46 protein-coding genes and 2 tRNA genes (2 of these 48 only partly in view) are annotated in these 57671 nt (G+C 65.2%); 37 read left to right on the top strand and 11 right to left on the bottom strand.

The window, feature by feature from the left end; translation table 11 throughout:
* The 3 genes from AB5K84_RS24545 to AB5K84_RS24535 all read left to right on the top strand — a co-directional run.
* A protein-coding gene (locus AB5K84_RS24545; protein ID WP_038967150.1) for a tetratricopeptide repeat protein crosses the window boundary here: on the top strand, positions 1–48 show its 3' portion. It extends 2193 nt beyond the left edge of the window; the window shows 48 of its 2241 coding nt (coding positions 2194–2241); the start codon falls outside the window, past its left edge; the stop codon is at positions 46–48.
* A 203-nt stretch (positions 49–251) separates the two neighbouring features.
* Entirely contained in the window at positions 252–2522 is a 2271-nt protein-coding gene (locus AB5K84_RS24540) for an O-linked N-acetylglucosamine transferase, SPINDLY family protein (RefSeq protein WP_038967151.1), read from the top strand.
* A gap of 116 nt (positions 2523–2638) precedes the next feature.
* The gene (locus tag AB5K84_RS24535; RefSeq protein WP_038967152.1) at positions 2639–4876 is read left to right on the top strand and encodes an O-linked N-acetylglucosamine transferase, SPINDLY family protein; all 2238 of its coding nucleotides are present in this window, start codon (positions 2639–2641) and stop codon (positions 4874–4876) included.
* Positions 4877–4895: 19 nt separating this feature from the next.
* Here the strand turns inward: AB5K84_RS24535 and AB5K84_RS24530 are convergent, their stop codons facing one another.
* Positions 4896–5930 (bottom strand): cysteine synthase A, encoded by a 1035-nt coding sequence (locus AB5K84_RS24530; protein WP_011087225.1) that lies wholly within the window; start codon positions 5928–5930, stop codon positions 4896–4898.
* Positions 5931–6679: 749 nt separating this feature from the next.
* Here AB5K84_RS24530 and AB5K84_RS24525 point away from each other — a divergent pair.
* The 7 genes from AB5K84_RS24525 to AB5K84_RS24495 all read left to right on the top strand — a co-directional run bounded on the left by AB5K84_RS24525 (position 6680) and on the right by AB5K84_RS24495 (position 17151).
* Entirely contained in the window at positions 6680–8131 is a 1452-nt protein-coding gene (locus AB5K84_RS24525) for an efflux transporter outer membrane subunit (RefSeq protein ID WP_162494095.1), read from the top strand.
* A complete protein-coding gene (locus AB5K84_RS24520; RefSeq protein WP_011087228.1) occupies positions 8121–9506 on the top strand; it encodes an efflux RND transporter periplasmic adaptor subunit in 1386 nt (461 codons plus the stop codon). Before AB5K84_RS24525 ends, AB5K84_RS24520 begins: the two co-directional genes overlap by 11 nt.
* A 36-nt stretch (positions 9507–9542) precedes the next feature.
* Entirely contained in the window at positions 9543–12692 is a 3150-nt protein-coding gene (locus tag AB5K84_RS24515) for an efflux RND transporter permease subunit (protein ID WP_011087229.1), read from the top strand.
* Entirely contained in the window at positions 12692–15799 is a 3108-nt protein-coding gene (locus tag AB5K84_RS24510) for an efflux RND transporter permease subunit (RefSeq protein WP_011087230.1), read from the top strand. The genes AB5K84_RS24515 and AB5K84_RS24510 overlap by 1 nt, the downstream gene beginning before the upstream one ends.
* Before the next feature lie 37 nt (positions 15800–15836).
* On the top strand, positions 15837–16571 hold the full coding sequence (locus AB5K84_RS24505) for a tRNA-uridine aminocarboxypropyltransferase (RefSeq protein WP_011087231.1): 735 nt from the start codon (positions 15837–15839) through the stop codon (positions 16569–16571).
* 169 nt (positions 16572–16740) lie between these two features.
* Positions 16741–16814, top strand: a tRNA-Cys gene (locus AB5K84_RS24500).
* 190 nt (positions 16815–17004) lie between these two features.
* A complete protein-coding gene (locus AB5K84_RS24495; RefSeq protein WP_165448159.1) occupies positions 17005–17151 on the top strand; it encodes a hypothetical protein in 147 nt (48 codons plus the stop codon).
* Between the two features lie 81 nt (positions 17152–17232).
* On the opposite strand, the gene AB5K84_RS24490 is transcribed toward AB5K84_RS24495, so the two are convergent.
* On the bottom strand, positions 17233–17427 hold the full coding sequence (locus AB5K84_RS24490; RefSeq protein ID WP_028174084.1) for a hypothetical protein: 195 nt from the start codon (positions 17425–17427) through the stop codon (positions 17233–17235).
* A 258-nt stretch (positions 17428–17685) separates the two neighbouring features.
* Between AB5K84_RS24490 and AB5K84_RS24485 the strand changes: the two genes are divergently transcribed.
* The 17 genes from AB5K84_RS24485 to AB5K84_RS24405 all read left to right on the top strand — a co-directional run bounded on the left by AB5K84_RS24485 (position 17686) and on the right by AB5K84_RS24405 (position 38883).
* Entirely contained in the window at positions 17686–17949 is a 264-nt protein-coding gene (locus AB5K84_RS24485; protein ID WP_011087234.1) for a hypothetical protein, read from the top strand.
* Between the two features lie 405 nt (positions 17950–18354).
* On the top strand, positions 18355–19419 hold the full coding sequence (locus AB5K84_RS24480; protein ID WP_011084514.1) for an IS630-like element ISRj1 family transposase: 1065 nt from the start codon (positions 18355–18357) through the stop codon (positions 19417–19419).
* Positions 19420–19489: 70 nt separating this feature from the next.
* The gene (locus AB5K84_RS24475; protein ID WP_011087235.1) at positions 19490–20419 is read left to right on the top strand and encodes an ABC transporter substrate-binding protein; all 930 of its coding nucleotides are present in this window, start codon (positions 19490–19492) and stop codon (positions 20417–20419) included.
* On the top strand, positions 20419–22041 hold the full coding sequence (locus AB5K84_RS24470; RefSeq protein WP_011087236.1) for an amino acid ABC transporter permease/ATP-binding protein: 1623 nt from the start codon (positions 20419–20421) through the stop codon (positions 22039–22041). Before AB5K84_RS24475 ends, AB5K84_RS24470 begins: the two co-directional genes overlap by 1 nt.
* 43 nt (positions 22042–22084) lie before the next feature.
* Positions 22085–23326 (top strand): acetamidase/formamidase family protein, encoded by a 1242-nt coding sequence (locus AB5K84_RS24465; protein WP_011087237.1) that lies wholly within the window; start codon positions 22085–22087, stop codon positions 23324–23326.
* Between the two features lie 281 nt (positions 23327–23607).
* Positions 23608–25938 carry an acetamidase/formamidase family protein gene (locus tag AB5K84_RS24460; RefSeq protein ID WP_038967157.1) on the top strand — a complete coding sequence of 777 codons (2331 nt, stop codon included), beginning with the start codon at positions 23608–23610 and terminating at the stop codon, positions 25936–25938.
* Positions 25939–25955: 17 nt separating this feature from the next.
* Complete coding sequence (locus AB5K84_RS24455) at positions 25956–26339, top strand: RidA family protein (protein WP_011087239.1); 384 nt, start codon at positions 25956–25958, stop codon at positions 26337–26339.
* A 1299-nt stretch (positions 26340–27638) separates the two neighbouring features.
* Positions 27639–28802 (top strand): PspA/IM30 family protein, encoded by a 1164-nt coding sequence (locus AB5K84_RS24450; RefSeq protein ID WP_011087240.1) that lies wholly within the window; start codon positions 27639–27641, stop codon positions 28800–28802.
* A gap of 10 nt (positions 28803–28812) precedes the next feature.
* The gene (locus AB5K84_RS24445) at positions 28813–29472 is read left to right on the top strand and encodes an OB-fold-containig protein (RefSeq protein ID WP_011087241.1); all 660 of its coding nucleotides are present in this window, start codon (positions 28813–28815) and stop codon (positions 29470–29472) included.
* A 28-nt stretch (positions 29473–29500) separates the two neighbouring features.
* Complete coding sequence (locus AB5K84_RS24440) at positions 29501–31195, top strand: flotillin family protein (RefSeq protein WP_011087242.1); 1695 nt, start codon at positions 29501–29503, stop codon at positions 31193–31195.
* Between the two features lie 211 nt (positions 31196–31406).
* Positions 31407–31775 carry a hypothetical protein gene (locus tag AB5K84_RS24435; protein ID WP_038967577.1) on the top strand — a complete coding sequence of 123 codons (369 nt, stop codon included), beginning with the start codon at positions 31407–31409 and terminating at the stop codon, positions 31773–31775.
* A gap of 136 nt (positions 31776–31911) precedes the next feature.
* A tRNA-Asn gene (locus AB5K84_RS24430) sits at positions 31912–31986 on the top strand.
* 217 nt (positions 31987–32203) lie between these two features.
* The gene (locus tag AB5K84_RS24425; RefSeq protein WP_011087243.1) at positions 32204–32383 is read left to right on the top strand and encodes a hypothetical protein; all 180 of its coding nucleotides are present in this window, start codon (positions 32204–32206) and stop codon (positions 32381–32383) included.
* Between the two features lie 138 nt (positions 32384–32521).
* Entirely contained in the window at positions 32522–33184 is a 663-nt protein-coding gene (locus AB5K84_RS24420) for a protein-L-isoaspartate O-methyltransferase family protein (RefSeq protein ID WP_038967576.1), read from the top strand.
* Positions 33185–33390: 206 nt separating this feature from the next.
* Complete coding sequence (locus AB5K84_RS24415) at positions 33391–34782, top strand: TolC family outer membrane protein (RefSeq protein WP_011087245.1); 1392 nt, start codon at positions 33391–33393, stop codon at positions 34780–34782.
* 306 nt (positions 34783–35088) lie between these two features.
* Positions 35089–35865, top strand: coding sequence for a PopZ family protein (locus AB5K84_RS24410; protein WP_038967575.1), 777 nt, complete (start codon positions 35089–35091; stop codon positions 35863–35865).
* A 141-nt stretch (positions 35866–36006) separates the two neighbouring features.
* Positions 36007–38883: a valine--tRNA ligase gene (locus AB5K84_RS24405; protein ID WP_011087247.1), complete on the top strand. Its 2877-nt coding sequence runs from the start codon at positions 36007–36009 to the stop codon at positions 38881–38883.
* An 89-nt stretch (positions 38884–38972) separates the two neighbouring features.
* Here the strand turns inward: AB5K84_RS24405 and AB5K84_RS24400 are convergent, their stop codons facing one another.
* Positions 38973–39575 carry a DNA-3-methyladenine glycosylase gene (locus tag AB5K84_RS24400; protein ID WP_011087248.1) on the bottom strand — a complete coding sequence of 201 codons (603 nt, stop codon included), beginning with the start codon at positions 39573–39575 and terminating at the stop codon, positions 38973–38975.
* Positions 39576–39705: 130 nt separating this feature from the next.
* Between AB5K84_RS24400 and lipA the strand changes: the two genes are divergently transcribed.
* Positions 39706–40662: a lipoyl synthase gene (lipA, locus tag AB5K84_RS24395; protein WP_011087249.1), complete on the top strand. Its 957-nt coding sequence runs from the start codon at positions 39706–39708 to the stop codon at positions 40660–40662.
* Between the two features lie 6 nt (positions 40663–40668).
* Positions 40669–41139, top strand: coding sequence for a type II toxin-antitoxin system RatA family toxin (locus tag AB5K84_RS24390; protein ID WP_011087250.1), 471 nt, complete (start codon positions 40669–40671; stop codon positions 41137–41139).
* Between the two features lie 110 nt (positions 41140–41249).
* On the opposite strand, the gene AB5K84_RS24385 is transcribed toward AB5K84_RS24390, so the two are convergent.
* Genes AB5K84_RS24385 through AB5K84_RS24360 form a run of 6 tightly spaced genes read right to left on the bottom strand, consistent with a single transcriptional unit; the run spans position 41250 to position 46296 of the window.
* Positions 41250–42065, bottom strand: coding sequence for a c-type cytochrome (locus AB5K84_RS24385; protein WP_038967574.1), 816 nt, complete (start codon positions 42063–42065; stop codon positions 41250–41252).
* Entirely contained in the window at positions 42065–43687 is a 1623-nt protein-coding gene (locus AB5K84_RS24380; RefSeq protein WP_011087252.1) for a b(o/a)3-type cytochrome-c oxidase subunit 1, read from the bottom strand. Before AB5K84_RS24380 ends, AB5K84_RS24385 begins: the two co-directional genes overlap by 1 nt.
* A complete protein-coding gene (locus AB5K84_RS24375) occupies positions 43674–44237 on the bottom strand; it encodes a cytochrome c oxidase subunit II (RefSeq protein WP_011087253.1) in 564 nt (187 codons plus the stop codon). The genes AB5K84_RS24380 and AB5K84_RS24375 overlap by 14 nt, the downstream gene beginning before the upstream one ends.
* Positions 44234–44410: a hypothetical protein gene (locus AB5K84_RS24370; protein WP_028174068.1), complete on the bottom strand. Its 177-nt coding sequence runs from the start codon at positions 44408–44410 to the stop codon at positions 44234–44236. The genes AB5K84_RS24375 and AB5K84_RS24370 overlap by 4 nt, the downstream gene beginning before the upstream one ends.
* Before the next feature lie 18 nt (positions 44411–44428).
* On the bottom strand, positions 44429–45673 hold the full coding sequence (locus tag AB5K84_RS24365) for a cytochrome c (protein ID WP_162494096.1): 1245 nt from the start codon (positions 45671–45673) through the stop codon (positions 44429–44431).
* 11 nt (positions 45674–45684) lie between these two features.
* A complete protein-coding gene (locus tag AB5K84_RS24360) occupies positions 45685–46296 on the bottom strand; it encodes a c-type cytochrome (protein WP_231166733.1) in 612 nt (203 codons plus the stop codon).
* Between the two features lie 189 nt (positions 46297–46485).
* On the opposite strand from AB5K84_RS24360, the gene AB5K84_RS24355 reads away from it, so the two are divergent.
* A complete protein-coding gene (locus AB5K84_RS24355) occupies positions 46486–46686 on the top strand; it encodes a hypothetical protein (protein ID WP_129557617.1) in 201 nt (66 codons plus the stop codon).
* 134 nt (positions 46687–46820) lie between these two features.
* Here AB5K84_RS24355 and AB5K84_RS24350 read toward each other — a convergent pair whose 3' ends face one another.
* Together AB5K84_RS24350 and AB5K84_RS24345 are read right to left on the bottom strand one after the other, a co-directional pair.
* Positions 46821–47429 (bottom strand): CinA family protein, encoded by a 609-nt coding sequence (locus AB5K84_RS24350; RefSeq protein WP_011087256.1) that lies wholly within the window; start codon positions 47427–47429, stop codon positions 46821–46823.
* Between the two features lie 3 nt (positions 47430–47432).
* Positions 47433–48629 carry a bifunctional 2-C-methyl-D-erythritol 4-phosphate cytidylyltransferase/2-C-methyl-D-erythritol 2,4-cyclodiphosphate synthase gene (locus AB5K84_RS24345; RefSeq protein ID WP_011087257.1) on the bottom strand — a complete coding sequence of 399 codons (1197 nt, stop codon included), beginning with the start codon at positions 48627–48629 and terminating at the stop codon, positions 47433–47435.
* Positions 48630–48908: 279 nt separating this feature from the next.
* On the opposite strand from AB5K84_RS24345, the gene dusB reads away from it, so the two are divergent.
* The 7 genes from dusB to hflX form a co-directional block, all read left to right on the top strand.
* Positions 48909–49910, top strand: a complete 1002-nt coding sequence (dusB, locus tag AB5K84_RS24340; protein ID WP_161537076.1) for a tRNA dihydrouridine synthase DusB — start codon at positions 48909–48911, stop codon at positions 49908–49910.
* Positions 49907–51082 carry a two-component system sensor histidine kinase NtrB gene (locus AB5K84_RS24335; protein ID WP_011087259.1) on the top strand — a complete coding sequence of 392 codons (1176 nt, stop codon included), beginning with the start codon at positions 49907–49909 and terminating at the stop codon, positions 51080–51082. Before dusB ends, AB5K84_RS24335 begins: the two co-directional genes overlap by 4 nt.
* A gap of 9 nt (positions 51083–51091) precedes the next feature.
* A complete protein-coding gene (ntrC, locus tag AB5K84_RS24330; protein WP_011087260.1) occupies positions 51092–52534 on the top strand; it encodes a nitrogen regulation protein NR(I) in 1443 nt (480 codons plus the stop codon).
* A 492-nt stretch (positions 52535–53026) separates the two neighbouring features.
* Entirely contained in the window at positions 53027–55453 is a 2427-nt protein-coding gene (locus AB5K84_RS24325; protein WP_038967572.1) for a sensor histidine kinase NtrY-like, read from the top strand.
* Between the two features lie 17 nt (positions 55454–55470).
* The gene (gene ntrX / locus AB5K84_RS24320; protein ID WP_011087262.1) at positions 55471–56841 is read left to right on the top strand and encodes a nitrogen assimilation response regulator NtrX; all 1371 of its coding nucleotides are present in this window, start codon (positions 55471–55473) and stop codon (positions 56839–56841) included.
* A 289-nt stretch (positions 56842–57130) separates the two neighbouring features.
* A complete protein-coding gene (gene hfq / locus AB5K84_RS24315; protein ID WP_007591126.1) occupies positions 57131–57379 on the top strand; it encodes an RNA chaperone Hfq in 249 nt (82 codons plus the stop codon).
* An 11-nt stretch (positions 57380–57390) separates the two neighbouring features.
* On the top strand, positions 57391–57671 hold the beginning of the coding sequence (gene hflX / locus AB5K84_RS24310) for a GTPase HflX (RefSeq protein WP_038967571.1). The gene runs 1102 nt beyond the window's last position; 281 of the gene's 1383 nt are visible here — the first part of the coding sequence; it begins with the start codon at positions 57391–57393; its stop codon lies off the right edge, out of view.

Raw genomic sequence — 57671 nt, 5'->3', positions numbered from 1 at the left:
TGGCGCGACTATTGTGCCGAGGCCTCGGAAACATGCGACGTTGCGTAGGCACGTCCGCCGCGCCGGACCGCGACGTCCGAGGCCTGAGATGATCGACATCAGCTTTGGATGGTGCGTGCCCGAGGCTGGTCTCGAGCCAAATCCCGCGCGGGGCACCGGAAAATCCCGGGGTGTTGCCGGTCCAGCCGATCGGGCGGCCTCGGCCGCGAATCAGTTAGACTCTCGGTAAGGCCATCCTCCGGAGAGTAACCTTGCAGAACAGCGGCGGCGCGCGCGCATTCCAGAACGCGCGATTGCAGAAGAAGTTGATGAAGCAGGCGGATGCCATCATCTCAGCCGCGGCCGCCGCCTATGGCCAAAGCAAATTTGCCGAGACAGAGGCGCTATGCCGTGAGATCCTGAAAGCGCTTCCGGATCATGTCGACGCCTTGCACCTGCTCGGGATGTGTGCGCATGACGGCCGCCGCCTGGAGGAGGCCCGGGAGCTGCTCGAGCGCGTGATTGCGCTCGATCCGCGCCTGCATGACGCCCATAACAACCTGGCGACCGTGCACTTCGACCTCGGTAATTTCGAGGAGGCGCGGCGGTGTCAGGAGAGGGCCATCGCGCTGAAGCCGAATTTCGTGGTCGCGCTGACCAACCTCGGCAATACGCTGATGCATCTGGGGCAGTACGAACAGGCGCTCGAACTGCACGAGCGCGCAATCAAGATCAAGCCGGACTACGCCGATGCGTTCTGCAATCGCGGAATGGTCGAGATAGTGCTTGGACAGATCATGCGCGCCAAGGAAAGTTTCGATCGCGCCTTGCTGTTTCAGCCGCGTCACGCCGAGGCAATCGTCGGCAGCAGCATGGTCAGCATGGAGCTCCGGCACCACGAGGAGGCAGCAGCCAAGCTTGCCACGGCGCTCGCGATCAAGCCCGGCTCGCCGAGGATTCTGGCCCAGCGAGGGCGGCTCAGTTACGAGTTGCAGCGCCTGGAGCCGGCGCTTGCGGATTTCGAGGCCGCGCTTGCCATTTCGCCCAAGCTCGAACTGGCCCTCCGGGGCAAGGCACAGGCCTGCCTCGTGATGGGGAAGACCGCGCAGGCGATGGCGGCCGCAACGGCCTTGATCGAGCAAAATCCGCGCTCCGAGGTCGGCTTGGCGCTGATGGGATTCTCTCATTCAAATCAGGGAGAGATGGACGCCGCGATCGAATATCTCGATCGCGCGCTGGCGATCCGCCCGGACTATGGAGATGCGATCAGGGGCAAGATCTTCTTGCAGGACTACCGCGCCGAGGCCGATTTCGCGCTCCAGCAGGCGGTACGACGAGATTGGTGGGACTTGATCGGCTCCAAGCTGCCGCGGCGGACGCTGCCGAAGCGGCCGCTCGATCCGGACAAGCAGATTGTGGTCGGCTATGTCGCTGCCGAATTCCGGCAACACTCGGCGGGCCTCACCTTGCTACCGGTGCTGCGCCATCATGATCACGCCAACTTCAAAATCATCTGCTATTATTCCTGGCCGGGAGCGGACGAGTACACCGCCATGTTCAAGTCGCTGGCGGACGTCTGGGTCGACGCCTGGGACCTTTCGGACGACGAACTCGCCGATCGCATTCAGGCTGACAATGTCGACATCCTGATCGACGTTTCGGGCCATACGACCGGTAACAGGTTGCAGGTTTTCGCGCGAAAGCCTGCCCCGATCCAGGCCACTGGGTTCGGACACGCGACGGGCACGGGCATGCAGACCATGGACTATGTGCTCGCGGATCCCGTTTTCATTCCGCCGTCGGTCCGGCATCTGTTTCCCGAAAAGATCCACGATCTGCCGTGCCTGATCACGATGGAGCCCGTCTCGGATCTGCAGCCGTCCGAGTTGCCGATGCTCCGCAACGGCTACGTCACCTTCGGCGTGTTCAACCGCATCTACAAGATATCGGATGATGCGATCCGTGTGTGGTCGCGGATCATGCGCGAGGTTCCGGGATCCAAGATCGTCCTCAAGCACGGTCTGCTCGATGATCCCCTGCTGCGCGATAGCCTGATCGCGCGTTTCGTGGCGCAGGGCATTGCCGAGGAGAATATCACGTGCCTCGGCACCACCTCGCGCAACGACCACCTGATGGCCTTTGACAAGATCGATATTTCGCTCGACACGTTCCCACAGAATGGCGGCATCAGCACCTGGGAATCCCTCTACAAGGGCGTTCCCGTCGTCGCCAAGCTCGGCATTGGAGCCTCTTCGCGTGCCGGCGCCTCCATCGTGGCCGCCGTCGGTCTCGGCGACTGGGTCGCCGAGGATGACGATGGCTATGTCGAGATCGCCCGCAAGTTTGCATCGCAGCCCGATTATCTGGCGAAGTTGCGCGCGGGATTGCCGGCTCAGATCGCAGCCTCGCCCGCCGGCAATGTCGAGATCTACACGCGTGAGCTCGAAGCGGGTTACCGCCAGTTCTGGCGAGACTATTGTGCCGCCGCCTCGGAGAGCGGCGACGCTGCGGTAAGCGGGACAGACGCACCTAGCGGTTCCTGAGCCGGATCCCGCAGCGAGCCCCGGAATAGCCCGGAAGGATTTCCGGTCCCGCCGACCGGCCGGCCCGCCGCGCGAATCAGTTAGACTCGCCGCGGGCCATCTTCCGGAGAGACACCTTGCAGAGCAGCGCCGGCGCGCGCGCATTCCAGAATGCGCGATTGCAGAAGAAATTGAAGAAGCAGGCGGACGCCGTCATCTCTGCCGCGGCAAGCGCCTATGGCCAGGGCAGGTATGCGGAGACCGAGGCGCTCTGCCGCCAGACCGTGCAAGCCGTTCCGGATCATTTCGACGCCACGCACCTGCTCGGCCTGTCTGTGCAACAGGGCGGGCGCCTGGAAGAGGCGCAACAGCTGCTCGAGCGCGCGATCGCGATCGATCCGCGTTCGCACGAGGCCCACAACAATCTCGCGGCCGTGTACGTCGTTCTTCAGAAATTCGAGGCCGCTCGCGCCTGTCAGGAGAAGGCGATCGCGCTGAAGCCGAATTTCACGCCGGCCCTGACCGGCCTCGGCAATACCTTGCTCAACATGAACCTGCCCGAGCAGGCGATCGAGATGTACGATCGCGCGATCAGGCTAAAGCCTGACTATGCCGACGCGTTCTGCAACCGTGGCCTGGCCGAGCTTGCGCTGCGCCAGCTTGATCGCGCCAGGCAAAGTTTCGAGCGGGCGCTGCTGTTTCAGCCGCGAAACGTGGAGGCGCTCGTCGGCAAAGGTTTGGTCAATATCGAGCTCAAGAACTTCGACGAGGCAAAGGGCGCGCTCGAGGCGGCGCTCGCGATCAGGCCAGGTTCGGCGAAGATCCTGGCGAACCGCGGACGGCTCAATTTTGAGATGTCGAGGTTGGAACAGGCGGCTGCGGATTTTGACGCAGCCCTTGCGATTTCGCCCAAGCTCGAGGTGGCCTTGCAGGGGAAGGCGCAAGTCTCGCTCGCCGTGGGAAATACGGCGCAGGCGATCCTGGCCTGCACCACGTTGCTGGAGGAAAATCCGCGCTCCGCGAGCGCGATGGCGCTGATGAGTGCTTGTTTTGCAAACCAGGGAGAGATCGCACCGGCGATCGAATTGCTGGATGCCGCGCTGGCCATTGTGACGGATGCCAGCCTGATCGGGCGGAAGATCTTTTTCCTGGACTATCTCTCCGACGCCGATTTCGCTGTTCAGCAGGCCGCCCGAACGCAGTGGTGGGACGCAATCGGCGTCAAATTGGCGCAAAGGAAGCTCGCGCCCCGGCAGTTCGATCCCGACAGGAGGATCGTGATCGGCTATGTCGCTGCCGAGTTCTGGTTCCACTCGGCAGGGTTCACGCTGTTGCCAGTGCTCGCTCATCACGATCATAGCAAATTCGAAATCGTCTGCTATTCGTGCTCACCGGTACGAGATGAAGTGACCGCCAAATTCGAGTCGCTGGCGGACGTCTGGGTCGAGGCCGGGCGGCTCTCGGACGATCAATTGGCCGATCGCATCGAGGCCGACAAGGTCGATATCCTGATCGACGTGTCCGGACACACGACCGGCAACAGGCTCCCTGTCTTTGCGCGGAAGCCGGCCCCCATCCAGGTCTCTGGATTCGGACACGCGACCGGCACTGGCCTTCGGACCATGGACTATGTGCTCGCGGATCCGGTCTTCATTCCGCAATCGGCCCGCCATCTGTTGGCCGAGAAGGTCCATGATCTGCCCTGCCTGATCACGATCGATCCGATCCTGGATGTGCCGCCTTCGGAGCTTCCGATGCTCCGCAATGGCTACGTGACCTTCGGCGTGTTCAACCGGATTTACAAGATTTCGGATGAGGCGATCCGCGTTTGGTCGCGCGTCATGCGTGAGGTGACCGGGTCGAAAATCATCATCAAGCATACTATGCTTGACGATCCCTTGGTGCGCGACCGCCTGATCGCGCGGTTCGTGGCGCATGGCGTCGCCGAAGCAAACATCACTTGCCTGGGCTCGAGCCCGCGCGCCGAGCATCTGCGGGCCTTTGCCAATGTCGATATTTCGCTCGACACGTTCCCGCAAAATGGCGGCGTCAGCACCTGGGAATCCCTCTATGCGGGCGTTCCGGTCGTCGCCAAGCTCGGTAAAGGTGCCTCCTCGCGCGCCGGTGCCTCCATCGTGGCGGCCGTCGGTCTTGCCGACTGGGTTGCCGATGACGACGCGGGCTATGCCGCGATCGCGTGCAAATTTGCGGCGCAGCCCGCTCATCTGGCGAAGTTGCGCGCGGATTTGCCGGCTCAGATCGCGGCCTCGCCCGCCGGCAATGTCGAGATCTACACGCGCGAGGTCGAAGCGGGTTATCGCCAGTTCTGGCGCGACTATTGTGCCGTGGCTTTGGAGCGCGGCGAGGTGGCGTGAACGGGCCGAACCGCGGCGATCAAACGAAGGGCGGCTTGATGTTGCTGCGCTTCTCCAACCATTCCGGCACCGGAAGGTTCTTGGCGCGCATGAAGTCCGCATTGAACAGTTTTGACTGATAGCGGCTGCCGGAATCGCAGAGCACGGTGACGATGGTCTTGCCGGGGCCGAGCTGCTTGGCGAGGCGTATCGCGCCGGCGATGTTGATGCCGGTCGAGCCGCCGAGGCACAGGCCCTCGTGCTGGAGCAGGTCGTAGATCTCCGTGACGGCGTCAGTGTCGGGAATGAGATAGGCGTCATCGACCTTCGCGCTCTCGACGATCGCGGTCGCCCGGTTGAGGCCGATACCTTCGGTGATCGAACCGCCCGGCGTCGCCTTGGCTTCGCCGGTCCTGAAATAATCGAACATCCCGGCACCATGCGGGTCGGCGCAGGCGATCCGGACGTTCTTGTTCTTTTCCTTCAGAAGGCGGCTGACGCCGGCGAGCGTGCCGCCGCTGCCGACCGAGCAGACGAACCCGTCGACCTTGCCGCCGGTCTGCTCCCAGATCTCCGGCCCCGTGGACTCGTAATGCGCTTTCGCATTGTCGAGATTGTTCCACTGGTCGGCGAACAGCACGCCGTTAGGCTCGGTCTTGCGCAGCTCGTCGGCGAGCCGGCGGCCGACATGCTGGTAGTTGTTGGGATTGGCGTAAGGAAGCGCCGGCACCTCGATCAGCTCGGCGCCGCACAGCTTGAGAAAGTCCTTCTTCTCCTGGCTCTGCGTCTCCGGGATCACGATCAGCGTGCGATAGCCGCGCGCACTCGCCACGACCGCGAGCCCGATGCCGGTATTGCCGGCGGTCGCTTCCACCACGAGGCCGCCGGGCTTGAGCTCGCCGCGCTTCTCGGCCTCCAAGATCATCCACTTGCCGGCGCGGTCCTTCACCGACTGGCCGGGATTCATGAATTCGGCCTTGCCCAGAATGGTGCAGCCGGTCGCCTCCGAGGCGCGCTTGAGCTTGATCAGCGGGGTGTTGCCAATGGCTTCGACTACGTCGTTTCGAATGGTCATGTCAGGGGGAAATCACTGGCAAGGGGTTGATCAGGTTGGCCAGAACCTAGTGCCTGGAAGGCCAAAGGGGAAGGCTTTTGCGCTGCGGCGAAACGGGTAGAAGTGACCGTTCAGGCAGCCATATTTCGGGGGAAGATCGGCGAGGGCGATCCTGAGCTGTGGCGCCGGATTTCGGTGGAATGATTTGTCCGACAACTGTCAGGGCATGGAAGATAATGGTCGTCGCGATCAACCTTGGCGCCCAATCTCCGCCGGGGCGAGATGGCGGACGACACGTCTGCACAACAGCTGCATATTCCTTCTCGATCACTGCCGGCTTCGTGACGATGGCCCGCCGCGGTTTGAGGTGGAGCCAAAGCCGCATAAAGCTTGTTGCCGACCAATGCTCCGCCGGATCAAATGGATCCGTGTGGGTGTGGCGCCAAGATCACATGAAATCTTGGTAAGCTTGAATCGGCTTCGCGATGGCGGAAAAATACGAGAAGTCTTTGCAAGACAGCCATATCTTGCACTTTCATGGCGCGGATATCCGCGCATCCGGGTCGCCATCTCGCACCTGCGGGACTGTCCCGCTGTTCCGCGCCCGGCTAGTATGAAGCTCAAAGTTCCGCTGAAAGCATCACCGTTGTGATCGAGCTACACGAAGCCCCCCGACTGTCCGGCCGCGAATCGGTTAATCCGGCTGCGCGGTTGCGGCTCGGTCTGCCCGGCGGGGGGTGGAAGTGACACAGCATGTTCTGGCGACCGTCATGCGGCGGTCTCTAGGTTCTGCGTCCCGGACGCGTCGTGCGGCGCGCTGGCTTGTCGTGCTGTGCCTCGCCGCCGGTTCAGGCGGTTGCGTGCTGACGCAGGATCTTCCGGATCCCGCGCTCGATGTTCCCACGCAGTACAAATACGCCGGGAAGGGGGATACGCCGCCGTCGCTGGATTGGTGGCGCGGCTTCCGTTCCGCCGAGCTGACGCAGCTGATGGAGGAGGCGCAGACCGTCAACCTCGACATCGCCGCCGCCGTCTCGCGCATCGTCCAGGCGGACGCCCAGGCGCGGCAGGCGGGCGCCGCGCTGCTGCCGAGCGTGTCGACCGGCGGATCGGAAACCTATTCACGCACCTCGGGCTCGTCATCCTCGGGTCTCACCAACGGCGGCCGCGAGGTCGTCAATTATTCGGCTTCGCTGAGCGCGAGCTACCAGCTCGATTTCTGGGGCCAGAATCGCGACGCACTCCAGACCGCGGAGGAGACAGCGAACGCCAACCGTTTCGATCGTGACGTCGTCGCGCTCACGACGCTGGCGAGTGTCGCCAACGCCTATTTCCAGGTGCTGACCTCGCAGGATCGCCTCAGGACCTCCCAGCGCAACATCGCGAGCGCGCAACGCATCCTCGATGCCGTCAAGGAGCGTCGCAAGGCCGGCACCGGCACCGATCTCGACGTTGCCCAGCAGGAGAGCGTGGTCGCCAACCAGAAGGCGCTGGTGCCGCCGCTGCGCCAGACGCTCGACCAGAACGTCAACGCGCTCGCCGTGCTGGTCTCGCGCCCGCCCGAGAGCGTGCGCGTGCTCGGCGGCTCCCTGGACCGGATCGCGATCCCGCGCGTGACGCCCGGCCTGCCGTCGGAGCTGCTGACGCAGCGGCCGGACATCCGCCGGCAGGAGGCGCAGCTCGCCTCGGCGACCGCGAACATCGGCAATGCCCGCGCGCAGTTCTTTCCGACCATCCAGCTCACCGGCAATGGCGGCTATCAGAGCTCGGCGCTGGTGTCGCTGTTCCAGCCGCATGCGGCCTTCTTCCAGCTGGTCGGCAGTGCCACCCAGCCGATCTTCGACGGCGGCAAGATCCTCGGCAATTTCGAATTTGCCAAGGCGCGGCAGGACGAACTGCTCCAGACCTACCGCAAGACCATCGTCCAGGCCTTCGCCGACGTCGACAATGCGCTGTTCTCGATCAAGCAGACTACGATCAAGCTGCAATTGCAGCGCGATGTCGTCACCGCCTCGCGGCGCGCGTTCGATCTGTCGGAGCAGCAATTGCGCGCCGGCACCGCCGATATCGTGACCGTGCTCAACACCCAGCTGACCCTGTTCCAGGCGGAAGACGCGCTGTCGCAGGCCCAACTCGCACGGCTTCTCGCCATCGTCAGCCTGTATCAGGCGCTCGGCGGCGGCTGGGAACCGAGGATGGAGAAACCGGTCAATGCTCTTTAAGCCGGATAAGAAGGTTGACGCGAAGGCGGGGACGGTGAGGAAATCGTCGCGCGGCGGCTTCATCTTGACTCTGGTCACGCTCGCGATCCTCGGCGGCCTCGGCTATCTCGGCTGGACCGTGTGGCATCAGCAGCCGCAGCAGGCGAACGGCCGCAACCAGCGCCCCGATCTGCCGGTGCCGGTGCTGGCGGCAACGCCCCGCATCCAGGACGTCCCGGTCTATCTCGACGGCGTCGGCGCGATCCGCGCGCTCAACACCGTTACCGTGCGCTCGCAGGTCGACGGCAAGCTGATCGCGGTCAATTTCACCGAAGGCCAGGACGTCAAGAAGGGCGACGTGGTCGGCGAGATCGATCCCGCGCTCTATCAGGCGACGTACGATCAGGCGGTCGCCAAGAAGGCGCAGGACCAGGCCCAGCTCGCCAACCAGCGCATTGACCTCACCCGCTATGAGCAGCTCGCCGCCTCCAACGCCGGCTCCAAGCAGCAGGCCGATACGCAGCGCGCGCTGGTCGCCCAGACCGAGGCGCTGGTGAAGGCCGACCAGGCCGCGATCGACAATGCGGCGGCGACGCTGAGCTATACCAAGATCGTTGCGCCGATCTCGGGGCGCGCCGGCCTGCGCCAGGTCGACCAGGGCAACATCATCCACGCCGCCGACACCACCGGCCTCGTCGTCATCACGCAATTGCAGCCGATCGCGGTGTGGTTCAGCCTGCCGCAGCAGCAGATCATGCGGGTCAATGCGGCCGCCGCCAAGGGCGCGCTCGCAGTCGACGTGTTCGGCAATGACGGCGTCACCGTGATCGACACCGGCAAGCTGACCGGCATCGACAACCAGGTCGACCAGACCACCGGCACGCTCAGGCTGAAGGCTGAGTTCCCCAACGCCAATTACCAGCTCTGGCCGGGCCAGTTCGTCAATGTCCGCCTCAAGGTCGAGACCTTGATGCAGGCGCTGGTCGTCCCGACATCGGCGGTCCAGCGCGGTCCGATCGGCACCTTCAGCTATGTCATCGGCGAAGACAACGTCGTCTCGGCCAAGCCCGTGACGGTGACCCAGCAGAACGAGCATGACGCCGTCATCGCCAGCGGCCTGTCGGCGAACGACCGCGTCGTGACGACAGGCTTTGCCAATCTGTCCGACGGCTCAAAGGTCGTCGTCGGACGCGACGACCAGACGCCGTCAGCCGACCTCGCGCCGCGCAAGCGCTCGCGCGGGCCGGACGCTCAGAAGAAAGATGGCCAGAAGGACGGACAGGGCAAGGACGGCGAGCCCCGCGCCAAGCGGAGCAGCAGCGAAGGCGACCAGAAGGGACAGACCGGGCCGGCACCGGGACCCGGGGCAACGGGAAGTGGAGCCAAGCAGCCATGATCCCGACAACAGCCGCCTGAGCGGCAGGCGCATCCCATGGGTGTCTCCGAACCCTTCATCCGCCGTCCCATCGCGACCTCGCTGCTCGGCATCGCGCTCCTGATCGGCGGGCTGCTGGGCTATTTCTCGCTCCCGGTCTCGGCGCTGCCGCAGGTCGACTTCCCGACCGTGCAGGTGACGACGCAGCTGCCGGGTGCCAGCCCCGACGTGATCGCCTCGCTGATTACCGCGCCGCTGGAGCGGCAGCTCGGCCAGATCCCGTCGCTGTCGGCAATGAACTCGACGAGCTCGTTCGGCGTCAGCCAGATATCGCTCCAGTTCGACCTCAACCGCGACATCGACGGCGCGACCCAGGACGTGCAGGCCGCGATCAACGCGGCGGCCGGCGTGCTGCCCAAGACGCTGCCTTATCCGCCGACCTACGCCAAGGTGAACCCGGCGGATGCGCCAGTCATGACGCTGGCGCTGCGTTCGGACACGATCTCGCTGCGGGCGATGAGCGACATCGCCGATACGCTTCTGGCGCAACGGCTGAGCCAGATTTCCGGCGTCGGGCGCGTTTCCGTGCTCGGCGGGCTAAAGCCGGCCGTGCGCATCCAGGCGGATCTGGCGCGGCTGGCGGCCTATGGCATCGCCATGGAGGATCTGCGCACCGCGATCGCCAATGCCAACGTCTCGGGCCCGAAGGGCTCGCTCGACGGCGCGCAGCAATCCTACATCATCGCCGCCAACGACCAGATCGCCGCCGCCGAGGCCTACAAGCCTGTCATCATCGCCTATCGCAACGGCTCGCCGGTCACGATCGCCGACGTCGCGCAGATCGTCGATGGCCTGGAGAACGACCGCACCGGCGGCTGGTACCAGGGCACGCCGGCCGTCATCATCGATATCCAGCGCCAGCCCGGCGCCAACGTCATCGACGTCGTCAGCCAGATCCGGGCCGAAATCCCGAAGGTCCAGCGCGCGATCCCGGCCGGCGTGAACCTCACCATCGTCTCCGACCGCACCGTCACCATCCGCGCCTCGGTGCGCGACGTGCAGTTCACGCTGATCCTCAGCGTCGTGCTGGTGACGCTGGTGGTGCTGCTGTTCCTGCGCTCGCTCAGGGCCACGCTGATCGCGGGCGTGGCGCTGCCGCTGTCGCTGATCGCGAGCTTCGGCATCATGTATTTTGCCGGCTTCAGCCTCGACAATCTGTCGCTGATGGCGCTTACGATCGGCACCGGCTTCGTGGTCGACGACGCCATCGTGATGATCGAGAACATCGTCCGCCACATGGAGAATGGCGACGGGCCGATGGAGGCTTCGCTGAAAGGCGCGAGCGAAATCGGCTTCACGGTGATCTCGCTGACGGTGTCGCTGATCGCGGTGTTCATCCCGCTTCTGTTCATGTCGGGCCTCGTCGGGCGCATGTTCCGCGAATTCGCGCTGACGCTGACGATCGCGGTCGTGACCTCGGCCGTGGTCTCGCTGACGTTGACGCCGATGATGTGCTCGCGGCTGCTGAGGCACGCCCATGAGGAAGTGGCGGTGCCGGGCCTCGCTGCGATCAGCCGCTTCATCGACCGCACCGTCGAGTTCTATCACCGCACGCTGCTCTGGGTTCTGGAGCGCCAGCGCGCCACGCTGGTCGTGACCTTCGCCACGCTGATCGCAACCCTCGTCCTCTACGTCGTGGCGCCAAAGGGCTTCCTGCCGCTTCAGGACACCGCCTCGATCACGGCGGTGACGGAGGCCGGACCCGACGTCTCGTTCGCGGAGATGCAGAGGCGGCAGGCCGAGGCCGCCGACGCCATCAAGGCAGACCCCGACGTGGTCGGCGTCGTCTCGGTGATCGGCGCCGGCTCGGTCAATCCGACCACCAATGTCGGCCGTCTCGTCATGACCTTGAAACCGCGCGGCGAGCGGCGTGACGACGTCAGCGTGGTCGTGACCCGGCTGAAGCAGAGGGTGTCGGGCATCCCCGGCATGACCGTCTATTTCCAGCCGGTGCAGGACGTGCAGATCTCGACCCAGTCGAGCCGCTCGCAATACCAGTACACGCTGACCGGCACCGATGCGGCGCTGGTGTCGGAATGGGCGCGCAAGCTGGTTGCGGAGATGCGGCGCGATCCCTTGTTCCGCGACGTCTCCTCGGAGGCGCAGGAGGGCGGCCTGCGGGCGCAGCTCGATGTGGATCGAACGCGGGCGGGCCAGCTCGGCGTGAGCCTGCAAGGCATCACCGACACGCTGAACGATGCCTTCGCCCAGCGGCAGATCTCGACCATCTACGGCCAGGCCAACCAGTACCGCGTCGTGCTGGAGGCGCTGCCGATGTACCAGCGCGATCCCTCGATCCTGTCGAAGCTCTATCTGCCGGGCGCCGCGAGCGCCATCGTCGGCGCGCCCAACGCCCAGGTGCCGCTGTCGGCGGTGGCGACGCTGAAGCGCACTACGGCGCCGCTGGCGATCTCGCACCAGGCGCAATTCCCGGCGATCTCGCTCAGCTTCAACCTCGCGCCGGGCGCAGCCCTCGGCGATGCCGTCGAAGCGGTGAAGACGATCGAGACCCGCATCGAAATGCCCAACAGCATCGTCGGGGTCTATGCCGGCGATGCCGCCGAATTCGCCAAGGCGCTCGCCGGCCAGCCCTGGCTGCTGCTCGCCGCCGTCATCACGATCTACATCGTGCTCGGCGTGCTCTACGAGAGCTACATCCACCCGATCACCATCCTGTCGACGCTGCCCTCGGCCGGCGTCGGCGCGATCCTGGCGCTGGTCCTGTGCGGACAGGATCTCTCGGTGATCGGCCTGATCGGCATCATCCTGTTGATGGGCATCGTCAAGAAGAACGCGATCATGATGATCGACTTCGCGCTCGAGGCCGAGCGCGGGCAGGGGATGTCGCCCAACGAGGCGATCGTGCAGGCGTGTCTCTTGCGTTTCCGCCCGATCATGATGACGACGCTGGCCGCGCTGTTCGGCGCGCTGCCGCTGGCGATCGAGAGCGGCACCGGCGCCGAGCTGCGCTTTCCGCTCGGCATCTCCATCATCGGCGGCCTGCTGCTGAGCCAGCTCCTGACGCTGTACACCACGCCCGTGATCTACCTGGCGCTCGACCGCATCAACCGCCGCCTCGAGCAGGCGCTGCCGCCGGCCGAATCCGGCGGCCCGCCGGTCGCGGGCGCGACCGAGGGGATGCAGTGATGGCATCGATCTCGGAGCCCTTCATCCGCCGCCCGGTCGCGACCACGCTGCTGTCGATCGGGTTGTTCCTGCTGGGTGTCGTCGCCTACGAGTTCCTGCCCGTCGCCTCGGTCCCGAACGTCGACTTCCCCGCCATCTTCGTCTCGGCCAGCCGGCCCGGCGCCGACCCTTCCGTGATGGCGGCGACTGTGGCCTCGCCGCTGGAACGGCGGTTAGGTGAGATATCGGGCATCAACCAGATCACCTCGACGTCGTCGCTCGGCGTCACCAACATCCAGCTCCAGTTCGACATCGGCCGCAACATCGACAAGGCCGCGCGCGACGTGCAGGCCGCGATCAACGCCTCGTTGGTGGACCTGCCGAGCGATCTGCCGACCCTGCCGCGCTTCCGGAAAGCGAACACGGCCGGCGCGCCCGTCTTCGTGCTGGCACTGACCTCGAAGACACTGTCGGCGAGCGCGATCTACGACGTTGCCGATACGGTGCTGGCGCAGCGCATCTCGCAGGTGCCGGGTGTCGGCGACGTCACGGTCAGCGGCGCCGACCAGCCGGCCGTGCGGGTGCAGCTGAACCCCGTCGCGCTGTCGAACGCCGGCATCGCCACCGACGACGTGCGGATCGCAATCGTCAACGCCAATCCGCTTGGTCCCGTCGGCATCTTCAACGGCGAGCGCCAGAGCGAGACGCTGTCGCTGAACAAGCAGATGCGCACCGCGAAAGAGTTCCGCGACATCGTCATCAAGAGCTCCAACGGCAATTTCGTCCGGCTTTCCGACGTCGCCGAAATCGAGGACTCCGTCCGCAACGCCCGCTCGATCGCCTGGTTCAACAAGCAGCCGGCGGTGCTGATCCAGATCACCAAGCAGGGCGATGCCAACGTCATCGACACCGTCGACCGCGTGAAGGCGCTGATCCCCGAGCTGAAGCAATGGATTCCGGCCGGCGTGGACATTTCCACTCTGGTCGACCGCACCAGCACGATCCGCGCCAGCGTCCTGGACATGCAGTGGACGCTGCTGGCAACCGCCATCCTCGTGATGCTCGTCGTGTTCGTGTTCCTGCGGCGCATGACGCCGACGATCGCGGCCGGAATCTCGGTGCCGCTGGCGCTGGCCGGCACCTGCGCCGGGATGTGGGTCGCGGGCTTCTCGATCGACAATCTGTCGCTGATGGCGCTCGCGATCTCCGTCGGCTTCGTGGTCGACGACGCCATCGTCATGATCGAGAACATGTTCCGCAATCTCGAGCACGGCATGCGGCCGTTCCAGGCGGCGCTGGAGGGGGCCAAGCAGATCGGCTTCACCGTGGTGTCGATCAGCCTGTCGCTGATCGCCGCCTTCACGCCGCTGATCTTCATGGACGGCATCGTCGGCCGCCTGCTGCGCGAATTCTCGCTGACGCTCACCTTCGCGATCCTGGTCTCGACGCTGGTGTCGCTGACCGTGACGCCGATGATCTGCGCCCATTACATCCGGCAGACCACCTCCGGCACGGCGACGCTGTTCGATCGCCTGATCGAGGGCTCGCTGTCGCGCATCGTCGCCTTCTACACCCGCACCCTGCGCACCGTGCTGGAATTCCCGCTGCTGACGCTGCTGGTGTTCTTCGCCACCATCGGTCTCACGGTGACGCTCTACATCAAGGTGCCTAAGGGTTATTTCCCGACCGACGATTCCGGCTTCGTCATCGGCGCGACGCGGGCCTCGGCCGACATCTCGTTCCAGTCGATGCTCGCCCTCCAGCAGCGGCTCGCCGACATCGTGATGCAGGATCCGGCCGTGGCCGGCATCGGCTCGACCGTCGGCAGCGGAGGCGGGGGCCCGGGGGCGGCGACCTCGAACCGCGGCACCATGTTCATCAGCCTGAAGCCGCCGGAGGAGCGCGACCACGTCTCGACACAGGTCGTGATCGACCGTCTCAGGCGCGCGCTGTTCCCGGTGCCCGGCATCCGCCTCTTCATGTTCGCCGCCCAGGACGTGCGCGCCGGCGGACGACAGAGCGATTCCGACTACCAGTACACGCTCTCCTCGACCGATCTCGACCTGTTGCAGAAATGGGCGCCGATCGTCGCCAAGCGCATGGAGAGCGTCGAGGGCATCACCGACATTTCCAGCGATCGCGATCCCGGCGGGCTTCAGCTGACGCTTAGCATCGACCGCCAGAAGGCCTCGGCGCTCGGCGTCAAGGTTCAGGACATCGACAACGCGCTGAACAACGCGTTCTCGCAGCGGCAGATCTCGATCATCTACACCCAGCGCAACCAGTACATGACCGTGCTGGAGATCGACCCGAAATTCCAGGTCGATCCTTCCAACCTCGATCGCATCTATGTCGCCGGCGCCGGCGACGTGCAGGTGCCGCTGTCGGCCGTGGTGCGCGCGACGCGCGGCCTTGCCGCGCTCGCGGTCTATCATTCGCAGTCGTTCCCTTCGACCACGGTGTCGTTCAACCTGCTGCCGGACGTGCCGCTCCAGGCTGCGACGCAGAACATCCAGCGGGCGGTCGAGGAGCTGCATATGCCGGAAGGTATCCGCGGCAGTTTTGACGGCAACGCCGGCGATTTCGCCAGGACCAGCGGCCGCCAGCCGCTGCTGATCCTCGGCGCGCTGGTGGCGATGTATATCGTGTTAGGGGTGCTCTATGAGAGCCTCGCCCATCCGCTCACGATCATCTCGACGCTGCCTTCGGCCGGCCTCGGCGCGCTGCTGGCCCTGCAGATCACCAACACGCCGCTGACGGTGATCGCCTTCGTCGGCATCATCCTCTTGATCGGCATCGTCAAGAAGAACGGCATCATGATGGTTGACTTCGCGCTCGATGCCGAGCGCCAGCGCGGCCTGTCCTCGGCGGAGGCGATCTTCGAGGCCTGCCAGGCCCGATTCCGTCCCATCCTGATGACGACGATGGCGGCGCTGTTCGCCGGCATTCCGCTGGTCGTTGCGACCGGGCCCGGCACCGAGCTCCGCCGTCCGCTCGGCATCACCATCATCGGCGGCCTGTTCGTCTCGCAGATCCTGACGCTCTACACCACGCCCGTGATCTACCTGCTGATCGACCGCCTGCGGCGGCGAACAGGGCCGCGTCCGCTGCCCGCACCGGCGGAATAGGTTGTTGAACCGCCGTGCAAAGCGTATAGCGGCGGCCATGTCGAACCCTACTGCCGCCGCGCCGGCCGACCCGATCCCCGAATGTCCGCACTGCCAGAAGCCGATGCCGCTGTGCATCTGCGACAGTGTCGCGCCCATCGAAAATCGCCTCGGCCTCCTGATCCTCCAGCATCCGCAGGAGCAGGACAGGGCGCTCGGTACCGCGCGGTTGACCGCGAAGCATTTCCCCAATGCCGTGGTGCGCGTCGGCCTGTCCTGGCCGAGCCTGTCCAAGGCGCTCGGGCAGCCGGTCGAGAATGCCTCCCACTGGGCCGTGCTCTATCTTGGCTCGGCCCGCGCGGCCGATCTCGAAGCCGAGGCCGAGATCGTCGCGCTCAACCGCAAGGGCGAGGTCGCGGACAACCAGCGCGCGATCCTCGGCAAGCTCGAAGGCGTCGTGCTGCTCGACGGCACCTGGAGCCAGGCCAAGGCGCTGTGGTGGCGCAATCCGTGGATGCTCAAATGCCAGCGCGTGATCCTCAACCCGTCGCGCCCCTCGCGCTACGGGCGCCTGCGCAAGGAGCCGCGCAAGGACGGGCTGTCGACCATCGAAGCGGCTGCTGCGATCCTGGCAGGCCTAGAGCGGCGCCCCGACATCGCCGAGACGCTGCATGCGAGCTTCGAGCGGATGCTGACGCGCTATCGCGAGGTGCAGGCGGAGATGCCTGAACTGGCGCCGAAGCCGGAGGTCAAGGACCGCCGGCGCGGTGTTCGGCGGGGCAAGCGAGCCTGACTTCGGCCTACATCATCCGCGCGATCCTGCTGGAGGCGGGGCGGATCGTCGCCGCGGGACCGACCGACGAGATTCTCGGCCGATATCTCGGCGGCGCGAGCCAACCGAAGCTCTCGCCGCGCGGGGTTGCCTAAACCCTTGATCCCCTATATTGCTCCGGCCTCGTTGGGGCCACGTGGCGGAGTGGTTACGCGCCGGTCTGCAAAACCGTTTACTCGGGTTCGAGTCCCGACGTGGCCTCCATCACAAGCTTCTGATCTCTCAGCACAAATTCGATGTCGGCGCGAGTTCCACCGATCGCGCATGCGCGACTTTCCAGGGGGCGGCCACCGGGTTTGCCTGGGGCTTGGCGGAAACCAGCGATTCAGGCCCGATGGCATAGACTTCGCATCTGCGAAGTGATGCGTCACGAACCCTGAAAGCTGGAGAGCACGTGAGCGACGTCGTTCGATTTGTCCCGAAATCCGAGCTGGAGCGGGCCCGTCTCATTCGCGAGGCCCGTGCGATCTATGACAGCATCTTTCCGCCGGCCGCACCCGACCGGGTGCCGCAGGACGGCGAGGAGCGCGTCAAGAATTGATCGTGGCCGCGCCGGGTTCCGGCGCATGGCGATGCCAAACCGCCCAGCAGGCGGGCGCATTCGTTCACGGTGAAGGTGGCCTCAGCAGGCCGCGTACCAGCCGTCGGGAAACGGCAGCATGGGCCAGGCGCCCTCATTGTCATTGGCGGCTTTGGGCGTTGCGTCGAAGCTCCACGAGCGGGGCACGAATTCCTCCTCCGGCGCGGGCGCAAAATCGTCATGGACGATGGCGTCGCGGACGGCATCCAGCAGCAAGTTGAATTCGGCTTCGCTCATCGCACCCTCCGGAACGCGGATGGCGCAATGTCGCAAAGCCGGTTTGTTGCCCGATTGAGCCGATCGTTCGCATTTTAACGATCCGGCGATCAGGTCTCGTATGGTTAGCGATTCCTGAAAATCCTCGCGGGAACTTAGGCGTCCCGGGCTGGCTGCCCGTGTGAAAGGGATCACATTCTCCACGATTTATTTCTCCTACCCCTGCACACATCGGCCAACGGCTGGCCGGGGCGGGCAGGGCAGACAGGAGACTTCGTCATGAAGGCAAGGTTCTTGCGGTTTGCGGGTGTGAAGAGCCGGGCGCGACACGCCTCCACGGTCGGACTGTTCCTGACGCTGTTTGCCTCCGCGGCTCACGCGCAGCAGGGAACGGCGGAGCAGCGCCGGGCCTGCACCCCCGACGTCTACCGGCTCTGCGCCGGCGAGATTCCCAATGTCCGCGCCATCACGGCCTGCCTGCGCCGTAACCGGTCAAGCTTGAGCGAGGCTTGCCGTTCCGTGTTCGATCAGGCCGGCGGCTGACATAGCGGGTCTGTGAGTTTGTGCGCAGCAAGTGGCTCGTGCGGCCTCGCGAATCCGGCATAGTCACCCTGTGGATATGCTGCGGACAGGCTGTGGAGGGGCGGTGATCTGCTTCGGATATCGCACGCAGATACGTCCGTAACGCGTCACATCTCTGTCAAATGACCCAATCGAATGGTTCCCTGATCGTGCAGACCCCTGCGTGATACGAGATCATTTGGTTCCGCCGAATTCGGAATATCGGTTCACCGCGCGCAAAGCCTGCGAACAGTTTTTGTGCAGCGGCTTGCCCAAATTGCGGGCCCCCTCCATCCAATTTTTTGTACGCCCGCGGACAAGCTTTCCCCGGCGCACTCCACCTAGTACCCACTTTTCTTGGAACGTGAGTCGTGATTCAAGGTCGGGATGATACCCGAAGCAAGAGAAGTCCACCTTTCGAGGAAAGATCGCAAGGTGCTTGAGGCGTGCTGTCGCTCACCGGTGACGTTGCAGCGCGATTTGAAGCGGGCGCGGATAGTTCTGTTGGCGGCGGATGGGCGCAGCACCCGGTCGATCGCCAAGGAAGTTGGGGTCCAGCCGCGGATTGTCAGCCTTTGGCGGCATCGCTATGCCGACCATGGCCTTGAAGGGCTGCAAGACAAGCCGCGGCCTGGCAAGCAGCCGATCTATACGAAGACGACCGACAAGCGGATTCTGAAGCTGCTGGATAAGCCGCCACCGCAAGGGTTTGCGCGCTGGACCGGCCCCCTGCTGGCCGAGGCGCTGGGCGATGTCGATGTCCAATATGTCTGGCGGTTCCTGCGCAGCCACAAGATTGACCTGGTGGCTCGCAAGTCCTGGTGCGAGAGCAACGACCCGAACTTTACGGCCAAAGCCGCCGATGTTGTCGGCCTCTATGTCGCGCCGCCGGCGAAGGCCATTGTGCTGTGCGTGGACGAGAAGCCCTCGATCCAGGCTTTGGAGCGAGCGCAGGGTTATCTGAAGTTGCCCAATGGCCGCGCCTTAACCGGCCAAAGCCACGATTACAAGCGGCATGGCACCACAACATTGTTTGCGGCGCTCGAAGTCGCCACCGGAAAGATCATCGCGACCCATTCAAAACGCCGGCGCCGCGTCGAGTTTCTCGATTTCATGAACAGCGTCACCGCGACTTTTCCGAACCGCAAGCTTCACGTCATCCTCGACAACCTCAACACCCATAAAAAGAACGAGGACTGGCTCAAGGCCCACCCCAACGTGCAATTTCATTTCACGCCGACAAGTGCGTCATGGCTCAATCAGGTCGAAGTATGGTTTTCCATCTTGCAGGGGCAGTCGCTCAGCGGCACCTCCTTCACGAGCCTCAAGCAGCTTCAGGAACACATCGATGCCTACGTCAACGCATACAACGACAGAGCCGAGCCCTTCGTCTGGACCAAGAAAAAGGTCCGTCAACGCCGTTTCAAAGGCCGCCGTATCACTCAGCTCTGATTCCGGGTACTAGGCTCGCTCCCGAGATCTGGAACATGGCCAGTGCCATGACAATTCGAAGGAGCTGGATATGGAGAGACGGGTATTGCCCCAAGTACGGAGGAACGTGCGGCGGGGGATCGCACGCTCATCGTTGCCGTGGCACAAGGCCGCGCTCGGCGCCGCCATCGCTCTCGGCGTTCTCGCCGCACCGCTCAGCGCGCAGGCCGCAGCGCCCGCCGCCTGCGCCGCGCTCCAAGGGAAATATCCGGACTGGAAGGGCAAGACGCTCGTCAACGCCATCAACCCCCACACGCCGGGCTATGAGACGATCGACCCGAAGGATCCCAGCAAATATATCGGCTTCGACATCGATCTTGGCGAGGCCATCGGCGAATGCCTCGGCTTCAAGCTGACCTACAAGCCCGTGGTGTTCGCGGCGCTCCTGACCACACTCGCCGCCGGACAGGCCGACATCGTGATCTCCGACATCTACGCCACCAAGGAGCGCGCCAAGGCCGCCGACTTCATCACCTACTCGAAGGTGTTCGATGGCGTGCTGGTCGCCAAGGGCAATCCGAAGGGCATCAACGGCATCAACATGTCGATGTGCGGTGCGGCCGCCGCGGAAAACACCGGCTATGTCGAGGTGCCCCTGATCCAGGCGCTGATCCCGGAATGCAAGAAGGCCGGGAAGGCGGAGCCGACCATCCAGCTCTACGACAACAACGCCAACTGCATCCAGGCGATCCTCGCCGGCCGCGCCGACACCTATGTCAACGACGTCAACACCGTCGACAGCGCGGTGAAGGCCTATCCGGACAAGCTGGAGAAGGCGATCGCGGTGACGATCCCGTATTCGGTCGGCATTGCCGTCCCGAAGGACAAGCCGAAATTCCGCGACGCCGTGCTCGCCGCGCTGATCGAGGTGCAGAAGGCCGGCACGCATATGGAGCTTCTCAAGAAGCATGGGCTCGACGTGAACAACTTCAAGGAGCCGGACATCCTGACGGCTGACTGATGTCGCTGTTCCTCCATTACCTGAGCATGCCGTATCTGCTCGAGGGCATCGAGCTCACCCTCGAGGTGACCGCCCTCGGGCTCGGCGGCGGATTGATCCTCGGATTGATCCTCGCCGGCATGCAGCTCTCCCGCTTCTGGCTGCTGGCGGCGATCGCCAGGGCCTACACCGTGATCTTCCGCGGCACGCCGCTGATCCTCCAGATGGTGTTCGCCTACGACGCGCTGCCGCATATCGGCATCAAGCTGCCGGCGGTGCTGGCTGCCGGCCTCGCGCTCGCCTGCAACGAGGCGCCGTTCATCGCCGAGATGCTGCGGGCCGGCGTGCTCGGCGTCGACCGCGGGCAGGTGACCGCCGGCCAGGCGCTCGGCATGACGCCGCGGATCCTGATGTGGCGGGTGATCGCGCCGCAGGCGATCCGCACCATGATCCCGGCCTTCGGCAACGAGGCGGTGAGCGCGCTGAAAAATTCCTCGCTCGCCTCCGTCGTCGCGGTCCAAGAGCTGACGCTGCGCTCGACCCAGCTGGCGTCCTCGACCTTCGACTTCTTCTCGATCTTCTTCGCCTCGGGCCTTCTGTATCTCGTGCTGACCGCCACCATCAGCGTCATCCAGCTATTCGTCGAATGGCTGCTCGATCTCGACCGTGCCAAGGGCCGCGAGCGCAAGCTTGCTGATTACCTGCCGTGGCGCCGCGTCGATCTCGGCACCAACCTCGAACTTGCAGCCGTCACCGTTGATGATCCGGAGCCCGCACAAGCAGAGCTCGCGGACACCGCGCCGCTGGCGCTGACCCGCGAGGAGCGCACCCGCCGCGCCGCGACGATCGCGCGCAACAACATCGCGGTCGAGGCCAAGGACCTCACCAAGAGCTATGGCCCGCAAAAGGTGCTTAGAGGTCTCGACCTCACGGTCCGCGTCGGCGAGGTGGTCGCGCTGCTCGGCCCCAGCGGCTCCGGCAAGAGCACGCTGCTCCGCTGCATCAATCATCTCGAAAACTGGGACGCCGGCACCGTGCGCGTCGGCGGCCGGCGTCTCGGTTTTGACGACGACGGCAAGCTGCTGTCGCCGCGGGCGATCGCCAACGAGCGGGCGACCGTCGGCGTCGGCATGGTGTTCCAGCAGTTCAATCTGTTTGCCCATTTGTCGGCAAAGGAGAACATCGCCGGCCCGTTGCGCTGGGTCCACGGCATGCCCCGGATCGATGCCGAGCGCCGCACCACCGAGCTGCTCGACCGGGTCGGGCTGTCGCACCGCGCCGATGCGCTGCCGCGGCATCTCTCCGGCGGCCAGCAGCAGCGCGTCGCCATTGCGCGGGCGCTTGCGCCGAACCCCAGCGTGCTGCTGCTGGACGAGCCGACCTCCGCGCTCGATCCCGAGCTCGTCAACGAGGTGCTGGAGGTGATCCGGCGCCTCGCCATCGACGACGGCCTCACCATGATCATCTCGACGCACCAGATACGCTTCGCCGATGAAGTCGCCGACCGCGTCGCCTTCTTGAGCGGCGGCACGATCATCGAGGAGGGGCCGGCGCACGAGGTGCTCTCCAACCCCCGCAATCCGCTCACCGCGCGCTTCCTCAGCGTAATGGAAGCCGACAAGACACCGGAGGCGGTCCGATGAGCGCAGTGTCCACAAGGCTCAAGACTCCCGAAGAGGCCACCTCATGACGCATTTCACGCTGCCGGTTTCGCCGAAAACCGTTCACTGGGGCTATTTCTCCAAGACGGTCGCTCCGGCCCTGACGCTGCGCTCGGGCGACCGCGCCACCATCGAGACGCTGACCCATCACGCCAACGACGATTACGAGCGCATGATCCAGGGCGATCCCGGCGCCGAGAGCGTGTTTCAGTGGACGCGCGAGCACAAGGCGGTGGCGCGGCGCGGCTCGGGCCCCGTCGAAGGCCCGTTCATCCGCGGCGCGGGCGAGGGGATCGGCGTGCATCTCCTCACTGGTCCCGTGGCGATCGAAGGCGCCGAGCCCGGCGACATTCTCGAAGTGCGCATCCTCGATATCAGGCCGCGGCCGAGCTGCAGCGCCTGCCATGCCGGCCGCTGCTTCGGCTCCAATGTCGCAGCGAACTGGGGCTTTCACTACCACGACCTGATCGAGGAGCCGAAGCCGCGCGAGGTCGTCACCATCTTCGAGCTCGACACCTCGGGCGAGCCCTACGCGAAGGCGGTGTACAACTATGTCTGGACGCCGCAGACCGACCCTGATGGCATCGTGCATCCGACCATCGACTATCCCGGGGTCCGCGTCGACCACGCCACCATCAAGAAGCGCGAGAACATCCTCGCGAGCATGAAGGTGCCCGCACGATTGCATTTCGGCACCATGGGCCTTGCGCCGTCGGAAGCCGATTTCGTCAGCTCGATCCCGCCGAGCTACACCGGCGGCAACATCGACGACTGGCGCATCGGCAAGGGCGCGCGAATGTTCTATCCGGTCGCGGTTCCCGGCGCCTATTTCTCGGTCGGCGATCCCCACGCCGCCCAGGGCGACAGCGAGCTCGGCGGCACCGCGATCGAGACCTCGCTGACCGGCGATTTCGAATTCATCCTGCACAAGAAGGCCGATCTGGCCGGCACCAATCTGGAAGGCCTCGACCATCCGATGCTCGAGACCGAGCAGGCCTGGTCGTTCTACGGCTTCACCTATCCGAACTATCTCGCCGCGCTCGGGGCCGACGCACAAACCGAGATCGCCAATCACAGTAGTCTCGACCGTGCGATGCGCGATGCGTTCCGCAAGCTGCGCCGGTTCCTGATGACCGTGCACGGCCTCAGCGAGGACGAGGCGATCTCGCTGCTGTCGGTCGGCGCCGATTTCGGGGTCACCCAGGTGGTCGATGCCAATTGGGGCGTCCACGGCACGATCCGCAAGAACATCTTCCGGTGCGACTAGATCTCTCCGTCTTGTCATTCCGGGGCGAGGCAAAGCGTCGAACCCGGAATCCATTTCACCACCGTCTTCTGCGCCCGATGGATTCCGGGTTCGCGCTTGGGCACGCCCCGGAATGACGAGCGTCAAGACGAGCGCATCATGCTCTAACCCGTTGAAGGTTAGCCTGTTTTCGGAATGAGAGGATGACCAACGAGCCCCATTTGCGGCCCGTCGCTGCGACGGAGGATCGCGTGCGTCTGGCACAGAGGTTGCTTCGATCAACTGCAATCTGGGTTGATCCGATGAGCTTCCGGCCGTTCACGAGCGAGTCCTACGCGCAAGACGACCGCCCCGAAGCCTGGCGGGACGTGCTGGCTGCCGTCGGCCTGCAACCGGCGACCGGCCATTCCTTCCTTGACGGACATGCAACCGCATCGCATCGCCATACTGCGGGCGTCGCGCTGACGCGCATGGCCGCGGGCGCGCAGACCATCGGTCCACTCTCGCAATCCAGCGAAGATATTCCGATCGCACTGATGCCGGTCGAGGACGGCATGGTGCTGAAGAGCGCCGGCGGCCACCGCATCGTTCCCGTCGGACATCTCGTGCTGCTGCCGCGCAGCGGGGACTGGAGCATCGTGTTCCAGCGCGACATGCGCGCGATCGCGCTGTCGGTGACCTCCGAAGCGCTGCACGGGCGCTTCTCGGGCAAGCCGCGGCTCGGCGAGCCCCGCGTCGTGCCGCCCGGCGGCTTTGCCGATGTGTTCGCGCGCCTGCTCGATGCGACCGCGCGCACGCTCGACAGCTTGAGCGATGCCGAATGGAATGCGGTCGCGCAGAGCCTCGTCGATCTCCTCCTGACGCTCGCGCATCAACTGGCGGCCTCGACGTCCGAGGCCGGCACGAGCGCGACACAGGCGGCGCTCCTGCACCGGATCTGCCAGACCATCGAACGCCGGCTCGACGATCCCGAGCTGGTGCCCGCGCGCGTCGCTGAGGCCGAGGGGATTTCCGAGCGCTACTTGCAAAAGCTGTTCGAGACGGTCGGCGACAATTTCACCCACTATGTCCGCGAACGCCGGCTCCAGCGCGCCTGGGCCGACCTGTCCAATCCGGCGGAGGCGCATCGCTCAATCTCGGAGATCGCCTACGCCTATGGCTTTGGCGATTCCGCGCATTTCAGCCGCGCCTTCCGTCATCGCTTCGGCCTGCCGCCGCGCGAGTTTCGTCAGCAGGAGGCGGAGCGGGCGACCTCGCAGCACGGCGTCGCCGGTCAGCGTGGCTGGCCGCAGGAGGCGCTGGCGCAGCTCCGGGTGCATCCGGGCGTGGAGGCACGCAGCAGCGTCGCGTGTGCCGGCGCCGAGGAGCGCACGACAACGGAGCGCAGGCATCACCATCTCCCGGTCGAGGCCAGCCGCGTCCATTGGGGCTATTTCAGCCGCTCATTGCCGCCACAGATCGAGATCGCTTCGGGTGACACCATCACCATCGAGACGCTGACCCAACACGCCTCCGACGCACCCGACATGATGATCGCGGGCGATGCCGGCGCCGAGAGCGTGTTCGGATGGACGCGCGATCGAAAGAACGTCGATCGCCGCGGGGCAGGGCCGATGGATGCCAGCGTGTTCGGCCGCGGCGCCGGCGAGGGGTTTGGCGTGCACATCTGCACCGGGCCCGTCGCGGTGAAGGACGCCCAGCCCGGCGACGTTCTGGAAGTGCGCATCCTCGACATCGTGCCGCGCGCAAGCCGCAATCCGATCCATGCCGGCCGCGTGTTCGGCTCCTCGGTCGCGGCGTGGTGGGGCTATCACTACAACGAGTTTCTCGGCGGTCCGAAGCCGCGCGAAGCCGTGACGATCTACGAGATATTTGACGACACCGACGCGCCGCACGCCCGCGCGCTGTATTCCTACCGCTGGGAGCCCCAGACCGATCCGTTCGGCGTGGTGCACGCGACCTACGACTATCCCGGCATTCCCGTCATGCCCGCCACGATCAAGCGCCGCCACGCCGTGCTCGACGGCATCCGCATTCCCTTGCGGCCGCATTTCGGCGTGATCGCGGTGGCGCCGCGCGAGGTCGATTTCGTCGACTCCGTGCCGCCGTCCTATTTCGGCGGCAATCTCGACAATTGGCGGCTGGGGAAGGGGGCGGCCGTCTATCTTCCGGTCTCCGTTCCCGGCGCGCTGCTGTCGGTCGGCGATCCCCACGCAGCCCAGGGCGACGGCGAACTCAGCGGCACCGCGATCGAGTGCTCGATGACCGGCACCTTCGAGGTGATCCTGCACAAGAAGGCCGACCTTGCTGGCCAGCCTTTCGCCGATCTCTCCTATCCGCTGATCGAGACCGCGACCGACTGGGTGTTGACCGGCTTCAGCCATCCCAACTATCTCGCCGAGTTCGGCGCGCAAGGGCAGAGCGAGGTCTACGCCAAGTCCTCGCTCGACCTTGCCATGAAGGATGCCTTCCGCAAGATGCGGCGCTTCCTGATGAACGTGAAGGGCCTCAGCGAGGACGAGGCGATCGCGCTGATGTCGGCCGCCGTCGATTTCGGCGTCACGCAAGTCGTCGATGGCAATTGGGGCGTGCACGCCATCCTCAGCAAGCGCCTGTTCGAGAACGCCTCCTAACCCCAAGGATATCCCAAGTGAAATTCCACATGATCAGCGGCGGACCGAAGCCGGTCGCGCCCTTCAGCCACGCCGTCGAGACCGACGGCTTTGTCTTCGTCACCGGCCAGATGCCGGACACGCCGCAGTCGCCGGGCGTGCTGCCCGACGGCATCGTGGCGCAGACGCGAGCAGTGATGGAGAACCTGAAAGTGGTTTTGGCCGGCATCGATCTCGGCCTCGAGCACGTCGTGATGACGCGGATCTACCTCACGCGTTTCAAGGAAGACTACGCCGCGATGAACGAGACCTACCGCACCTACTTCGCGCCCGACCGGCTGCCGGCCCGCACCTGCGTCGGCGTCACCGGGCTTGCCTATGACGCGCTGATCGAGATCGACCTGGTGTGCCGGCGGCCGTGAGGCATGTGTGCTTTGTAGGGTGGGTTAGCCGAGCGGCTGCGCGAAGCGCTGGTCGGCTGGCGTAACCCACCACTTCTGCTTCTGCGGAGATAGACAGTGGTGGGTTACGCTGCGCTAACCCACCCTGCGACCCCACAATCCCTTGCGTTGCCCGTCGGGCAAGACACCCAAGCCGCGGGTCAATCCGCTCAGGCGAAAAGATTCCACTTTACCGAAATTCGGCTTTGGCGTATTCGTGCGCCACCTCATCCCGGTCAGAGGGGCGTATCGCGATCGTCACGACACGCGGGGTGAGCTGCGGTGGACGCTAGTCACATCGGCGCGATGGGCATCGCAGGGCGGGCAACCGTGAGCGAAGGCCGTCGCGCACACGACCGGTGTGATCTGCGTACGGCAAAACTGTGTCGTCCTGGCGCCCGGGGTCTGTGCGCCAAGTCTTGTGGTGATGCAGCGGCCCGACCGGGCACGCGCATCAGCGATCCGCAAGGCGACGGGGGCAATAGTGCATCGCTCCCCGGGGAGAGCGCGGCATAAGCCGTCAAACCACTGCGCAGGGAAGGCCGTGTGTTGGGCTTCACCTGTATGCCGCTGTGCAGATTTTGTAGCCACCTTTCGCACAGTGGACCGTGGGTGCCCGGCCGGCACCCGGCCTTCCCTGCGCCCTCTGACATCGGAGGGTGTCGCGATGAAGCAAAGCTCGGGCGAAGCAAGCCGCGAGGACACGAAGGTGTGTCTGCAAGGTCGTAGGATGGGTAGAGCACTTGCGAAACCCATCATGCTTCGGCGCGCGCAGAAAAAGCTTTGATGGGTTTCGCTTCGCTCTACCCATCCTACGAATACTCCGTCATTGCGAGCGCAGCGAAGCAATCCGGACTGCCGCCGCGGAAAGATTCTGCTTCGCTGCGCTCGCAATGACGACGCTAAGAGAGTCGAGCCCCAATTCTGGTCTCGTGCCCCGGACGCTGCGCAGCACGAAGTGACGCGCTGCAGAGCCGGGGCCCATGCCACAGCGTACGGTGCGGCTTCCTGGGTCCCGGCTTTGCGCCGCAACGTTTCACGTTGCAGCGCGTCCGGGGCACGAGAGCGAGCAGCAAGCACCAAGCACCGTTGCCGAACGCTCCCTCCATCTCGCCTCAAATTGCAACCCGCGCGTGCAAGAAGTCTTGATCGGCTGTGAACTAGGGGTGATCGCCAGCCTTGAACGCGCCAAAGCCCGTCAGCGACCAACTCATAGAGTGCATAAGGATCAGTGGAACGTGATCGGCCTTCCCCCTTGTAAAGCACCAAAATGGTGCTTTAGTGCTTTCCATGAGCCAGTCGCCCCGAAACGCGCCGTCCGCGCTGCGTTACAGGCTTGCCCCTGACCCGGCCGCCAAGGCCGCCATGGAGGCGACATTCCAGGCCTATGACCGCATGATGGAGATCCTGGACGAGGTTGCGCGGACCCATAACGTGGGTTCCAACGTGGTCCTGCTCCACGCCCATGCCTATGAGCCGATCCGGAAAGCAACCGCACTGCCGTCGCGGCTGGTGACGCTGGGTCTGCGCGACCGCGCCGACTATCGCGCCGCGCAAGGGCGCCGCCTGCCGCTCGACGACAAGCTCGCCAAGATCAAGGGGCCCGCCACCATTTCGATTGCGACCGTGCAAGGGCGCTTCAGCGTGCCCTTTGACTACGCCGGTTATGCCGAGGGCTGGGGGCAGAGCGCGCCCGCACACCTGATCCGCACCGACGACGGCTTTGAAGTTCACTACGGCGTCACGCCGAACAGTCTGCCAGAGGAGGAGAATGCCATGGATACCATCGCTGCCGCCCCCGACAATTTCCTGTCCCGGGTCGGGCGCCTGATCGCCGGGATCGCCTATGACGCGATCGAGCAGGCGGAAGGCAAGAACAAGCTGAAAGTGGTCGGCCAGGCCATCCGCGAGATCGAGCGCGCCGAAGCTGAGGCCCGCGACGCGCTCGCGGCGGCGCGCGCCGAGGAATACCGCCTCAACGCGCGGCGCACCGAGATCGAGCGCGAGATGACCGATCTCACCGCCAAGATCGAGAGCGTGATCGCGGACGGGCGTGATGATCTTGCGCGCGCCGGCATCGCGCGCCAGATGGATCTGGAGGCGCAGTTCGAGGTGCTCTCCCGCGCCATCGACGAGAACAACGAGAAGATCGAACAGTGCGTGACGTCGCTGCGCGCCGTGCTGTCGGCCTTGCAGGATGCCGAGCAGCGCCGCGCGGATCTCGAAAAGAGCGAGGCCCACGCAAGCCACCAGGCCGCGACGTCGCCCCGGAAGCCCGGTGGTGCCTCGGCTGCGGCGAAGGCGCTGCGTGCGGGCAGGGCGGTGGCGCGCGCCACCGGCGTGCCGGCTGCCATCCCGTTTTCAAGCGACATCGACGAGCTCAGCACGTTGCATCGCGACAAGGAGATTGCAGCGAGGCTGGCGCGGTTGAAGTCGCGCTCCTGAGTAATGTGTCATGAGCGCACTGCTCGAACACGTCATGGCGCCCGAGGTCAGGCCGTTCGCTATCGCGGCGGCCATGATCGTCATCGTCGGCTCGCTCGAGGTGGTCACGATGCTGGTCGGGGCCTCGTTGAGCGAGATGCTGGGCACCAGCATCGATTTCAGTCACCCCAGCGACAACGGCGTGCTCAACGCCATTTCCTGGATCAATGTCGGTGGCGTGCCGCTGCTGATCTTCCTGCTGCTGGCGCTCGGCGCCTTCTCGATCACCGGCTTCCTGATCCAGGACGTCGCGCGGATGGTCGCCGGTCCCATGCCGGCGACGGTCGCCTCGATCGGGGCCGTCGCCGTCTCGGTTCCGCTGGTCCGCGCCGCCAGCCGCGGCATCGCGCGGGTCATTCCCAAGGATGAAAGCTATGTCGTCGGTCTCGGCGACCTCGTCGGCCGCGTCGGCGAGGTCGTCATCGGTCCGCTCGACCAGGGGCCGCCGGGCCGTGTCAGCGTCGCCGACGTCCACGGCAACAGGCACTTCGTCTGGGCGGTCGCGGCGCCCGCATCTGGACCATTGGAGCAGGGAACCATGGTGCTGCTGGTGGATCGCGCCGGCACCCGCTTCGTCGCGGTCAAGGCCGACGATGAACTCAAGCCGTCCAAGCCGACTCTAAGCACTTAGCCAGCCAAGCTCATTAGCGGAGAAAGTCATGTTCGACATCGCAGTCCCGGCCATGATCGGCGTCGCGCTGATCATTGTCCTGGGGATCGTCTTCACCATCCTCTACAAGCGCGCCACGCGCGACGAGGCCTTCGTGCGCACCGGCCTCGGCGGCAAGAAGGTCGTGCTCGACGGCGGCGCGATGATCCTGCCGATCTTCCACTCCTATGCCAGCGTCAATCTGAAGACGTTGCGGCTCACCGTCGAGCGCAAGGAGCGGGAATCCCTGATCACCAAGGACCGCCTGCGCGTCGACATCGTGGCCGAGTTCTACGTGCGCGTCCGTCCCGACGACGAGAGTATTGCGCTCGCCAGCCAGACGCTGGGCGCGCTGACCAATGACGCCGAAGCCCTGCGTAACCAGGTCGAGGCAAAATTCGTCGACGGCCTGCGTTCGGTGGCGGCCACCATGTCCATCCTCGAACTGCAGGAAAAGCGCAGCGATTTCGTCAAACACGTGCAGGCGACCGTGGAGTCGGACGTAAAATCGAACGGTCTCGAGCTTGAATCGGTGTCGCTGACCAAGCTCGACCAGACGGATGTGAAGTTCTTCAACCCTGAAAATTTCTTCGACGCCGAAGGTCTCACCCAGCTCAAGACCATCACCGAAACCCGCCGGCGTGACCGCAACGCCATCGTGCGAGACAACGAGGTGGCGATCGCCCAGAAGGACCTCGAGGCGCGGCAGCAGACGCTGACCATCGAACGCACCAAGAAGGAAGCCGAGCTCTCCCAGGAGCGCGACATCGCCAACAAGACCGCGAGCACCCGTGCGGAAGTCGCGACGGCAACGCAGACCGCGCGCCTGACCGAGGAGAACGCCCGCATAGACACCGACCGGGCGGTCGCCGAGAAGGAGGCCGGCGCCAAGCAGGTCAAGGAGACCGCCGTGATCGAGTCGGATCTGGCGATCAACAAGCGCAAGACCGACGCGCAGCGCGAGATCCAGATCGCGACCCAGGAGAACGAGATCCAGATCGCGGCCAAGAGCAAGCAGACCTCGGAAGCCGTCGCCGAGGCCAAGACGGCCGAGGCGATCGCCGTCTCCGCGGAGGAAAAGGTCGTGACCGCGCGTGCCGTCGAGGTCGCCGATCGTGCCCGTCTCACCCAGGTGCTTGCCGCGCGCACCGAGGCCGAGCGGAAATCGACCGAGGTGATCGTGGCGGCCGAAGCCGAGAAGAGAGCCGCGCTCGATCGCGCCGAGGCCACCAAGACGCTGGCGACGGCGGAGGCCGAGTCCAACAAGATCAAGGCGGTCGGCGTCCGGAACATCGGCGAGGCGGAAGCTGCCGTCATCACCATGAAGAACGAGGCGCAGAACAAGCTCGGCAGCAACGTCATCGACTTCGAGATCGCCAAGAAGCGGATCGAGATCATGCCGTCGGCCCTCGCCGAGATGGTCAAGCCGATCGCCAACCTGAAGGACGTCCGCATCCTGCACACCGGCGGCGCATTCGGCGGCAATGGCGCCGGCGGAGGCAATGTCGGCTTCGGCGAAGGGCTCGCGGGCGAGCTGCTCAAGGTACACGCGCTGCGTCCGATGATCGACGAGATCCTGCGCCAGAGCGGCTTTGCGCCGGGCGAAGATCCCGTGCAGGCGCTGGTCGGCGCCGTGACGGGCAAGAGCAACGGTGCCGCTGTGCCGGCGCCCGCGGCGGAGAAAACGAACGCCGCCGATCTATGAACGCCCGTTCATTGCTGCTGAGAATTCGAATCGATAAGAAATCCCCGTGCGCGTCTCGCGTCGCGCACGGCTCCGGAGTGCTGATCGAGGCGTGTTGAACCTTTCGATCACGCTCCGGACGAACCGTTGGAGGCAACGCCATTGGTTGCCGCGGCGCCTGCGCCGATCGACGTCAGGCGCTTAAAGCCTGTTTCGATCGGGGGAATTTCACATGAAGTATTTTCTGGCTGTACTGGTCGCGATCGGTCTTTCGATCGCCGCCACACCGTCGTTCGCGGCGGACGCCCGCAACGTCACCGTCGTCAACGAGACCGGCTATGCCATCAAATTCCTGGGCTTCAACGCGCCGGACGATGGCCTGGACGAATGGGACAACGAACTCGACAAGGTTTTGCAGAACCAGGCGAGCACCTATGTCGAGTTCGACGATGACGACGAGGGATGTGTCTGGAACATCCGCGTCGACTGGCAGAACTACGACGAGTCGGTGCTCTGGAAGAACGTCAACCTCTGCAAGTTCACCGCGCTGCGGCTGCGCTACGACTCCGGCACCAAGACCACGTCCTTCGTCGCCGAATAGTTTTCCGCCCGACATGGCCGGAGGAGGGGCCGTCCGGCCCTTCCTCAGGCGCGTTGCGGAAGATGACGAATTCGTCCTTTGCAAGCGCAACCGGCTTTGTTATACGCAGCCGCGCGCGAACGAACGGTTCGCCCTTTCCTCGGTAGCTCAGCGGTAGAGCATCCGACTGTTAATCGGATGGTCGCTGGTTCGAATCCAGCCCGGGGAGCCAAATTCCGCCTTAATTTCAGTAGCTTGCAGTCGCGCCTTGATGTGGCGTGCGATGTCGCTCGGGCCATCTCTCAGCACGGTGCGTGCCCGAATCCGACGCAGAATCGTGTTCAAGCAAACGTGTCCCGACCGCAGCTTCGCCTCCGTGCGGCTTGGCACCAAATCGACTTAATTCAAATCAAGCTTGGCAGGGCCGGACTCTTACGGAGCTGATTCCCATGCCCCACATCCAGATCGACCGTGCCCACCTGGCTCCCTCGATTCTGCCGGCCGACATTCCCGAGCTCAGCGACGACGAATGCATCGCCTGCCTGGCGCGCGCGGTCGAGACGCCCGATTCGGCGCGGCTGGACGAGGTCGCCGCCCTGATCGGCCGCCTCGCGGTGACGATCGAATAGTCCATCGCCCCCTGATGCGGCGAGTCGCGGAGGCGTTGGCCGGCGGAGGCCAACGGCCATGTTGCGTTTTCGCCGGGCATGTTCCAAAGATGCCGGCAACTTTCGTCCGCGGCATCGTCCGCATTTCAGGGTCCGCAAATGTCCGGTTTCTCGACCGCGCGCCTCAAAATGGTCGATGGCCAGGTGCGCACCAACGACGTCACTGATCGCCGTGTCCTCGACGCCATGCTCACGGTTCCGCGCGAGGCCTTCGTGCCGGCGAGCCGCCAGGCCTTGGCCTATCTCGACCTCGACCTCGATGTGAGCGAGGGCGGCGGCAAGCGGTTCCTGATCAAGCCGCAGCTGACCGGTAAGCTGCTCCAGGCCGCCGAGATCGGCGAGGGTGACAACGTGCTGGTGGTCGGCTGCGCCACGGGCTACCTCGCGGCATTGGCCGCCAAGCTGGCGGGTCGGGTTACCGCGACGGAATGCGATTCGGCCCTGGTTGCGAAAGCCAAGGACGCCTTCGCCGCCCTCGGGCTCGCCAATGTCACTTGCAAGGCCGCTTCCTGCACCGAGGGTGACCCCTCTGCCGCACCGTATGATGTCATTATCCTCAATGGCGCTGTCGAGGTGACGCCGGAAGGGCTGCTCGGGCAGCTTGGGGAAGGCGGGCGTCTGGTGGGGGTATCTGCCGAATCCCGGCCGCCGCGGGCCGTGATCGTGACCCATACCCACGGCGAATTCGGCCATCGGGCGCTGTTCGATGCCGCCGCCCCGGTCCTCCCAGGGCTGGAACGGGCCGCCGCCTTCGTCTTCTGACGCTCCAAAGCCCGTTAAAATCCCGTTCTGAATCAGAAGTGTGGCCGGGATGCTGCACGTGAAGAGTTTCCACCGAGAACTACCTTGAGGTAGTTCCGTCGCGCCAATCCGCGTCCTATGTTGCGACGGGGCAACGACTCCACTCGGTAGACGGTAACCCAGCTCGCGGGCACGAGCCGGACGTTAGAATGAACGGAATTTTTGGGATGCATGGGGTGAAGCTCTTCACCGGAGCTGCGGTTTCGGTCTTGGTGCTGGCGCTTGCCGGGCCGACGCCTGCCTTGGCGGACACGATCGAGGCCGCCTTGGTGCGCGCCTATCAGAACAATCCGCAGCTCAACGCACAGCGCGCCCAGGTGCGCTCGACTGACGAAAACGTGCCGCAGGCCTTGTCAGGCTATCGTCCCAAGGTCGCGCTGACGGCGAGCACCGGGTATCAATATCAGGATATCCAACAGGTGCAGAGGGGCCCGGGGATCCATGAACCCAATCCCCTTCAGCCCAACGCCGCCAGCCTGACCATCAACCAGACGCTCTACAACGGCAATCAGACCGCCAACAAGACGCGCGCTGCGGAGAGCCAGGTCTCAGGGTCTCGCGAGGGGTTGCGCGTGCTCGAGCAGACCGTTCTGCTGCAGGCCGCCAGCACCTACATGGACTACCTGCGTGATGCGGCAACGCTCGAAGTTCAGCGCAGCAACGTGCGCGTGCTCGAACAGACGCTCAAGCAGACGCGCGATCGCTTCAATGTCGGCGAGGTTACCCGCACCGACGTGGCGCAATCCGAAGCGCAGCTGGCTGCGGGCAGGACTCAAGCTCTGACCGCTGAATCGAATCTCACGACGACGCGCGCGAACTTTCGCCGGATCATCGGCAACGAGCCGACGAATCTTGCCCCGGGCTCGCCGGTCGACCGCTTCCTGCCCGCGACGATCGCCGCCGCGGTCAATCTCGGTTTGGTCGAGAACCCGAGCGTCACGGCTGCGATGTACGGCATCGACGTCAACTATCTCCAGGTCAAGATCAACGAAGGCGCGCTGCTGCCGACGGTCACGGTTCAGGCGGGCATCACCCAGCAGTTCCAGCAGACTCTGACCGTCTTCCGAACGACGACCGCTTCCGCCATCGCGACGGCTTCCGTGCCGATCTATCAGGGCGGCATCGAATATTCGCTCATCCGCCAATCGAAAGAGAACCTGGCGCAGCAACGCCTGAATCTTGAAACCACTCGCGATCAGACCCGCGCCAACATTGTGCAGGCCTGGGGCCAGCTGGAGGCCGGCAAGGCGCAGGTGCAGTCCGCGCAGGCGCAGGTCACGGCCTCCGAAATCGCGCTGAACGGCGTGCGCGAGGAAGCCAAGGCCGGCCAGCGCACCACGCTCGACGTGCTCAACGCGCAGCAGGCGCTGGTGAACGCACGCGTTGCGCTCGTCACTGCGCAGCATGACCGCGTGGTGGCGTCCTATTCGGTGCTCAACGCGGTCGGCCGTCTCGCGCCGCAGGTGCTCGGTCTCAACACCACGGTCTACGATCCGAGCGTGCACTACCAGCAGATCCGCGACAGCTGGGCTGGTGTGCGCACGCCCGACGGGCGCTGATTCCCATAAGTGTCCGGTCAGCCTCGCAAACAGCCGAGGCCGACCGGCGCTTTGCTTGCAATCATCAAAATCCCTGACATAGCCTTGCCAAGAAGATGCGGGTCGATTCGCCCCCGCACCTGATGTCGTGTGCGTAAAGCTTGAGTGCCGAGGGCAGGGGCGCACCGCCGCACGTTTAGCCGTGATCTGGGGACAAGTCGGCCTGCCGCGACGAAAATGTCGGGGCGTCCGTTGCGGAACCGGCCAATCCTGCCGTGCTTGGTGTAAAACAACGCATGCGAGGGCGTTGATGATGTGGAGTCGGAGATGACGCAGCCTGCAAAGGTCACAGAACCCTCGATGGAGGAGATTCTGGCCTCGATCCGGCGCATCATTGCCGACGACGAGGCCAAGCCGCCGCCGGCAGACACCGCGAAGCCCGAGAAAGCCGCGGCGCCGGCAGCGCCGCCGAAGCCGATGAACGACATTCCGCCATCCAAGGTCGCACCCGCCAAGCCCGCTGCCGAGAAGCCCGCCCCGCCGCCGGCCGCAAAGCCGGCGCCGCCCCCGCCGCCTGCACCTGCCGCGGATGTCGGGCCAAACAGCCAGGACGATATCGACGCGCTGCTGGCGGGGCTCGACACAGCCACGTCGGCGCCCGAGGTCCGCGCCCCGGATGCCGAGCCGGAGCCCGAGCCCGACGTGCTCGAATTGACCGACGACATGGCGATGGACCCGGAGCCGACGCCGCCTCCGCCGCCGCCGAGCTTTCGCAAGGTCGAGCCGCGCGACGATCTCGAATTCGCCGAATCGCCCCCACCACGCCCGGCGCCGGCGCCGCCGTCCTACGCATCGGTGGATTTCGATGCGCCGCCGCTGCCGCCGCAGCAGCCGATCCTGGCGCAATCGACGGTCTCGGCGGTCGAATCCGCCTTCAACTCGCTGGCTCATACGGTGCTCAGCAGCAACGCGCGGACGCTGGAGGACCTGGTCAAGGAGATGCTGCGCCCGATGTTGAAGTCGTGGCTCGACGACAACCTGCCGGGCCTGGTTGAACGCATCGTCAAGGCCGAAATCGAGCGGGTCTCGCGCGGCGGCAGGTAGCGCCGGCCGCGGAGCCCTCATAAAGCCCCGCTTGTACGTCACATTTGGCCTCTCGACCGGGCCGGGAAGCCGTTTTGCCGCCAGGCTCTCCGTTGACCTTTTCGTTGACTTGCCCCCCGCGCGCGGCTTTCTAGCAGCCCCATGATCGAGAAAAATTACCAGCCCGCCGATATCGAAGCCCGTATGTCCGTGGTGTGGGAGGACAGCCTTGCCTTCAAGGCCGGCCGCCCCGACCGCCGCGACGCAGTGCCCTTTACCATCGTGATCCCGCCACCGAACGTAACGGGCTCGCTGCATATGGGCCACGCCCTCAACAACACGCTCCAGGACATCCTGTGCCGGTTCGAGCGCATGCGCGGCCGCGACGTGCTGTGGCAGCCCGGCACCGACCATGCCGGCATCGCCACCCAGATGGTGGTCGAGCGGCAGCTGATGGAGCGCCAGCAGCCTGGCCGCCGCGAGATGGGCCGCGAGAAGTTCCTGGAGCGGGTCTGGCAGTGGAAGGCCGAGAGCGGCGACACCATCATCAACCAGCTCAAGCGCCTCGGCGCGTCCTGCGACTGGTCGCGCGAACGCTTCACCATGGACGAGGGCCTGTCCAAGGCCGTCATCAAGGTGTTCGTCGAGCTGCACCGCGATGGCCTGATCTACAAGGACAAGCGGCTGGTGAACTGGGACACCAAGCTCTTGACCGCGATATCCGATCTCGAAGTGCAGCAGACCGAGGTCAAGGGCAGCCTCTGGTATCTGCGCTATCCGATCGAGGGCAAGACCTTCAGCCCCGAGGATCCCTCGAGCTTCATCGTCGTAGCCACGACGCGCCCGGAGACCATGCTCGGCGACACCGGCGTCGCCGTGCATCCCGATGACGAGCGCTATCAGAAGCTGATCGGCAAGCACGTCATTCTGCCGCTGGTGGGCCGCAAGGTCGAGATCGTCGCCGACGACTATTCCGATCCGGAGAAGGGCTCGGGCGCGGTGAAGGTGACGCCGGCGCACGACTTCAACGACTTCGAGGTCGGCAATCGCCATGGCCTGCGCCGGATCAGCGTGCTCGACAAGGAAGGTTGCCTCGATCTCCTCGACAACGAGGACTACCTGCGCGACCTGCCCGAAGGCGCCGCGCAATTCGCCGAGGAGTTCAACAAGGTTGACCGCTTCGTTGCGCGCAAGCGCATCGTCGAGCGGCTGGAATCGTTCGGCTTCGTCGAGCGGATCGAGCCGCACACCCACATGGTGCCGCACGGCGACCGCTCCAACAGCGTGATCGAGCCGTACCTGACCGACCAGTGGTATGTCGACGCCAAGACACTCGCAAAGCCCGCGATCGCGGCGGTGCGTTCGGGCGAAACCAGCTTCGTGCCGAAGAACTGGGAAAAGACCTATTTCGAGTGGATGGAGAACATCCAGCCCTGGTGCATCTCGCGCCAGCTCTGGTGGGGCCACCAGATTCCGGCCTGGTACGGGCCGGACGGCAAGGTGTTCGTCGCCGAGACCGAGGAGGAGGCGATCAGCCACGCGCTCGGCTACTACGTCGAGCAGGAGGTCATCACGGCCGAGCAGGGCCGCGAGATGGCGCTCGACCGCAACAAGCGCGAGGGCTTCATCACCCGCGATGAGGACGTGCTCGATACCTGGTTCTCCTCGGCGCTGTGGCCGTTCTCGACGCTGGGCTGGCCCGAAGACGCACCCGAGGTGCAGCGCTACTACCCGACCAACGCGCTGGTGACCGGCTTCGACATCATCTTCTTCTGGGTCGCCCGCATGATGATGATGGGCCTGCACTTCATGAAGGAAGTGCCGTTCTCGACGATCTACATCCACGCCCTCGTCCGCGACGAGAAGGGCGCCAAGATGTCGAAGTCGAAGGGCAACGTCATCGATCCGCTCCACCTGATCGACGAATACGGTGCGGACGCGCTGCGCTTCACGCTGGCCGCGATGGCGGCGCAGGGACGCGACATCAAGCTCGCCACCAGCCGCGTCGAGGGCTACCGCAATTTCGCGACCAAGCTCTGGAATGCGTCCCGCTTTGCCGAGATGAACCACTGCGCCGTGCCCGAAGGCTTCGAGCCGGCGAAGGCGAAGGAGACGCTGAATCGCTGGATCGCGCATGAGAGCGCACACACCACGCGCGAGGTGACCGAGGCGATCGAGGCCTATCGCTTCAACGATGCCGCCGGCGCGATCTACCGCTTCGTCTGGAACGTCTATTGCGACTGGTATGTCGAGCTCGCAAAGCCCGTGTTGCTTGGCCCGGACAGCCCCGCCAAGGACGAGACCCGCGCCATGGTCGCCTGGGCACGTGACGAGATCCTGAAGCTGCTGCACCCCTTCATGCCCTTCATCACCGAAGAGCTGTGGGAGGTGACGGCGAAGCGCGACGGCCTGCTGGCGCTGGCCGCGTGGCCGCTGAAGCCGGCCGAGCCGACGCCGGAGCAACTGGCGATGTTCGCCGCAGCCGCAGGTCCCACCGATCCGTTGATCTCGCCGGCCCTGATCGTGCCGATCTTCGACCATGCCGACTTCACCGATCCCAAGGCTGAAGCCGAGATCGGCTGGGTGATCGACCTCGTCACGCAGATCCGCTCGGTGCGCGCCGAGATGAACATCCCGCCGGCGACGCTGACGGCGCTGGTCCTCGCCGGCGCTTCGGCCGAGACCAGGGAACGCGCGCCGCGCTGGACCGACGTCATCAAGCGTATGGCGCGGCTGTCGGACATCTCCTTCGCCGACCGCGCGCCTGACGGCGCCGTCCAGCTCCTGGTGCGCGGCGAGGTGGCCGCGCTGCCGCTCAAGGGCGTGATCGACGTTGCCGCCGAACGCACCCGTCTCGACAAGGAGATCGGCAAGGCCGACGCCGACATCAAGCGCGCCGAGTCCAAGCTGGCGAACGAGAAATTCGTCGCCAACGCGGCCGAGGAGGTCGTCGAGGAGGAGCGCGAAAAGCGCGAGGCGGCGCTGGCCCGCAAGGCCAAGCTGCTGGAGGCGCTGGAGCGGCTCAAGCAGGCGTCGTAGCCTCGCTGTCATTCCGGGGCGGCTCGAAGAGCCGAACCCGGAATCTCGAGATTCCGGGTCTGGTCCTTCGGACCATCCCGGAATGACAACTACTTCGGAAACGGCTTGCTCAGAAATTTCGAGCCCTTGACGCCATAGCGCCAGGGCAGCTCGACGGCCTTGGTGATGCCGATCCGGATGCCTGTCGCCACCTCCAAATCCTCCGTCCGCGCATGCAGCGCGATCGGCGGCCGGTCCAGCGGCAGGGCATTGTGCGCGATGGTGATGCCGAGCGCCTCCGTCAGCTTGCCCGGGCCCGAGCACAGCGCGTGCACGTCCTGGAGATGACGGCGGCGGCGCATTGCGGCGATGCCGTGCGTCGGCTCCAGCGCGCGGATCAGCACCGCCGCGGCCGAGCCTTCCGCCTCGCAGACGAAGTTCACGCACCAGTGGATGCCGTACGAGCGGTAGACATAGGCAAAGCCGGGCGGGCCGAACATGACATGGTTCCGCGGCGTCGGGCCGTTGTAGGAGTGCGCCGCCGGCTCGGTATGATGATAGGCCTCAACCTCGACGATGAGGCCGCCGACGCCATCGACCAGCATGGTGGCGCCGATCAGGTCGTGGGCGACCTCGCGGACGCTGCGGCCAAAAAAGGCGCGCTTCAGGGGCTTGCCGAGCCGCGGGGGAGAAGTCTTCGAGGTTGGAGCCATTCGAGGTGAGAATCGTCTGAGAACAGAGCAGGATATTGCCCATATCTGCCATGTTCCCTGAAGCGGTGCGAGCCGGGTTGCGATGCCGGGCAAGACCGACTAGGTAGGACCTGAACAGACCGGACACCTCATGGTCGTTATTGTCGATACCATCTCGAACCCGCTGCGCCCGCGCCACCCCGAAAAGGTGAATCGCCCCGATTCCGCTTCACCGCCGAAGCCGGACTGGATCCGCGTGCGCGCGCCCAACACCCGCGGCTATGCCGACACCCGCAACATCGTGAGGGCGAACGGCCTGCACACGGTGTGCGAGGAGGCGGGCTGCCCGAATATCGGCGAGTGCTGGGACAAGAAGCACGCGACCTTCATGATCATGGGTGACACGTGCACCCGTGCCTGCGCCTTCTGCAACGTCAAGACCGGCCTGCCCAACGCGCTGGATGCGGACGAGCCGCAGAACGTCGCCGAGGCCGTGGCCAAGCTGGGCCTCGCCCACGTCGTCATCACCTCGGTCGACCGCGACGACCTCGCCGATGGCGGCGCCGAGCATTTCGCCCAGACCATCCGCGCCATCCGCGCCGCATGCCCCTCGACCACGATCGAGATCCTGACGCCTGACTTCCTGCGCAAGGAAGGCGCGCTGGAGGTCGTCGTCGCGGCGAGGCCCGACGTCTTCAACCACAATCTCGAGACCGTGCCGTCGCGCTATCTCACGGTACGGCCAGGCGCGCGCTACTTCCATTCGATCCGGCTGTTGCAGCGGGTCAAGGAGCTCGATGCGTCCATCTTCACCAAGTCCGGCATCATGGTGGGCCTGGGTGAAGAGCGCCACGAGGTGCAGCAGGTGATGGACGATCTGCGCTCGGCCGATGTCGACTTCCTGACCATCGGGCAATATCTCCAGCCGACCCGTAAGCATCACGCGGTGATGCGCTACGTGCCGCCGGACGAGTTTTCGTCCTATGAAAAGGTCGCCTACACCAAGGGCTTCCTGATGGTGTCGGCGAGCCCGCTCACCCGCTCGTCGCATCATGCCGGCGAGGATTTCGCGAGACTGAAGGCTGCGCGGGCAGCTCACGCCCGCTGACGTATCATGCATCGAGTTTCGAGCAAGCACCGCGTCAACCACAGTGCGTCCGAGATGTTTGATCTGGTCGCCGATGTCGAGCGCTACCCGGAGTTCGTGCCGCTGTGCAGCGCGCTGAAGGTCCGCCAGCGCATGGCGAAGCCCGACGGCACCGAGGTGCTGGTCGCCGACATGACGGTGTCGTTCAAGCTAGTCAAGGAATCCTTCACCAGCCGCGTGACGCTCGACCGTGCCAACCTGAAAATCCTCGTCGAATATCTGCAAGGCCCGTTCCGTAATCTGGAAAACCGCTGGACGTTCGAGCCCAAGGGCGAGGGCGTCTGCGACGTCGGGTTCTTCCTCGCCTACGAGTTCAAGAGCCGCATGCTGGCGATGCTGATGGGCTCGATGTTCGACGCCGCGTTCGCGCGGTTTTCCACCGCGTTCGAGAAGCGCGCGGATGCGGTCTACGGCCGGCCGAAGCTGGCGTCGACGTAAGGCGTAGCCTCTCCGCCGTTATTGCGAGGAGCCCTTGCGACGAAGCAATCCAGAGCCTTTCCGCGGATGGATTCTGGATTGCTTCGCTACGCTCGCAATGACAGCGGGGCTCAATCAACGGCCTTCACGATATCCGGCGGCTGCGAGGCATAATACGCCGCGGCCTGCTCGATCTCCTGTGGCGTCATCGCGCGGGCGATGTTGCGCATCTGCTGGCTGATGTCGTTGCGCCGCTCGCCTGAGGCAAAGGCCTGCAGCTGCGCCTTCATATAGGCCTCGGATTGCCCCTCCAGCCACGGGCTGCCGGTCTTGTTGTCGAGGCTGCCATGGCAGGCGCCGCACGGCGCGATGCCGCGGATCGGCGCGCCGTAGATGACGATGTTGGGTTTCGGCAGAAGCGGCGTCGGATGATAGGCTGGTAGCCGCGGCAGATAGGCGTAGTAGTTCGCGAGGTCGGCGATCTCCTGGTCGGTCAGGTTGACGGCAAACGGCGACATCACGGCATTGGTGCGCGCGCCTGAGCGGAAATCGTGCAGCTCCTTGTAGATCACGGCCGCATACTGACCGGCGAGGTTGGGCGAGTCCGCGCGGCTGATGCCGGTCGGGCCATGGCAGATCGCGCAGCGCTGCGCGAGCGTGGCGCCGCGGCCAATCGCCTCCTGGCTCGGACGCGACAGCGTGTGCGAGGTGAGCACGACCTCCGACAGACGCATGCTCTGCTCGGGCGCCGTCACGCTTGCCGCGCGCCGCGGCACGCCGGCGGCGCTACAGATCGCATCCCAGACATTGGCGAACTGCACCCAGGGCTGCGCGAAGGGCAGCACGATGAAGCCTGCGATCGCCGTCACGACGAGCATCGCGGCGGTGATGCCAACGCCAATCTTGAAATGGCCGTTACGGAAGGTGAAGAGGTCGCGCGTGCTCATCACTGCGCTCCCACATAGACGGCCGGCACCGACGTGCCCTCGGTCAGTGCCAGCGTCAGGATCGGATAGCCGTAATTGGTGATGGTCAGGGCGATCATCAGCGCCACCCACAGCGCATGGGTGTTGAGCGCGACCGGCACCGTCGCCGGCTGATGCACCGCCAGCGCGAAGCGATAGGGGCCGGCATCAGCCTGAGGCGCACGCATCCCTCGGGCCAGAATGACCAGGAATATGATGCCCGAGGTCAGCAGGATGAAACCGCCAATCGCGGAGAATGTGACGGAGAGCGCCTGCGGCGCGATCGCGGGATCGCCGAAGTCGAAATAGGCCATGCGGCGCGGCATGCCCAGGATGCCGACCCAGTGCCAGGGGAATGTCGTGACGATCATGCCGACGAACCACAGCCAGAGCTGGGTGCGGATCAGGCGAAGGTCGGTCAGCTCGCGCCCGGTGAGATGCGGCCACAGATCATAGGCGATCGCGAAATACATGATCACGATGGCGCCGCCGAAGATCAGGTGGAAATGGCCGGTGATCCACTGCGTGTTGTGGATCGACGCGTCGAGCTGATAGCTCATGTTGATGAGGCCGCCGGCGCCGCCGAAGCCGAGCATGACGAACGAGAACGCGAGCGCCAGCATCATCGGATTGTCCCATGGCAGCGCCCGAATCCAGCCAAACAGGCCGCGGCCCCCGCGCAGGCGCGCGGCGATCTCGACCGAGGCGCAGATCGTGAACACGGTCAGCAGCGTCGGCAGTGCGACCAGTGCGGTGAAGGCCGAATGGATGAACTTGAAGCCGGCGCCGACCTGCGGATCGGCGAAGGTGTGGTGCATGCCGATCGGCATCGCCACCACCAGGAACAGGATGAAGGAGATCCGCGCCATGCTGTCGGAATAGACCCGGCCGCCGATCGCGCGCGGCACGATGGTGTAATAGGCGATGTAGGTCGGCATCAGCCAGAAATAGACGATGGCGTGCAGCGTCCAGGAGAAGAACACGCGGGCAAGACCGGCGTCGATCGTCGCCTTCAGCCCCGCCGCGACCGGAATGATCTGGAGCAACAGCTCGAGCGCGGCGCCGACCGCGGTCCACGCCCACAGATAGGAGCCGGCGACATTGGCGAACATCGCGAGCGGCACCGGCGCGCCGGGATGGGCTTTTCGCCAGACGCGCAGATTGACCGACATCAGCGCGACCCAGATCCATGAGCCGACCACGACCAGCACGACGCCGAGATAGTAGAAGACGTTGCCGATCAGCGGCGGATAGAAGGTGTAGAGCACCGAGGCGCGCCCGAGCGCGACCGGGATCACGGCCATGATGCTGCCGGCAACGATCAGCCAGAAGCCGGCCCAGGCCCAGCGCACGCCGACCAGGCGCTGCTCCAGCGCGGACTCGCTGATGGCGTAGCCAAAACCCATCGCGACCAGGGTCGGGAACACGTAGCCCATCACCGTGCCGTGCGCCGTCAGCGAGCGGTAGTAGAGCTCGGGGTTGGAGAGCCAGGTGCCGATCGGGCTGCGGATGAACATCTGCCAGGCGCCGAGCGTCAGCGCGACGCCGAACAGCGCAAATGCAAACCAGAAATGGGCGAGGATGAGCTTTCTATTGGCCAACACAGCTCAGCCTCCCGCCGCCCTTCGCACGATCGGCGAAGTCGGACTTGTCGATCACCTCGACCTTGCCCCACATGCCCTCGTGGCCGAAGGAGCAAAACTCCTGGCAGGGCATCAGATAGTCGCCGGTCCTGGTAAAGCGCATCAGCTGCTCTGAGATGTAGCCCGGCACCAGCATGGTGTTGACATTGGTGCCCTGGATCAGGATGCCGTGCACGACGTCGGCGCTGGTGGCGCGGAGCGTGATCGGCGTGTCCACGGGCACCACGATGCAGGCCGGCGTGAAGGAATATTGCTGGCCGATCGCGCGCACCGTCACATTGCCGTTGGCCTCGAGCACGCTGCCGAGATTGCTCTCGACGAATTCGCCCGAAAGATGAATCCGCGATGGATCGGTGGTCTCGACACGCGGTTGCGGCATGGTCGCGCGATGGATGCCGGCGAAAGCCGCCAGCAGCGCCATGCCCACGACGATGATCACGGCAATAGTCGCCCAGCGCCGCTCGACACGGGCCGCGACCTCGGCGCTGCCATGGGTGTCCTCTGCGCTCATTGCAGCGATCCGCGCGGCAGGAAGACGAACAGATAGAAGGCGAGCCACATCGCGACCACGCAGGCCGTGGCGATGCCGGCGAGCACGATCGCGCCGGACGGGCCTTGCGCGACGACTTCCTCGACAGCGTGGTCGGCGGCGGCTGGGCTGGTCGGCGGATCGGAATTGATCATGATGGATCTCTGGCGTCCTCAGTTCAGCGGTGCGGAGCGCAGCTCGTTGGCCTCGCGGGCCGAGACCGGCGTGCCGCGATTGCCCCAGGCGGTGCGGATGTAGGAGACGACGGCGGCGACCTCGTTGTCGGAGAGCAGGCCGGCGAACGGCGGCATGCCGTAAGGCATCGGATTGCCATTGGTGCCCGGCGGATAGCCGCCGTTGAGCACCATGCGGATCGGGTTGACCGCCGACTGCATCTCGATTGACTGGTTGTTGGCGAGCGGCGGCCAGTGCGGCGGCTTGCCTTCGCCCTGCGTGCCATGACAGCTCGCGCAGTTCTTGTCATAGACGGTCTTGCCGAGGCTGATCAGCAGGCTGCTCTCGGTGGTCGGCAGCGCCGAGCTCGCCGGTGGCGGCGGAGAGGGCTCCGAGATGCCCTTGAGGTACACCGCCATCGCCTTGGTGTCCTCGTCGCTCAGATATTGCAGGCTGTTGTGCACGACTTCGGCCATCGGGCCGTAGACGACCCCGCGCGCCGAAACGCCGGTCTGGAGCAGGTCGGTGATGTCCTTGATGCTCCAGTCGCCGAGTCCCGCCTCGCGGTTGGACGTGAGCGAGGGCGCGTACCAGTTCTGCATCGGGATCAGGCCGCCCTTGAAGGCGTCCGATTGCGAAGTGCCGCCGAGCGCGTTGATCGGTGAGTGACACATGCCGCAATGGCCGAGGCCCTCGACCAGATAGGCGCCGCGGTTCCACTCGGCAGACTTGGTCGGGTCCGGCTTGAACTCGCCCTCGCTGAAGAACAGCGTGCGCCAGCCGAGGATGAGCTGACGGTTGTCATAGGGAAAGCGCAGCTCGTGCGGCCTGTTCCTCTGGCTGACCGGCGGGATCGAGCGCAGGTAGGCGAAAATCGCGTCGCTGTCGGCGCGCGTCACCTTGGTGTAGGAGGCGAACGGCATCGCCGGATAGATCAGCCCGCCATCCGGGAAGCGGCCATTGTGCATCGTCCTGTAGAAATCGTCGGCGCTCCATTTGCCGATCCCGGTCTCCGGATCGGGCGTGATGTTGGAGGTGTAGAGCGTGCCGAACGGCGTCGGCATGGCGCGGCCGCCGGCGAACAGGCGGCCTTCCGGTGCGGTGTGGCAGGCGGTGCAATCGCCGGCGCGGGCGAGATATTCGCCGCGCGCGATGATATCGCCGGTCTTGTCTTTGTCCTGCGCCTGCGCGGCCGTCGTGAACGCGGCGAGAGCGAGGAGCGTGATCGACAGTCTTGAGCCCATCATCCGCCTCGTCAGTTGGGCTGGCTGCCGCAGCCAAAAGGCAGCGCGTAGGTGCCTTTCGGCACGGGAGCCGGGTTCGCGGGCGCCGGCCGCGTCGCGAGCCAGGCTGCAACGGCGGTGACGTCGGCCTCGGTCAAATGGCCGGCGACGAGCTGCATGCAGTCGGGCGATTTCGCCGTGCGGTTGCCGTAGCGCCAGGCGCCGAGTTGGGCGCTGATGTAAGGCGCGCGCAAGCCGAGCAGTCCGGGGATGCCGGGCTGCATGCCCGTGAGTCCGGGACCATGGCAGCTCACACAGGCCGGAATGTTGCGGCCCGCATCGCCGCTGGTCGCAAGCTGCTCGCCCTGCGCCAGCACGTCCTTGCTGACCTCGCTCGGCGCCGGTTGCGGCAGCGGCGGGTGCTCGGTGGCAAAATACTCCGCCATCGCCTCCAGATACGGATCCGGCAGGAATTCCAGCAGATAGTTCATCGGCGGATATTTGCGCCGGCCGCTGCGGAAGGCGAGGAGCTGGTTGTAGAGATAACCGGCGGGCTTGCCGGCGAGGCGCGGGAAATAGACGTCGCTGGTGCCTTCGCCCTTGTTGCCGTGACAGGGCGTGCAGGCCTCGACCCGCGCCGCCATCGTATCCGGCGGCTGGTTGGCCGTTTGTGCGGCTGCGCCGTCAAGGGCGGCCAAGATGGCAATGGCCAGAGCAGTGGTGCGAGCGAACAATTCGTCGCCCTCCAGAAGGCTGGGCCGGTTGATTCCGGACCACAACATAGAGCGGCATTATTGCGCCAATATGGTCGCGCGCAAGTTCGGATGGGGACGATGACGTTTGGTCGCGCTCTTGCACTGCATATAACGATCGGATTCGACAAGATTTGCGTGCTTTTTGAAAAGCAAGCGCGGCATCTCAGTCTCGCCGCGCGTCTTGCCCGAGCCTTGTTTCGTGCTTCCATTGACCTCGACACAAAACACAGCTGGGTTCAGAAGGCGGAAGATCGCTACGCTGAAGCTAACGGATGTTGAGTGGCCTACAGGGATTGACCGTGGACCACATTACTCTGACGATCTTCAAGGAAATCGCGGACACCGATCTGGCGACATGCGGGACTTCTGCTGCGGCGTCCCGGGTATCGCTTCGCTCACCCGGGCTACGGGACTCACCCCCGCGGTGACCGCGGCGGCCTGCGCTTCGCCGCATGCCGGCGCGGCGAGCGTGTCACACGGGGGCGCAAGCGGCTCGCGGCGGCGCGTTGTGGCTTGGCCGTGACTTGCGGGCCGCGGGCGAGATCCATCAGCATGCGCAGCGCCTCGACGACGGAGCGCTGACGCACCGCGGTGCGGCCGATCGCGCCGAAACGGTGCTCGCGGTGGATGATGCGGCCGTCGCGTGCGGCGGCGGCGAAGTGCACGAGGCCGACCGGCTTGCCGGGCGTGGCGCCGCCAGGGCCGGCGATGCCCGTGATGGCGACCGCGAGGTCGACACCGGCACGCTCCAGCGCGCCGATCGCCATCGCGGTTGCGGTCTCCTTGCTGACGGCGCCGAAATTGGCGAGCGTACCTGCTTCAACGCCGAGCATCGCGCGCTTGGCGTCGTTGGAATAGGTGACGAAGCCGCGGTCGATCACGTCGGAGGAGCCGGGGATGTCGGTCAGCGCGCCGGCAACGAGCCCGCCGGTGCAGGACTCGGCCGTGGCGATCGTCAGCTTGCGCATCCGGCACAAATCGAGCAGCGAGCGGGAGAGGGCGCGTGCGTCGCTGCCGGCCATGGCCTAGACGCTCCAGGTCTTCTCGTTAAACGGCAGGCGGATGGTGGCGCTCGCGGTGGCCGCGATGCCTTCCTCGCGGCCGGTGAAGCCGAGCCGCTCGCTGGTCGTCGCCTTCACCGCGACGCGCGAGATGTCGACGCCGGAGATCTCGGCGATGCGCGCGCGCATGGTGTCGCGCAGGGGGCCGATCTTTGGCCGCTCGCAGATCATCGTCACCTCGAGATTGGCGACGCGGCCGCCGCGCTGGGCGACGCGTTCGATGGCGTATTTCAGGAACTGGTCGGAGGAGGCGCCCTTCCACTTCGCATCGCTCGGCGGGAAGTGCGAGCCGATGTCGCCGTCGGCCAGCGCGCCGAGGATGGCATCCACCAGCGCATGCAGGCCGACATCGCCGTCGGAATGCGCGAGAAAACCCTTGCTGTGCGGCACGCGGACGCCGCAGATCATGACGTGGTCGCCTTCGCCGAAGGCGTGGACGTCGTAGCCCGTGCCGGTCCTGATGTCGCCGAGCTGGGCGGCCAGGCGCGCTTCCTCGCGCACGAAATCTTCGGGAGTGGTGAGCTTCATGTTGGCAACATCGCCTTCAAAGGTTGCAACCGTCAATCCCGCCCATTCGGCAATCGCGGCATCATCGGTGAAATCGCTGCGCCCGTCCTTCGCCGCGCGACGATGCGCCTCGAGGATGACATCGAAACGAAAGGATTGCGGCGTCTGCGCGATCCGCAGGCGGGCCCGATCCGGCGTGTCCTCGACGTTGCCGCTCGCGCCGGTGAGCTTGATGGTGTCGGTGACGGGAACGACGGGGATCGCGGCGCCGGTGCGGCTCGCCGCATCGATCGCGCGCGAGATCACACCGTCCGAGACGAAGGGACGCGCGGCGTCGTGGATCAGGACGATGTCGGGCTGGTGCTTTGCGAGCGCTTCGAGACCGGCAAGCACCGAGGCCTGGCGCGTGGCGCCGCCATTGGTCGGCGGCTCGTGCTTCAATCCAGCGACCGCTGCCGTGAACATGGCGCTGTCGTCGGGGTTGACCACGGGCTGCACTGCAAACACGTCGGGGTGGCGGCTGAAGGCTTCCATGGCGCGATAGATCACGGGCTGCCCGCCGATCTCGCGATATTGCTTCGGCCCGCCGGCACCGGCGCGCAGGCCGCGACCTGCCGCGACAAGAACGACTGCGGTGCGCTGTGATTTCGCCATAGGACTCAAATACTCAGTTGCTAATGAAAGAGTCGGAAGTGGGTGATTGCCGGCATGCCTCTAGCACGGCAGGCCCGCAAAAAAAGGGGGTTTCCCTGGATTGTGGGAAACAGCAATTTGCTGCACTGCACTTGAAAGATTTGCAGAACTGTCTAAACTGTAGGCATGACGCTTGACTGCACAAGAATTGTGCGCAAGATAGGTCATGGCAGGTGCGATGAGGCCCTGCGAGTGAATGAGACCACTGTGACCGGCTCGGCAGGATCAGGCTCCAAGCCCTTGAAAATAGGCGATATTGAGGTCGCCACCCCGGTCTTCCTGGCACCGATGTCGGGAGTGACTGACTCGCCCGTCCGGCGGTTGGTCGCCGAGCTTGGGGCAGGTCTGGTGGTGTCCGAAATGACCGCCAGCGATGAGCTCGCCAACGGCCACCGGATGTCCCGGTTGCGCTGCGAAGCGACCGGAATCGGTCCGCACGTGGTGCAGCTCGCCGGCTGCGAGGCGCACTGGATGGCCGAAGGCGCCCGGATCGCCGAAGCGGAAGGCGCCGATATCATCGACATCAATATGGGCTGTCCGGCCCGCCACGTCACGGGCGGCCAGTCCGGCTCGGCCCTGATGCGCGATCTCGACCACGCTGTCGGCCTGATCGATGCGACGATCGCGGCGGTGAAGGTGCCGGTGACGCTGAAGATGCGGCTCGGCTGGGACGACCGCAGCCGCAATGCGCCGGAACTGGCGCGGCGCGCGGAAGCCGCGGGTATCAAGCTCGTGACCGTGCATGGCCGCACCCGCTGCCAGTTCTACAAGGGCGAGGCCGATTGGGATGCGATCCGCACCGTGCGCGAGGCGATCTCGATTCCGCTCATCGTCAACGGCGACATCACCTCGTACGAGAAGGCGCTCGCGGCGCTCGAATCCTCCGGCGCCGACGCCGTGATGATCGGCCGCGGCGCACAGGGCCAGCCCTGGCTGCCCGGCCAGATCGGCCGGCGCCTGAAGGGCGGGGCGGCGGAAGCCACGCCGTCGCTCGCGACGCAACTCCATTATGTCCGCACGCTTTATGAAGGCGTGTGCGCGCTCTACGGCCTGCGCGTCGGTCTCAAGCATGCCCGCAAGCATCTCGGCTGGGCGCTCGACGTCGCCGCCGATGCGAGCCGCGCGCCGGTCGAGAAGCTGAAATCCTGGCGCCGGACAATTCTGACGTCCGAAGATCCCCGCCTCGTCCACCAGTCACTGCAAGATGCCTTCGACGACTTCGCATGGAGCGCTGCTGCATGAGCTCAGCCGCTGAACAACGTCGGCCGCTACCGTCCGACAGCGATGCGATCCTAGACGCGCTTCCCAATCCCGTGCTCCTGATCGGGCCGGACGGCAAGATCGTCGCCGCCAACATCGCAACCGAAGCCTTCTTTGAGATCTCGACGCAATTCCTGAAGCGGCAGTCGCTGAAAGAGCTGGTGCCGTTCGGCAGCCCCTTGCTGGCGCTGATCGACCAGGTGCGCTCGTCGAACTCGCCGGTGAACGAATACAAGGTCGATTTGGGCACGCCCCGCATGGGCGGCGATCGCCAGGTCGATCTGCACGTCGCCCCGCTCACCGAGCGGCCCGGCCATATCGTGGTGATGCTTCAGGAGCGCACCATCGCCGACAAGATGGATCGGCAGCTCACCCATCGCAGCGCCGCGCGCTCGGTGATAGCGCTAGCAGCGATGCTCGCGCATGAGATCAAGAATCCGCTCTCCGGCATCCGCGGCGCGGCGCAGCTGCTGGAGCAGCAGGCCTCGTCCGAGGACCGCATGCTGACGCGGCTGATCTGCGACGAGGCCGACCGCATCGTGACGCTGGTCGACCGCATGGAGGTGTTCGGCGACGAGCGTCCCGTGGTGCGCGGGCCGGTCAATATCCATTCGGTGCTCGATCACGTGAAGCGGCTGGCGCAGTCGGGCTTTGCCCGCAACATCCGCTTCATCGAGGACTACGATCCCTCGCTGCCGCCGGTGCTGGCGAACCAGGATCAGCTGATCCAGGTGTTCCTCAATCTCGTGAAGAACGCCGCCGAAGCCTTGATCGACGTGCCCGATGCCGAGATCCAGCTCACCACCGCGTTCCGCCCCGGCGTGCGCCTGTCAGTCCCCGGTCAAAAATCCCGGGTATCCTTGCCGCTCGAATTCTGCGTGAGGGACAACGGACCAGGCGTGCCGGACGATCTTCTGCCCAACCTGTTCGATCCCTTCGTGACCACCAAGCAGACCGGCTCGGGTCTGGGCCTCGCCCTGGTCGCAAAGATCGTCGGCGATCACGGGGGCATCATCGAATGCGAATCTCAGCCGCGCAAGACCACCTTCCGCGTGCTGATGCCGATGTATTCCACATCGGTCAAACATGCCGATCACAGCAGTCGCGACGGCTCTGCCGGGAAGTCGTCGTCTGCATCACAGGGGGCAAAATGAGGATTAACAATGCCCGCAGGTAGCATTCTCGTTGCAGATGACGACACCGCCATCCGCACGGTTCTCAATCAGGCTCTGTCCCGCGCCGGCTATGAGGTCAGGCTCACCGGCAATGCCGCAACGCTATGGCGCTGGGTCAGCCAGGGGGAGGGCGATCTCGTCATCACCGACGTGGTGATGCCGGACGAAAACGCCTTCGACCTGCTGCCGCGGATCAAGAAGATGCGGCCGAATTTGCCCGTCATCGTCATGAGCGCGCAGAACACCTTCATGACGGCGATCCGCGCCTCCGAGCGCGGGGCGTACGAGTATCTGCCGAAGCCCTTCGACCTGAAGGAGCTGATCGCCATCGTCGGCCGTGCGCTCGCCGAGCCGAAGGAGCGAACCTCGACGCCGGACGAGGACGCCGAGATGGAGGCGATCCCGCTGGTCGGCCGTTCGCCGGCGATGCAGGAAATCTACCGCGTGCTGGCGCGCCTGATGCAGACCGACCTCACCGTGATGATCACGGGTGAGTCCGGAACCGGCAAGGAGCTGGTGGCGCGCGCGCTGCACGATTACGGCAAGCGCCGCAACGGCCCGTTCGTCGCCGTCAACATGGCGGCGATCCCGCGCGACCTGATCGAGTCCGAGCTGTTCGGCCATGAGCGCGGCGCCTTCACCGGCGCCAACACCCGCGCCTCGGGCCGGTTCGAGCAGGCCGAGGGCGGCACGCTGTTCCTCGACGAGATCGGCGACATGCCGATGGAGGCGCAGACCCGCCTGCTGCGCGTGCTCCAGCAGGGCGAATACACCACCGTCGGCGGCCGCACCCCGATCAAGACCGACGTGCGGATCGTTGCGGCCTCCAACAAGGATCTGCGCGTGCTGATCCAGCAGGGCCTGTTCCGCGAGGACCTGTTCTTCCGACTCAACGTCGTGCCGTTGCGGCTGCCTCCCTTGCGCGAGCGCATCGAGGATCTGCCGGATCTCGTGCGCCACTTCTTCGCGCTGGCCGAGAAGGACGGCCTGCCGCCGAAGAAGCTGGATACGCTGGCGCTGGAGCGGCTGAAGCAGCACCGCTGGCCCGGCAACGTGCGCGAGCTCGAAAATCTCGCCCGGCGCCTCGCGGCGCTCTATCCGCAGGACGTGATCACGGCCTCCGTCATCGACGGCGAGCTTGCGCCGCCCTCGGTCAGCCCGGGTGCTGCGGTCCAGCAGGGCGTCGACAATCTCGGCGGCGCGGTGGAGGCGTATCTGTCCTCGCACTTCCAGGGCTTTCCGAACGGCGTGCCGCCGCCGGGCCTCTATCACCGCATCCTCAAGGAGATCGAGGTGCCGCTGCTCACGGCCGCGCTGGCGGCGACCCGCGGCAACCAGATCCGCGCCGCGGACCTGCTCGGCCTCAACCGCAACACCCTGCGCAAGAAGATCCGGGACCTCGACATCCAGGTCTATCGGAGCGGGGGCTAGTTCTAGCTCGCCGCCTCGGGCGGTGGCTCAGCTCCCCCTAACCAAGGCGGAGCTGAGCCTGTCCGGATCGCGCTGGCCTTGATGGCTGACGCGGTGAGCAGAAGTCCGAATCGGACTGAATTGTTCCGCCGGAACATTCAAATGAGTCATTCGACCGCGGGGTGCGGTCTCGCGCCTATCTGACCAGTCGGGCTGATGCCGGCAGCATGGCCACGTCAGCCGGTGCCTGTCTGCCGGGGCCGTTGACCAGCAGGTCGGAAGCCACGATCAGCAGCAGAACGGCCGCGACCATTATCGCGAGAAAGAACCTGTCCATCCCAGTCAAGCCGGAATGGACGGATTCCGTTCCCGCTGGCCCGGCGTGCCCTGTGGATGCGCCGGTCCGTCGCGGTGGGGGCGCCGCGGAATTGTCGCAATTCGGCAACAATGTGGTACGAATACATCAGTATCCGCCGCCGTCGCGGACCCCTGTTTTCAGCACCCATTGCCGGAATGACCAGCGCAGACACCTCGGCCGCATCCTTTGACACGGCCCCAGCTGAAGAGCCCCGACGCTGGTCGCCGCGACGCTGGCTGGCGCCCTTTGCCGTGGCGCTGGCGCTGCTGTCGGGCCTGCTGACCTTCCTGGTCCTGACTGGCCTCACCAGGATCGATCCGACGCCGGAGGTGGTCCGCACGTTCTATCTGATGAATGCGGGCACGATCCTGCTCCTGGTCGGGATCATCGTCCGCGAGCTCTGGCAGCTCATCCTGGCGCGCCGGCGGGGCAGGGCGGCGGCACGTCTCCATGTCCAGATCGTCAGCCTCTTTTCGATCGTGGCGGTGCTGCCGGCCGTGCTGGTTTCCGTCGTCGCCAACGTCACCCTCGAGCGCGGCCTCGACCGGTTGTTCTCCGGGCCGACCAAGCAGGTCATCCAGAATTCGCTGAACATCGCGCGGGCCTATATGCAGGACCATGCGCAGCTGATCCGCGGCGACATTCTCGGCATGGCCAACGATATCGCGCACGCCCGGCCGCTCTACGACCAGGATCGGCGGTCGTTTCGCGAGCTGCTGACGGCCAGTGCCAGCTCCCGCAATCTGCCGGGCGCGATGATCATCGACAAGAACACCAACATCCTGGAATCCGCCGACACCGGCATGCGGCTGGCCTATTCGCCGCCGGCGCCGGACTTCCTCAGCAACGTCAACGAGTCCGAGCCCGAGATCGCGGTGCTGCCGGATGCGAGCTTCGTCGCCGCGGTGATCCGCCTGCGCGCCTTCAGCGACACCTTCCTCTATGTCGCGCGGCCGCTCGATCCGAACGTGGTCAACCAGCTCAAGCAGACCGAGGTCAGCGTCGCCGAATATGCCCAGATCGAGTCGCGGCGGCTCGGCATCCAGGTCGCCTTCGCGCTGATGTTCGCGGTGATCGCGCTGACCATCCTGATGGCTTCGGTGCTGATCGGGCTGAACTTCGCCAACTCGCTGGTCTCGCCGATCCGGCGGCTGATGAACGCGGCCCACACGGTCTCGACCGGCGACCTTCACGTGAAGGTGCCGGTGCACCAGTCGGAGGGCGATCTCGCCCAGCTCGGCGAAACCTTCAACAAGATGACGCAGGAATTGCGCAGCCAGCGCGACGAACTGGTCAACGCCAGCGACCTCATCGACAGCCGTCGCCGCTTCATCGAAGCGGTGCTGTCCTCGGCGAGCGCCGGCATCATCGGCGTCGATACTTCGGGCAGCGTCGGCATCCTCAACCGCTCCGCCGAGAAGCTGATCGGGCACTCCGAAGCGGAGACGCTCGGCCATGCGCTCTCCGACGTCCTGCCGGAGCTCGACGAGATGATGAAGACGGCGCGGGAAGGCACCCAGCGCCTGGTGCAGGGCCAGATCACGATCACCCGCGACGGACAGGAGCGCAACCTCTCGGTCCGCGTCAGCGCCGAGAAGAACCAGCCGCACGACAGCTACATCATCACGCTCGACGACATCACCGAGCTGGTGTCGGCACAGCGCACCTCGGCCTGGGGCGATGTGGCGCGCCGCATCGCCCATGAGATCAAGAACCCGCTGACGCCGATCCAGCTCTCGGCCGAGCGCATCCGCCGCAAGTTCGGCAAGGACATCACCGAGACCAAGGACAAGCAGATCTTCGAGCAGTGCACCGACACCATCGTGCGCCAGGTCGACGACATCAGGCGCATGGTCGACGAATTCTCGCGCTTCGCGCGGATGCCGAAACCGGTGATGGAGGGCGAGGACGTCGTCGACACCGTGCGGCAGGCGGTGTTCCTGATGAAGGTCGCCCACCCCGAGCTCGATATCGAGGCCGAGTTCAAGGAAGATCCGTTGCGCGCCCAGTTCGACCGCCGGCTGATCTCGCAGGCGGTCACCAACATCGTCAAGAACGCCACCGAGGCAATCGAGCAGGTCCCGCCGGAAGAGCTCGGCAAGGGCCGCATCGACGTCGTGGTGTCGCGCGAGGGCGAGGACGTGCTGATCGACGTCATCGACAATGGCATCGGCCTGCCCAAGGTGGCGCGCTCGCGGCTGCTCGAGCCGTATGTGACGACGCGGGCTAAGGGCACCGGCCTTGGCCTTGCGATCGTCGGCCGCGTGCTGGAAGACCATGGCGGGCGCATCGAGTTGAAGGACGCCTCCGACTTCCGCGCAGGCCAGCGCGGCGCCTGGATGCGGATGCGCTTTGCGATCTCCGGCACGCCGGCGAAGACCGAAGGGACCGAGCAGGCGCCGGCCGTCAAGAATACGCGCGAGGAAGCGACCGCGGAAACGGTCAAGGATGCGGCGAAGGAAGCGGAAATCGCCAAGGAATCCATCAAGGGCACCGAAACAAAAGGGCCGGCAGCCGAAACCAAAGAGCCGGCTGAAAAGACCAATGATTCAACGAAGATCGAAGCCTCAACAGGCAGCTGACAAGACAGGCGCGACCCATGGCAAGTGAAATTCTGATTGTCGATGATGAGGCCGATATTCGGGATCTCGTTGCGGGCATCCTCGAGGACGAGGGGTTCGTCACCCGGACTGCACGCGACAGCGACTCGGCCCTGGCCGAAATCGCCAACCGCAGGCCGCATCTGGTGTTCCTCGACATCTGGCTCCAGGGCTCCAAGCTCGACGGCTTGCAGCTCCTGGAGCAGGTCAAGAAGGACAATGCCGACCTGCCGGTCGTGATGATCTCCGGCCACGGCAACATCGAGACCGCGGTCGCCGCAATCAAGCGTGGCGCCTACGACTTCATCGAGAAGCCGTTCAAGGCGGACCGGCTGATCCTGGTCGCCAACCGAGCGCTGGAGAACTCGCGGCTCAAGCGCGAGGTCAAGGAGCTGAAGCAGCTCGCACCGAGTGCAAGCTCGCTGGTCGGCCGCTCGCCCAGCATGAACCAGCTGCGCCAGACCATCGAGCGCGCGGCCAAGGCCAACAGCCGCATCCTGATCGTCGGCCCCGCCGGCGCCGGCAAGGAGCTGACTGCGCGCACGCTGCACACGGCCTCGGGCCGCGCCGACGGTCCCTTCGTCGTCATCAACGCCGCCGCGATCACGCCCGAGCGCATGGAGCACGAGCTGTTCGGCGTCGAGCAGTCCAATGGCGAGCAGCCGCGCAAGCCGGGCGCGCTCGAAGAGGCGCATGGCGGTACGCTGTTCATCGACGAGATCGCGGACATGCCGCGCGAGACCCAGAACAAGATCTTGCGCGTGCTGGTCGAGCAGTCGTTCCAGCGCGTCGGCGGCACCGGCAAAGTGCAGGTCGACGTGCGCATCATCTCCTCGACGGCGCGCAACCTGGAGGAGGAGATCGCGGCCGGCCATTTCCGCGAGGACCTCTATCATCGCCTCTCGGTCGTGCCGATCCGCGTGCCCGCACTCTCGGAGCGGCGCGAGGATATTCCGGAGCTGATCGACTACTTCATGGAGCAGATCTCGGCCGGCAGCGGCCTGCCCAAGCGGCAGATCGGACAGGACGCGATGGCAGTGCTGCAATCGCATGTCTGGCCCGGCAATGTGCGCCAGCTCCGCAACAACGTTGAAAGAGTCATGATTCTGGCCGCGGGCGGACCGGAGGTCATCATCACCGCCGACATGCTGCCGCAGGACGTCGGCTCGATGGTGCCGGCGATGCCGACCAGCAACAATGGCGAGCACATCATGGGCCTGCCGTTGCGCGAAGCGCGCGAAGTGTTCGAGCGCGACTATTTGATTGCACAGATCAGCCGTTTTTCAGGAAATATTTCTCGCACGGCTGAGTTCGTTGGCATGGAACGGTCGGCACTGCATCGAAAGCTGAAGGCACTCGGCGTCGGTTAGAACGCTGCGAGCGAATTGGATACCGGTCCGCATACAGAAATGGCCGCGACGTCGTGGCGGCTCGTCAGGGATAAGCGAGGAAAATCATCGATTTCCGTAGTTTTTCGGGGCAATAGGGCATGGGCTGCCGCGTGAAGCGGCTTGCCTAATATCCCGACCTGTCCTCTAATCGAACCGCTGTTCCTCCGAGGGGGATCTCATGAGGAGCGGCAACCGGAAGAGGCCCCGAATTTCACAAAGAGGGCCGCAACCGGTGCAATAAAAAGAAACTCAAAGCGAGAAAAAAACAATGGCGGCAGACCGCGCACAAAACCTACAGGACACCTTCCTTAATCACGTTCGCAAAACCAAGACGCCACTGACGATCTTTCTGGTCAACGGAGTGAAGCTCCAGGGCATCGTGACCTGGTTCGACAATTTCTGTTTGCTGCTTCGGCGCGACGGTCACTCGCAGCTCGTCTACAAGCATGCGATCTCGACCATCATGCCGGGCGCTCCGATCCAGCTGTTCGAAGGCGGCGAGGATCAGCCGGCTTGAGAGTGACCTGATTGGAACCCCGGAATTTCGACGGGGATGCCGACCGTTCGCGGCCGGCAGGGGCTAAGCAAACGGGGCGGGTGCTTGTCATCGGCCCCTACTTGCGTGTGCGCGCGGGCGGTACCGACGCGCAATCGGAAAGCCATGTCGTGCGTGACGCCGAGGCCCGGCTCGATGAAGCCGCGGGCCTCGCGCGCGCGATCGATCTCATCATCGCCGACGCCATCATCGCGCCGATCAGCCAGATCCGTCCCGCCACCTATATCGGCAAGGGCAAGGTCGAGGAGATCGC

This window comes from Bradyrhizobium sp. 1200_D9_N1_1 (genome assembly GCF_052075915.1).
Taxonomy (GTDB): Bacteria; Pseudomonadota; Alphaproteobacteria; order Rhizobiales; family Xanthobacteraceae; genus Bradyrhizobium; species Bradyrhizobium diazoefficiens.
This window is presented reverse-complemented; position numbering and strand designations above follow the sequence as displayed.

What these genes read in the sequence shown, in the direction of transcription:
- AB5K84_RS24475 (WP_011087235.1), top strand. Translation starts at nt 19,490, where the DNA reads ATGGAGAGACGGGTATTGCCCCAAGTACGGAGGAACGTGCGGCGGGGG.
- AB5K84_RS24510 (WP_011087230.1), top strand. Translation starts at nt 12,692, where the DNA reads ATGGCATCGATCTCGGAGCCCTTCATCCGCCGCCCGGTCGCGACCACG.
- AB5K84_RS24345 (WP_011087257.1), bottom strand. Translation starts at nt 48,629, where the DNA reads ATGGCGAAATCACAGCGCACCGCAGTCGTTCTTGTCGCGGCAGGTCGC.
- AB5K84_RS24465 (WP_011087237.1), top strand. Translation starts at nt 22,085, where the DNA reads ATGACGCATTTCACGCTGCCGGTTTCGCCGAAAACCGTTCACTGGGGC.
- AB5K84_RS24410 (WP_038967575.1), top strand. Translation starts at nt 35,089, where the DNA reads ATGACGCAGCCTGCAAAGGTCACAGAACCCTCGATGGAGGAGATTCTG.
- AB5K84_RS24435 (WP_038967577.1), top strand. Translation starts at nt 31,407, where the DNA reads ATGAAGTATTTTCTGGCTGTACTGGTCGCGATCGGTCTTTCGATCGCC.
- AB5K84_RS24425 (WP_011087243.1), top strand. Translation starts at nt 32,204, where the DNA reads ATGCCCCACATCCAGATCGACCGTGCCCACCTGGCTCCCTCGATTCTG.
- AB5K84_RS24360 (WP_231166733.1), bottom strand. Translation starts at nt 46,296, where the DNA reads ATGGCGGCGCGGGTCGAGGCCTGCACGCCCTGTCACGGCAACAAGGGC.
- AB5K84_RS24505 (WP_011087231.1), top strand. Translation starts at nt 15,837, where the DNA reads ATGTCGAACCCTACTGCCGCCGCGCCGGCCGACCCGATCCCCGAATGT.
- AB5K84_RS24385 (WP_038967574.1), bottom strand. Translation starts at nt 42,065, where the DNA reads ATGAGCACGCGCGACCTCTTCACCTTCCGTAACGGCCATTTCAAGATT.
- AB5K84_RS24325 (WP_038967572.1), top strand. Translation starts at nt 53,027, where the DNA reads ATGACCAGCGCAGACACCTCGGCCGCATCCTTTGACACGGCCCCAGCT.
- AB5K84_RS24350 (WP_011087256.1), bottom strand. Translation starts at nt 47,429, where the DNA reads ATGGCCGGCAGCGACGCACGCGCCCTCTCCCGCTCGCTGCTCGATTTG.
- AB5K84_RS24370 (WP_028174068.1), bottom strand. Translation starts at nt 44,410, where the DNA reads ATGATCAATTCCGATCCGCCGACCAGCCCAGCCGCCGCCGACCACGCT.
- AB5K84_RS24520 (WP_011087228.1), top strand. Translation starts at nt 8,121, where the DNA reads ATGCTCTTTAAGCCGGATAAGAAGGTTGACGCGAAGGCGGGGACGGTG.
- ntrC (WP_011087260.1), top strand. Translation starts at nt 51,092, where the DNA reads ATGCCCGCAGGTAGCATTCTCGTTGCAGATGACGACACCGCCATCCGC.
- AB5K84_RS24420 (WP_038967576.1), top strand. Translation starts at nt 32,522, where the DNA reads ATGTCCGGTTTCTCGACCGCGCGCCTCAAAATGGTCGATGGCCAGGTG.
- AB5K84_RS24490 (WP_028174084.1), bottom strand. Translation starts at nt 17,427, where the DNA reads ATGAGCGAAGCCGAATTCAACTTGCTGCTGGATGCCGTCCGCGACGCC.
- AB5K84_RS24480 (WP_011084514.1), top strand. Translation starts at nt 18,355, where the DNA reads ATGATACCCGAAGCAAGAGAAGTCCACCTTTCGAGGAAAGATCGCAAG.
- AB5K84_RS24485 (WP_011087234.1), top strand. Translation starts at nt 17,686, where the DNA reads ATGAAGGCAAGGTTCTTGCGGTTTGCGGGTGTGAAGAGCCGGGCGCGA.
- AB5K84_RS24445 (WP_011087241.1), top strand. Translation starts at nt 28,813, where the DNA reads ATGAGCGCACTGCTCGAACACGTCATGGCGCCCGAGGTCAGGCCGTTC.
- AB5K84_RS24405 (WP_011087247.1), top strand. Translation starts at nt 36,007, where the DNA reads ATGATCGAGAAAAATTACCAGCCCGCCGATATCGAAGCCCGTATGTCC.
- AB5K84_RS24335 (WP_011087259.1), top strand. Translation starts at nt 49,907, where the DNA reads ATGAGCTCAGCCGCTGAACAACGTCGGCCGCTACCGTCCGACAGCGAT.
- AB5K84_RS24460 (WP_038967157.1), top strand. Translation starts at nt 23,608, where the DNA reads ATGAGCTTCCGGCCGTTCACGAGCGAGTCCTACGCGCAAGACGACCGC.
- AB5K84_RS24400 (WP_011087248.1), bottom strand. Translation starts at nt 39,575, where the DNA reads ATGGCTCCAACCTCGAAGACTTCTCCCCCGCGGCTCGGCAAGCCCCTG.
- AB5K84_RS24440 (WP_011087242.1), top strand. Translation starts at nt 29,501, where the DNA reads ATGTTCGACATCGCAGTCCCGGCCATGATCGGCGTCGCGCTGATCATT.
- AB5K84_RS24470 (WP_011087236.1), top strand. Translation starts at nt 20,419, where the DNA reads ATGTCGCTGTTCCTCCATTACCTGAGCATGCCGTATCTGCTCGAGGGC.
- AB5K84_RS24525 (WP_162494095.1), top strand. Translation starts at nt 6,680, where the DNA reads ATGCGGCGGTCTCTAGGTTCTGCGTCCCGGACGCGTCGTGCGGCGCGC.
- ntrX (WP_011087262.1), top strand. Translation starts at nt 55,471, where the DNA reads ATGGCAAGTGAAATTCTGATTGTCGATGATGAGGCCGATATTCGGGAT.
- AB5K84_RS24365 (WP_162494096.1), bottom strand. Translation starts at nt 45,673, where the DNA reads ATGGGCTCAAGACTGTCGATCACGCTCCTCGCTCTCGCCGCGTTCACG.
- AB5K84_RS24515 (WP_011087229.1), top strand. Translation starts at nt 9,543, where the DNA reads ATGGGTGTCTCCGAACCCTTCATCCGCCGTCCCATCGCGACCTCGCTG.
- AB5K84_RS24390 (WP_011087250.1), top strand. Translation starts at nt 40,669, where the DNA reads ATGCATCGAGTTTCGAGCAAGCACCGCGTCAACCACAGTGCGTCCGAG.
- hfq (WP_007591126.1), top strand. Translation starts at nt 57,131, where the DNA reads ATGGCGGCAGACCGCGCACAAAACCTACAGGACACCTTCCTTAATCAC.
- lipA (WP_011087249.1), top strand. Translation starts at nt 39,706, where the DNA reads ATGGTCGTTATTGTCGATACCATCTCGAACCCGCTGCGCCCGCGCCAC.
- AB5K84_RS24415 (WP_011087245.1), top strand. Translation starts at nt 33,391, where the DNA reads ATGCATGGGGTGAAGCTCTTCACCGGAGCTGCGGTTTCGGTCTTGGTG.
- AB5K84_RS24355 (WP_129557617.1), top strand. Translation starts at nt 46,486, where the DNA reads ATGACGTTTGGTCGCGCTCTTGCACTGCATATAACGATCGGATTCGAC.
- AB5K84_RS24530 (WP_011087225.1), bottom strand. Translation starts at nt 5,930, where the DNA reads ATGACCATTCGAAACGACGTAGTCGAAGCCATTGGCAACACCCCGCTG.
- AB5K84_RS24375 (WP_011087253.1), bottom strand. Translation starts at nt 44,237, where the DNA reads ATGAGCGCAGAGGACACCCATGGCAGCGCCGAGGTCGCGGCCCGTGTC.